This window comes from Anaerocolumna sp. MB42-C2, from assembly GCF_030913705.1.
Taxonomy (GTDB): Bacteria; Bacillota; Clostridia; order Lachnospirales; family Lachnospiraceae; genus Anaerocolumna.
Map to the genome: position 1 here is coordinate 4,055,172 of NZ_CP133190.1, position 49,829 is coordinate 4,105,000.

Consider the following 49,829-nt stretch of genomic DNA (forward strand, 5'->3'; position numbering starts at 1 on the left):
GAAATTGAATATTTAATCGACTTGGCAGCCGACTTAAAAGCAAAGAAAAAGCAGGGAATTACCGGATCCAGTTTAAAAGGAAAAAATATTGCATTAATATTCGAAAAACCATCTACAAGAACCAGATGTGCCTTTACCGTAGGGTGTATAGATGAGGGTGGTCATCCGGAGTATTTAGGTAAGGATGATATTCAGTTAGGATATAAAGAAAGTGTTGAGGATACTGCACGGGTTCTTGGAAGAATGTTTGATGGTATCGAATTTCGTGGCTTCAAACAGGAGACTGTGGAAAAATTAGCGAAATACAGCGGTGTTCCGGTATGGAACGGGTTAACGGACAGCTATCATCCGACACAGATCTTAGCTGATTTTCTTACTCTGAAAGAACAATTCGGTCATTTAAAGGGTTTGCATTTCGTTTATACCGGAGACGGAAGAAATAATATGGCTAACAGCTTAATGATCGGTTCCTCTAAATTAGGGCTTCATTTCACAATATTAGCTCCAAAATCCCTATGGCCGGGGGAGGAATTGGTTACGCTCTGCAAGGCCTATGCGAAAGACTCACAGGGAACCATTACCATAACGGATGAATTAGAAGCTGTCAAAGGCGCTGATGCAATTTATACGGACGTTTGGTGTTCCATGGGAGAAGAAGCATTAGCGGCTGAGCGGATTGCCCTGTTAAAACCTTTCCAGGTAAATCAACAGTTAATGGATAAAACAGGCAAGGATAACACTATATTTTTACATTGCTTACCGGCGGTTAAAGGGAATGAAGTGACAGAGGATGTTTTTGAGAAACATGCCGACGTGGTTTTTGATGAAGCAGAGAATCGCATGCATACAATAAAAGCGGTGATGGTAGCTACTTTAGGTAATTAGAATTAAAATAAAATAAAGAATCATATTGGCTGTTACAGATAAAGCTTGACTCTGTAACGGCCTTTCTCTATTATTAAGAATAGAGAAAATCAGATATAATACAAGGCAAAGGATAACAAAAATGAGTAAAGAAATAACAAAAGAAACAACAAAAGCAATAATGAAAGAAATTACAAAAGACCAGTATGAACAGTTGGATTCTTCTTTCATTGAGAAGCAAATGACCACAAAATGTATTGGAAAAAAGGTAGCATATTATAATGAAGTGGATTCTACGAATGTTATTGCAAAACAACTGGGTAAGAAGCCGGACAATCATGGTACGCTGGTATTGGCTGAACAACAGAATGCCGGCAGAGGGCGTCTTGGACGGAATTGGAGTTCCCCTAAGGGTGACGGAATCTGGATGAGTTTAATATTGCAGCCTGATATTCGTATAGAGCATGCCTCCATGCTTACCTTGGTAACCGCACTAGCAGTTAATCAGGGTATCAGAAAAGTTACCGGGCTTAACAGTTTTATAAAATGGCCCAACGATATTGTTATAAATGGCAAAAAAGTCTGCGGTATTTTAACGGAGATGAGTACCATAAATGAAAAACTGGAATGTATTGTAATAGGAATCGGTATTAATGCTAACAGAGATCTCTTTTCAGAGGAATTAAAAATTACAGCTACTTCACTAAAACTGGAAAGTGGTAAGGAAATAGAACGTACCAGTCTGATTGCCGCTATTATGTTATATTTCGAAAGTTATTATGGCATATTCGCCAAAGAGGAAAATTTAAAGGGACTTATTCATGATTATAATAAAATGCTTATAAATAGAAACCGACAGGTAAAAATTATTGGAAGCAATTCGGAATATATCGGGCTTGCCCTTGGGATTAATGAGACAGGTGCATTATTGGTACAAACCGAGGAAATGATTACGGGAGAGAAAAAAACGGTAATAAAAACTGTAATGTCCGGAGAAGTATCTGTCAGAGGAGTGTATGGTTATGTGTGATTTGGGGACCATCTATCGAACTTTGTCTTGAATTATTCAGGTTTTCCATATATGATATAAGTTATTAGTAGGCATTTTAAGGGAGTGTAGATCAAATGAAGAATACAATGTCAAAAGCGGTATGGGGTGTTTTCTTTGTTCTCCTGGGTGTTGCATTAGCAGGACGAGCAGTAGGTGTATTTAATTTTAATTTATTTTTTCCGGGGTGGTGGACCCTCTTTATCATTATTCCAAGTGCAATCGGCCTGGTAAATAGTGAGAATCGGGTTTCTTCCGTATTTGGACTGGGAGTTGGTATCCTGTTATTATGTTCTGTTCAGCGTATTATTGATTGGTACACGTTTCCCAGACTTATGATTGCACTTATTTTCATTTCTATCGGCTGCTCCATCTTATTTCGTAAAGAAAGAAGAGGTCATGATGATTACGGCAGGGATAATACCACTTATTACGAAACTGATAACAATCACGATAATGGATACAATACGAATGCTGATTACAATCAAAACAGCAGCAATTATAGCAGTAACAATAATCAAGGAACAAATAATAGAGGATATAACCAATATTTTTGCTTATTAAGCGGTCGCAATGTGCAGTTTATCAATGAGGAATTTACCGGTGCAGTGGTAACTTCCATATTAGGTAATGTTCAGATGGATCTTCGAAATGCATTTATTAATGATGATATTGTGATAGAAACGACCTGTCTCTTGGGTGGCGTGGATATTTACGTACCGAATAATGTAAAAGTAACGATTCACTGTACCCCTATTTTAGGGGGAGTGGAAAATAAAGTAATAACACCGTATCCTGCGACGGATAATACACATACCATTTATATAAAAGGTACTTGTATATTAGGTGGAATTGAAGTCAGGTAACAAGAGTAATTTCTGGAGGGAATTCTATGTATTTAGATAAAGTTGTGCTGTGTGCCAGCAGTGCATATGAACAAAAATATTTCTTAAATGAAGATTTTAAAGCTTTGCCGGAAAGTATAAAGGAAGAACTGAAAATTATGTGCGTCCTTTATACTGAGGATGTGGGTGGAATATTAACCTTGGAATTTGATGAGGATGGTAACTTAATGCTCAATGTAACCAGCGATGAGGGTGATATTATGTTCGATGAGATAGGCAGTGTGTTAAAGATAAAAGAATTACAGCGGAATAAAGCGGAATTATTGGAATCACTGGAACTTTTCTACCGTGTCTTTTTATTAGGGGAAGAATTGGATTGATTATATCTGTATCTTTAATATTTGAAAGGAGATTATTATGTTATTAGTGTTAGATGTAGGCAATACCAATATTACTTTAGGTATTTTTAAAGACGAGGCATTGGTGGCAAGTTTTCGTATGACTACAAAAACACCCAGAACTTCGGATGAATATGGATTAACCATATGCGGATTGTTAAACAACCGAAAAGTGGAAGTTTCTGATATAGAGGCCGTGATTATAGCAAGTGTTGTACCTGGAATTATGCATTCCTTAAAGAACAGTATTATTAAATATTTAGGACTTATGCCGATAGAAGTAGGTGCAGGCACAAAAACAGGAATAAAGATGGTTACAGCTAATCCGAAAGAAATTGGAGCGGACAGAGTAGTAGACGCAGTCGCAGCTTATGATATATATGGTGGTCCGTTAATTGTAATCGATTTTGGAACAGCTACGACTTATGATTTAATATCAGAAGACGGTTCTTTTTTAGCGGGTATTACAAGCCCGGGTATTCGTATCTGTGCAGATGCTTTATGGAATGAAACCGCTAAACTGCCCGAGATCGAAATCAAGAAACCTGCGTCCATTTTAGCCAAGGAAACCATATCCAGCATGCAGGCCGGGTTAGTGTATGGTTATATTGGACAAACAGAATACATTGTTAAAAAGATAATTGAAGAATCCGGGATACAGGGAATCAAAGTTATCGCAACCGGCGGATTAGGCAAAATTATCGCAGAAGCAACGGATGTAATTCAAATATTTGATCCAAATCTGACCTTACAAGGGTTAAGACTGATCTATAATAAATGTAAAGGAAAATAATCATTGTATGATATCCGATAAATGCAATACGATTAACGCTGCATATGTTGATTTGTAAGAGAAATAATATTTAGGGAGTACTTTAAATGGATTTAAACATTGGTAATGTTAAGATAAACGGTAATTTAGTTTTAGGTCCCATGGCAGGTGTAACAGACCTGCCATTTCGAATCTTGTGCAAAGGACAAGGAGCCGACCTGATTTATACCGAGATGGTAAGCGCGAAAGGAATACAATATAATAATAAAAATACAGAAAGTCTGCTTACGGTGGAGGAAATGGAACGGCCTGTCTCCCTGCAGTTATTTGGTGCAGACCCTTATATTATGAGCGAAACGGCGAAACGAATCGAACACAGGAATTTTGATATTCTGGATATTAATATGGGCTGCCCCGTTCCCAAGGTTGTTAATAACGGTGAGGGATCTGCATTAATGAAAGAACCCAAATTAGTGGGCGAAATCGTACATGCAATATCCTCGGCAATTCATAAACCCCTGACAGTTAAAATCAGAAAAGGATTCACAGAATCCACTGCTAATGCAGTAGAAATTGCGAAAATAGCAGAGGCAAACGGGGCAGCAGCTATAGCAGTCCACGGGCGTACCAGGGAGCAGTATTATAGCGGAAAGGCCGACTGGAACATAATAAGGGCAGTAAAAGAGGCAGTACGGATACCGGTTATCGGCAACGGAGATATCTTTAAACCGGAAGATGCAAAACGGCTGATAGAGGAAACCGGATGTGACGGTATCATGCTTGCAAGAGGTGTCAGAGGAAATCCCTGGTTATTTGCACAAGTAAAGGAATTTCTTTCTACAGGTAAGAAACTGGATAAACCAAACGTTTTTGAAGCAGTAGATATGATGTTACGCCATGCCAGATTATCCATTCAATATAAAGGGGAATATATTGGTATAAGGGAAATGCGAAAACATGTAGCCTGGTATACTACAGGTTATCCCCTGGCAGCAAAGTTAAGGCAGCATGTAAATGAAATAGAAGACTATACCCAATTGGAAGAATTATTAAATCAATACCTGAAATCAATTAAGGAGATATAAAAGATATAAATCATAGGAGTAATAAAACGAATTACGTATAAGGGCAGTATCATTAATACAGGCGGAAGCAGCTTTCGAATAAGATTATGGAAAAACGTGGTACTAACGGCTTCATTGACTATTCATTAAAAACAGATATAATAGAATATAGGTAAACACTGTTTTTTTAAGAAAAGGAGGCCCACCTATGAGAGAATCCCGGAAAATTATTGCTGCAAAATTTAAGGAAGACGGAAACCTTGGTGAAACCAAGATCTGCGTGCGATGCAAGAGAATGTTTACCTATCTAGGGTACGGGCATTATTATTGCCCTATGTGCCGCAAGGCGGATGAAGAAGATTTTTTGAAAGTAAAAAATTATATCTATGATCATGGAACAGCTCCTGCTTTGGAGGTATCCGAAAATACCGGAATCAGTTTAGAAAGAATCAACCAATATCTAAGAGAGGGAAGATTGGAAATTCCAGAGAACTCACCTATATTTATTAAATGTGAAATGTGCAGAGTTGATATTCGATCCGGTAGATTATGTCCGGAGTGTGCTTCCAAATTAAGTCATGCCATGAGAATCAAAATGGATTTTGATGACGAACAGATTGGTCCAGTCCCTAAAAAATTAGCAGGCAAAATGCGCTTTATAAGAAATGAAAAATAAACAACGAGATAGAGATTGCAGTATCTTTATTCATCACTATTCACAAAAAATGAATATTTAATAGAAAATAGTTGATTTTTATGAATGAAAATAGTAATATATTTACTACAAAGACAAATGTACGCCATACAAATACAATAGGGTATAAAATGTCGTTTGCTAATATGAAGTAATGAATATCGGGAGGGTTAACATGAGCAAATTAAGAGTTGGTATCTTAGGTGGTACCGGAATGGTAGGTCAACGTTTTATTTCTTTATTAGAAAATCATCCTTGGTTTGAGGTTGTTGCAATAGCTGCCAGTCCGAGAAGTGCGGGCAAAACATATGAAGAAGCTGTAGGTGACAGATGGAAAATGTCAACCCCAATGCCGGAAGCCGTTAAAAAGATGATTGTTAAAAACGTAAATGAAGTAGGGGCAGTAAGCAGTGAAGTAGACTTCGTTTTTAGTGCTGTTGATATGACAAAAGATGAAATTAAAGCAATCGAAGAGGCTTATGCTAAGACAGAAACACCAGTAGTATCCAATAATAGTGCTCATAGATGGACTCCGGATGTTCCTATGGTTGTGCCGGAATTAAACCCGGAACACTTGGAAGTTATTAAAGATCAAAAGAAGCGTTTGGGTACCAGCAGAGGTTTTATAGTGGTAAAACCAAACTGTTCCATACAAAGTTATACACCGGCCTTACATGCCTTAAGAGAATTTGGACCTAAAGTGGTTGTGGCAACTACTTACCAGGCTATATCCGGTGCAGGCAAGAACTTCAAGGACTGGCCTGAAATGATTGACAATGTTATACCTTATATCGGCGGTGAAGAGGAAAAGAGTGAACAGGAACCGTTAAGAATCTGGGGTAAGGTAGAAAACGGCCAGATTGTAAAGGCTTCTTCCCCTCTTATTACAACGCAATGTATTCGTGTTCCGGTTACAGACGGACATACCGCAGCAGTGTTTGTAAGTTTTGAAAAGAAACCAACAAAAGAAGAGATTTTAAAAGCATGGAGTGAATTCAAAGGTTTACCGCAGGAACTGAATTTACCTAGTGCACCAAAACAGTTTATTCAGTATCTGGAAGAAGATAACCGTCCTCAGGCTAAGTTTGACAGAGATTATGAAAATGGCATGGGAGTTTCTTTTGGCAGATTACGTGAAGATACCGTATTTGATTATAAGTTTGTAGGATTATCCCATAATACCGTCCGTGGTGCGGCGGGTGGAGCTGTTCTTATAGCGGAATTATTAAAAGCTCAGGGTTATATTGAAGCAAAGTAATATAGTTTAATCTCAGGATGTGAGACAAGCGCAATTTAGAAAAAACCACGTAAGCAGGATATGGCTTTTACGTGGTTTTTTAAATAAATAATTATTTATATTAATTATGAGTTGTATAAGTTATTATTTAAGTGATTCAGTTCAATTAATTATATATTTACTGATTATTTATTTATATCAAAAAGATATCGAACGAATTCACCGGCGTTTTGTTTATATTTAGAATTTACGACAACTCCTAATACCGGTCTGTCAACAAGGTTACCTGCATTATCATAGATTTTAGCTCCATCCAAATAAATACCATAAGGACTGGAGGTTTTATCTTCTTCCGTTTCGGAATAATAGAATGAATCGGTTAATGCGGTAATTAAATCGGTTGGCAGCTCATCTGATAATTTACTGAAGTTTCCCATTCGCGCATAATTTGCAAATACAGATTCCGGTGCGATGATTACATCAATCTGTGCTGCAGCAATATAAGTGACTAATTTTTGCTGGGAAGCCATTGAGAGTTCTGAAACATTACCCTCACTTCCTAATTGAAAAGAGCTGTCAATAAGGATTTCCTGGGTTTTTGGATCAATTCCCAGTTTTTCGGCAAAATCACTTTGAACGGCGGCCGCTGTTTCATCATCCATTGCAGAATTGACTACCGCGGCGTATAAAACAGTTTCAGGCTTAGGAGATAAAATACTGTATGCCATATAACCAATCCCGGCAACAGCTAGGATAATTACGATTACTTTAAATCTGTAATAATTATTAAAATAAGTAACTTTTTCCTTAAATGTCATTTCACTTAATTTCTGTTTTTCTGTCTGTTCAGTCCTTGGTTTATATATTTCCGCAGAATTATCCAGTACGGTATTTTCTAATTTACTTTTCTCTATCATAAAGATTACCTCTTTTCAATATACAGAATAGAATATGATAACATAACCGATTAACATATAGATTTATACTAAAATAAGTTTATCATAATCATACAGCAAAAAAAAGAAATTATTTCTAAAATATTCATAAAAAAATGGGTTACTTTTCACTCCCCTGCAAAAAGCAGCAGTTCCGCGAACAATAACAGACTTCGCAATGCACACAAAACGAGGAGGCAGCGTTCCTACGCTGCAATTCTCCGGTTTTCTGTGACGTTCGCTTTCCCTACACTCACAAAAATACGTCCCGTTTGTTACCTGTGAACAGTAACAGAAATGGTGCAGTTCAAAGTTTCTCATCATCTGGCTTATTAACACGAAAGCAGACGATAATAACGATGTCCTGCACCATAAGGTTGTTAATTATCTGTTTATTTTAACGATTAATAGGAACCGTATAAATAAGATTGTAATAAACTGTTTATATCAAGTCCGGTTACATCTTGTACATGGGTCATAAATCCTTCAAAATCAGCCGTACCCATATAGGAATAAATATCATTATCAATAACCTGATCAGAGGAACCAGGGAATGTAAAGTCTTCATAAGCACTTTCTTTGCTGGTTATATCAAGGGCACCAGCTTCCATATTACCATACATTACCTGTAATTTCATATTCTGCTGTTTATCATTCGCATTGCAATCAAGCACAATTTCTGCTCCCATAAAAAGATCTGAGCTTATGGTATATTTACCGTTTATACCTTTGCCGTTAATTAGCTTAGCATTTTCTGCAGTTATATTAAATGAATAATTCGTATAATCACTGTATTCGGCGCTGTAACCGGAGAATTTAAGAACGCCGTCTCCGGTAAAACCAGAGGAGGAATTGGTGCCGTCTACAGAAAAATCAAATAAATCTGAACCATTATCTTTTAACCAGATCGTATAACTTAATTTTGAACCATCTGAGACTACAGTATATCCGCCGCCGGAAGTTTTGTCCTTTCCGGAAGTTGTAAACTCACGACCCATAATTCTTCCCGTTTTGTCTACATATACATTGAATAAAACCGGGTCCGAAGAAGCAGTTTTAGCTTCTTTATCTAATCTGGCAAGAGAATCTTCAATCAGTTTTGCATATTCATCTTCTTTACAGATATTTAATGTTGCAAATAATCTTTTTAATGAATCATCTTTTTTGGCTTCATTTAAAATAGCTGTCGTAATATTAAAGATATCTTCCTCATTCAATTCGGCTGTCAGCTTATTATATGTAGCATTTGATTTGGAAGCAGTTATCTTGACATTTTTCTCAAGCTTCATATTATCAATATGATCTATGAGTAAAGCAGAATATTTCTTTAATAAGGAATTCAGTGTATCCGGAGACAGGGAATCGTTGTTTAAAAGAGCCTCCATATCATTAACATAATCAGTGTAGTTACCTCCGTCAGCCATTTCACCGGAATAGGACATAAGATCATTTAATGAAAATAATAGGTAAGCACTGCTTAATTCAGGTACACTTGCGAATAATTCACCTGTTTTAGAATTAATCAAGGCGTTTAAGGTAACTAAGGCTTGCTCATTATAAGAAAACCCGATTGTCGACTTTGAATTATCGCCTTTAGTCATGGAAGTGATTTTTGCTTCCAGTGATTTAAAGTCATTAAGTCCAATCATACCGGTGAATTGAGGATTCACAGTTAATTTTACACTGGTATCCTGGCCAACACCTTTCGTTTTCTGGTCATTATACAGTGTTAGATATTTATCATAGGATTCAGTAAAAGTATCAATGCCTTTATTAATATTTTTCTTTTCTATGGAAGAATAATATTCAACAGGACTTTTTGTCATTAATGCAATAGTATTGGCTAGGGTATTGCGGTTCGCATAGGCCGTAACCGAACCGGCTAAAAGCACAATCAGAATAAGAATTCCTGCAATAAATTTTGGATTTGGTTTCTTTTTGGAAGGGACTTCTGTTGTTTCATAACTTTGTTCATAAGGTGCTTCTTCAAAAGTAATTGTTTCAGTTTCAATGTCATTACTTTGAGAAACAGAATCCATAGGATTATTATCAGCGGATTCCTCATTATTTGATGTAATTGGATTGGCATCGAATTCGTTGCCGTTGTTTGGATTGTTATTCATAGCTCCCATTTTAACCTCTCTTTATATTTGTATAGTAGGATTAGGCTAAAAAGATCTCACATAAGCGGTCTTTTTATACTAGAATCCTATTTTATAAAGAATAGAATAATTTCATTATCCCTTTTCTATTGGGTGTCGTTAAATGACGAATTATCTTATCTTTATAAATCACATAAAAATGGTATCAGATGTATATAATAAAGTCAATTAGAATATCATTAGAATTCCCGCTGTAATCGATAAATGGAAGAAAAAACAGAAATATAGGAAATAAAGGAATATGATGACGAATATGTTTATTTACAAATATCCTATATTAATATAAAATAATATAAAATCACGAAAACTTTCGTAAAAAGATAGAGATCATAAAATTATACATTTAAACTTTGTTTATAATGCTAGTTGAAATAACATGGCTTTTAGTATATAATTACGACGAGAGAGTACTGATTTTATCAATGAAATACAGATTTTCAGTAAAAAGCACAACGTATGAATCCAGAGTATATAAAATTACATAGAACTAAAATTTTAGATTCTGTTTTCAATGCGAAAGTTTTAGTAAAGCAACAGATGTTATAATAAAAAATATCTGCAGAAAAGGAGAATAAGAATGAAATACGGTTTTTTTGATGACACAAAAAAAGAATATGTAATAACTACCCCAACGACTCCTTACCCTTGGATTAATTATTTAGGTTCACAGGAGTTTTTCTCATTAATTTCTAATACGGCCGGAGGATACAGCTTTTATAAAGATGCTAAATTAAGGAGAATTACCCGTTTCCGTTACAATAATGTACCTTTGGATTTAGGCGGCGGTCGTTACTACTATTTATACGATAACGGTGATTTCTGGTCACCGGGATGGGCTCCTGCCAAGAAAGAATTAGACCATTATGAGTGCCGTCATGGTATGGGTTATACTAAAATTTCAGGCAAAAGAAATGAGATTGAAACAGAAGTAACGTTTTTTGTACCATTAAACTATAATGGTGAAGTTCATAAAGTAGTAGTTAAAAATACGGGAAATAAGAAAAAAGAAGTGAAATTATTCTCCTTTATTGAATGGTGCTTGTGGAATGCTCAGGATGATCAGACAAATTTCCAGAGAAATTTTAATACCGGTGAAGTGGAAATCAAAGGTTCTGTTATTTATCATAAAACGGAATATAAAGAACGCAGGGATCATTATGCTTTCTTTTCTGTAAATGCGCCAATCGAAGGCTTTGATTCCGACAGAGAGAGTTTTATAGGAACTTATAATGGCTTTGAAAATCCTCAGGTGGTAGCTTCCGGTAAACCGAACAATTCGGTTGCGGATGGATGGTCACCTATAGCATCCCATTGTCTGGCTTTATCCTTAGAACCCGGTGAAACAAAAGAGTTAGTATTTATATTAGGTTATGTGGAAAATCCGTTAGAAGAAAAATGGGAATCCAAAAATGTAATTAATAAGAAAAAAGCAGAAGATATGATAGCTAAATTTTCCCATAGTGCCGCAGTTGATCAAGCATTGGAAGAATTGGCTGTATATTGGGATGGATTATTGTCAAAATATACCATTATTTCAAAAGATGATAAATTAAACAGAATGGTAAATATATGGAACCAGTATCAATGTATGGTTACTTTCAACTTGTCCAGAAGTGCATCTTATTTTGAATCCGGTATCGGAAGAGGTATGGGCTTCCGCGATTCCAACCAGGATTTGTTGGGTTTCTTACATCAGATTCCGGACCGTGCAAGGGAAAGAATTATAGATTTAGCCTCTACTCAATTAGAAGACGGCGGTGCTTATCATCAATACCAGCCGCTCACTAAGAGAGGCAATGATGAAATCGGCGGTAACTTTAATGATGACCCGTTATGGCTGATTCTGGCAGTTGTGGCTTATATTAAGGAAACCGGTGATTATACGATTCTTGATGTGAAAACTCCGTTTGACAATGACGAATCCGTAGCGGCACCTCTCTCAGACCATATTAAGAGATCTTTTGACCATGTAATTAATAATGTAGGTCCTCATGGCTTACCGTTAATCGGCAGAGCAGACTGGAATGACTGTTTGAACTTAAACTGTTTCTCCATGGAACCGGGTGAATCATTCCAGACAACAACCAGCAAAGATGGCAGGGTTGCTGAATCTGTTATGATTGCAGGTATGTTTGTTTATATCGGAAATGAATATGCAAAACTGATGGAAAAGGTCGGTAATCAGGCAGAAGCTGACAGAGCAAATAAAGAAGTAAGCAAAATGAAAGATGTCATTATGGAACATGGCTTTGATGGTGAGTGGTTCCTTAGAGCTTATGATGATTATGGTAAAAAAATCGGCAGCAACGAATGTGAAGAAGGTAAAATATTTATTGAATCACAAGGTTTCTGCGTAATGGGCGGCTGCGGAATCAAAGACGGTAAAGCCATAAAAGCTTTGGATGCAGTGGAGGAAAGACTTGGTACAAAATATGGCTTGGTTCTGAATAATCCGGCATTTACGAAATATTATGTAGAATATGGTGAAATCTCCACATATCCGGCCGGATATAAAGAAAATGCAGGTATCTTCTGTCATAATAACGCGTGGATTATGTGTGCGGAAGCAGTTGTTGGCCGGGGTGATAAAGCATTTGATTATTATACAAGAATTGCTCCGGCTTATACGGAAGAGTACAGTGAAATTCATAGAATGGAACCGTATGTATATTCCCAGATGGTAGCAGGTAAAGATGCAAAGCGATTCGGAGAAGCTAAGAATTCCTGGCTGACCGGTACGGCTTCCTGGAACTTTGTAGCTATTACCCAGTTTATATTAGGTATTATACCGGAATATGACGGACTGATGGTAAATCCTGCGATACCGGCTTCCTGGGACGGATATCAGGTAACCAGACACTTCAGGGGAGATATTTTAAAGATTACGATTAAAAATCCAAACCATGTATCTGCCGGTGTGGCTAAGATGACCGTGGACGGTAAAGAAGTTTCCGACAATATAGTGCCTGTGTTTGGTGATGGTAAGGAACATGGAGTAGAAGTAATATTAGGATAATAATGGATATTCACGAGTTCCACCATAACTTATGAGTATAGATAGGACCAAAAGAAACGTCAAAGGAGAAAAACCTTTGGCGTTTCTTTTATAAAAAATTTTATTTACACCCTTGAAATTTTTAAGAATTAAGTTTATTATGAATTATAAAATTTCATAAGGAGGAGTTATTATGATAAAGAGAAGTCGTTTCACTTTATTCATGCTCATGATGCTGGTACTATCTATTGCACTTTACGGATGTGGAGGCGGTAAGACAAGTACGGATGATGAGAAAGCTCCTGCTGATGAACAGTCTTCAGAGCAACCGGTTAACGGTGGCTCAGTAGTAGTAGGAATTCCACAGGATTTGGATAGTCTTGACCCACACAAAGCAGTTGCGGCAGGAACTAAAGAAGTTTTATTCAATGTTTTTGAAGGGCTTGTAAAGCCTGATAAAGATGGAAATTTAGTTCCGGCTGTTGCAGAAAGTTATGATATATCCACGGATGGTAAGGTTTATACCTTTAAACTCCGCAAGGGTGTTAAATTTCATAACGGTAATCTGGTAACAGCTGACGACATCGTATATTCATTAAAGAGATGCGCCGGTTTGCTAGATACAACAGATTCTGCTGTTGTGGTCGAATCGGCGCTTACTAACGTTTCAGACGTAAAAAAGGTGGATGAAACAACAGTAGAAGTGAATCTTAAAGAAGCCGATACGGAATTAATCGGTTATCTGACCGGTGCAATCATTCCGAAAGACTATGACAAACAGGACACGGCGCCAATTGGTACCGGTCCGTTTAAATTTGTATCCTACACACCTATGGAAAGTTTTGTAGTAGAAAAAAATGAAGACTATTATCAAGCAGGAAAACCATATTTAGACAAAGTTACTTTTAAAATTATTCCCAATGCGGATTCTGCCGTAACGGAATTATTAGCAGGCTCGGTTGATATCTTCCCACAGCTTACCGATACTTTGGCAGAACAGTTAAAAGATACCTTTACCATATTAGAGGGACATATGAATCTGGTACAGGGACTATTTTTAAACAATAAGGCAGAACCTTTTAATAACGTAAAGGTAAGACAGGCATTAAATTATGCTATTGATAAGCAGGCAATCCTTGATCTGGTAGCCGGAGGAAGAGGCAGAATTATCGGAAGTAATATGTTTCCGGGATTTGTCAAGTATTATGAAGATTTAGCAGATAAATATCCCTATGATATACAGAAAGCCAAGGATTTACTTACGGAGGCCGGATATCCGGACGGTTTTACCTTTACCATAACCGTGCCCTCTAATTATAAATTCCATGTTGATACGGCTCAGGTTATCGTAGAACAATTAAAACAAGTCGGAATAACTGCTAATATTCAACAGATTGAATGGGCCAGCTGGATAAGCGACGTCTACGTAGGCAGAAATTATGAATCCACAATTATAGGACTGGATGCAAAACTGGCTGCAAGAGATGTATTGGAACGTTATGATTCCAAGGCGGAAAATAATTTTGTTAATTACAGCAACCCGCAATATGATGATATCTTAGGTAAAGCAATCGCTTCCTTAGATGATAAAGAAAAAATTAATTACTATAAGAGCCTGCAGACCATGTTAAGTGAAGATGCGGCAGCTGTATATATTCAAGACCCCGCATTACTGGTGGCTGTAAATCCGAAATTGGGTGGATACACCTTCTATCCGGTTTATGTTCAGGATATGGCGTCTGTTTATTTTAAAGCGGAATAGAGAAAAGTGAAAGTTAAGGAGGAGTTATCAGATGAAATATATAATCAGAAAATTTACTGCATTAATCTTAACTCTTCTCCTTGTTTCTTTTTTCACCTTTATTGCATTTCAGGTCATTCCGGGGGACAGCGCAGTAGCTTCCCTTGGGACCTCTGCAACAAAAGAAGCCATTGAAGCGCTGCGGGAGGAAATGGGCCTTAATAAAAACATCGTTGTGAGATATGTAAGCTGGTTAGGTAATGCTCTTAAGGGTGATTTTGGGACATCCTTACAGTTTAATATGCCAGTAAGCAATCTTATAAAGGACCGTATGCCGGTTACTATTTGGCTGGCTGTTTTATCCATTGTATTTATTTTAATCTTATCCATCCCACTGGGAATAGAGTCTGCCAAAAAAGAGGGGGGATTACCGGATCGTATTATCACTTTATTAACCCATACGGCGATGGCAATTCCTCCTTTTTTCTTAGGTATTATTATAACATTATTATTTGGACTGGTATTAAAATGGTATACTCCGGGTAAATATGTGGGTTTTAAAGAAAATTTCGGTCAATTTATAAGATATTTGATCTATCCGGCTATTGCAATTGCCATACCTAAGATTGCGATGGTAGTTAAGTTCTTAAGAAGCTCTCTGATAAGACAGCTTAAGATGGATTATGTAAGGACCGCAAGGAGTAAAGGAAATCAGGAAAATGTAATATTATACCGGCATGTCTTAAAAAATGCTTTTATTCCAGTTATCACTTTTATTGCTATGGTTATTGCAGATGTTCTGGCAGGCAGTATAATTATTGAACAGGTTTTTGGATTACCCGGTTTAGGAAGGATGTTGGTTACAGCCATTTCCAACAGGGATTTCCCTGTAGTGCAGGCAATTGTATTGTATATAGCTGCAGTTGTCATTATCATTAATTTTATGGTGGATGTTTTATATCAATGGATTGACCCAAGGGTAGACCTGTAATTTTAAAATACTGATTTAAGCATCGGCAGATCTGTAAGCAGACTTTAATTACAAATAACCGAATAAAAATAAATGAGTGATTTGCAGAAGAAACTACATAAGGAGAAGCTTGGGTGAACAGAAGAAAATATAAGTATGACTTTAATTTCATAGTAGGGATTGTGATTATCAGTATTGTTCTTATCTTTGTTATCGCGGGTGTTTTCTATACTCCCTATGATCCCAATAAGATGGACGGAGCCGTTAAAAATCTAGCTCCTAACCTGGCACATCCTTTTGGTACGGATAACTTCGGACGGGATATATTAAGCCGGGTTATGTCCGGTGCAAAAACGACCTTTTTTGTTGCTATCTCTACGGTGGTCATCGGTGCTGTGGCAGGTACTTTTATCGGTGCCCTAACCGGATATTACGGAGGTATTCTGGACGAGATTCTCATGCGTATTAATGACGGCTTGACTTCTTTTCCCAGTATCCTGTTAGCCTTGGTGTTTGTAAGTATTATTGGCCCGGGCAAATACAATGTAATCATTGCATTAGGGATCATCTTTATTCCCAGTTTTGCCAGAGTGGTAAGAAGTGAATATATTGCTTTAAAACAGATGGATTTTGTTAAGAATGCCAAATTAATGGGAGCAGGCGATTTTCGCATTATGTTTGTCCATATTTTACCCAATACAAAGCTCATTTTATTGTCTTCTGTTACGATTGGTTTTAATAATGCTGTTTTGGCAGAAGCAGGAATGAGTTATCTTCAATTGGGAGTTCAGCCTCCGGATGCCAGTCTTGGAAGAATGTTATCCGAAGGTCAGACCTACCTGTTTAATGCTCCCTGGTATGCATTGGCTCCCGGTTTAATGATTGTTTTGACAGTATTAGGCTTCAGCCTGATTAATGAAAGGATGTGAGAGGTTTGTTGATGGAAACGAATCAAAAAAAAGCAGACTCCATATTGGATATTAATCAGCTTACCATTGGATTTTATCAAAAAGGTAATATTAATAAAGTAGTAAATAATGTTTCTTTTAAATTACAGGAGGGTGAAATCCTTGGAATCGTGGGGGAGTCCGGCTCCGGTAAAACCATGACAGCATTGGCAGTTATGGGATTATTATCTAAATCGGCATCTGTGTTAAACGGCAGTATCGTATTTGCCGGTTCGGATTTATTAAAACTTAACAATGAGGAATTAAGAAAATTAAAGGGAAAACAGGAAGCAATGATTTTTCAGGAACCGATGACCTCATTAAATCCTGTTATGATCGTTGGTTCACAGATAGAGGAAATGCTGATTCTTCATGAAAGTGAGTTAAAAGCAGACCAAAGAAAAGAGAGAGTCCTGTCTGCTTTAACAGAAGCGGGGCTTACCGATGCAAAAACTCTGTTTTATAAATATCCCCATCAATTATCCGGTGGTATGCGCCAGAGAGTGATGATTGCAATGGCTATGATATTAAAGCCCCAACTTTTAATAGCTGATGAACCAACTACAGCTTTGGACGTAACCATTCAGGCACAGATTTTATCTCTGATACAAACCTTAAGTAAAGAGTATGGTGTTTCTGTTTTATTAATATCCCATGATTTAGGAGTTATTCAGAAAATATGTAACAGGGCTATTGTTATGCAAAACGGTGAGATCGTTGAAGAAGGACTGATTTCTGCCTTGTTTAAGAATCCGGAAAAAGAATACACGAAAAATCTTATTGCCGCCAGAACAGAACTTCTTATGAGATCAGAGGACAGCAGCTCAGAAGCAAATAATATAGATGAAATAAATCAGTCAAAACGAAATGCCGATCAATCAGGATCTATTCTGGAAGTACAGAATTTATCGGTATTCTACGAAGAAAAGGGCAAAAAGTTATTTGAGAAGAAAAGAAAGAAACAGGTAGTAAAGAACGTTTCTTTTTATATAAATTCAGGTGAAGTGTTAGGTATTGTAGGTGAAAGCGGAAGCGGGAAATCTACCCTTGCAAAAGCAGTGGTCGGACTAATAAAGAGTAAAACCGGAGAAATCAATTTAAAAGAAGCCAAACCCCAGATGGTCTTCCAGGATCCTTATGGCAGCTTAAATCCTGCTAAAAAAATAAGCTGGATATTGGAGGAACCTTTAAGATTAGCCAAAGACAAAAATTCAAAGGAACGAAAAAAAAAGGTATTAAAGATATTAAGGGAGGTTGGCCTGGATGAGAGTTATGCAGACCGGTATCTTTCAGAGTTGAGCGGCGGGCAGCGCCAGAGGGTGGCGATTGGTGCAGCCTTGATCCAGAATTCCAAATTCATAGTTCTGGATGAACCTGTATCTGCACTGGATGTTACAGTACAGGCTCAAATACTGGAACTATTAAAGAAACTCCAAAAGGAATATAATTTAACCTATTTATTCATATCTCATGATTTAAATGTAATCCACAGGATGTGTGACAGGGTTTGTGTCATGTATCGGGGGGAATTGGTAGAAACTGCATCTGCAGAAAGCTTATTCCATAATCCTAAACATCCTTACAGCCAGAAATTATTAGATGCTGTGCTATAAGATGCAGTATAAACAACACTTATCATAAGTCAGGAATTATTTACTGAATGAATCATAACAAAGAAAAATTATAGTATCTCTTCTTTAGTTAACCGGAGCAGAATTAGAGGAATACCACTCCCGGCATAGGGACGAAAATGCTGCTTCGAATTTCTCGTCATCTTCTCTGGAACGTTTTTTCATAGAGCTGGTGCGGCCTCCGGCTCTTCTTAACTTTTTGGAGAGGTGGCGTTCATACATAAGCAGGTCTATATTTTCTTCTGTATAATATTTTCCGTTTTGATTAATTGCATAGGCACGTTTTCCCAAAGCCATGGAGGCTACGCCGTAATCCTGTGTAACTACAATATCCCCGGATTCCGTTCGGTTAATAAGAGCAATATCAACCGCATCGGGGGCTTTACTTACCTGAATGATTTTACTGTATTCCGATTCCAGTATATGACTGGTATCAATTACCATGATAACAGGTATAAAATATTTCTTAGCTACTTTTTCTATAATCTGTTTTACTGGGCAAGCATCTGCATCCACTAATATTTTCATAATGTCTGACCTCTCATTCTGCATTTATTCATTCTATAATCAAGACACAAAAACCAAAATTTAAATATAATACTTTCTTCATTATACCGGATTGCTTAGCTTATTATGACTATTAAAATTAAAATATACACGGCGCAAAAGCGGCGTCATTTCACAGAAACTAAAAGATGATTTCTGTGAAGTTTGTATTTTATACAGGAACTGCTATAAATCCACTATAATAGGTACATGGTTAACATAGGGAAGAAATTTATCCAATAAATCAGTCATTTTAATCTTCAGGCTTGAAGTATTAATACAGGGATGGCAGCCAACGGATTCCTGTGTTAAAATATCTCTGTCTATTAATAATTGAACCCGGTTATCTTTATCATTCATTAGTCCAAGCACACTGACGGAACCCGGAGTAATATCAAGAAATTTTTCCATGTATTCCGGAGCGGCAAAAGATAATCTGGAGGTATTAATTTGTCTGGTTAAATCAGCAGTACGGAATTTTTTATTTCCCGGCATCAGCAGTAAATAGAAGTTAGTTTTTTGTGCGTTGCATAAAAATAAGTTTTTACAGATTACGATTTCCAACATAACCTCTACTTCAAGACAGGATTCAATCGTAGCCGTCACCTCATGATCCACGCGAATATAAGGAATATCAAGTTCTTCCAGCATATCATAAACCTTTAGCTCTTTCTCTAACCTGCCCTCTGTATCCGGTCTTGTGGTATAAAGGTTAGGATCTATATATAAACCAGCCAAAATAAAGCCTCCTTTGTATTAATTTCAGTGCATAAATAATAGTTTGTCATTAAATATTAGTTTAACATATAATTGGAAAAATGTAAGCAGTAAAGTAAAAAACAATTGAAATATTCTTGCAAATGATAGATAATATATAGACATTCAAAATAGTAGAAAATAAATAATTAAATGGGGAAGGCGGGAGCTTAATTGAAAGAAAAAAATATTATATTTTTGTATCTTAATAAGTATAAGTGGAAATATCTTCTGGGTATTATTACTTTATTTATTGTAGATTTTATGAATTTATACATACCACAATTTACCGGTGAAATAACAGATGGCCTAAAGGATAAAACCATGGATATGAATGGTGTTATTCAGGGTATTATTAAGATTCTGCTTGTAGGCCTGGTTCTTGCAGTTGGCAGATTCGCATGGAGGTACTTTATTTTTGGCTCCGCTCGTGCGATTGAATATGATCTACGTAATGATATGTTTGCCCACCTGGAGAGATTGTCCATGGGATATTATAATAAGAATAAAACAGGAGATTTGATGGCCCATTTTACCAATGACTTAAATGCAATACGTATGTCGGCCGGTCCGGCTGTCATTACCTCTTTTGATGCCATTATCATGACACTAATGGTATTAACCAAAATGATTTTATATGTCAATATCCGTCTGACACTTCTTGCTGTAATCCCTTTAATTTTTATTGCAATTGGCGGAGTATATTATGGCCGATCTGCCGAAAAGCGTTTTGCCGAAAAACAAAAAGCATTTTCTGATTTAACAGATCAGGTACAGGAAAGTATATCCGGTATTCGGGTAGTTAAGGCTTTTGTGCAGGAAAGACAGGAGTTAAAAGCTTTTGCGAGGGCAAATCAGGAAAATAAAGATAAAAATATGAAAGTGGTTAAATTACAAGCGACCATAATGCCGTTATTAGATATTGTAATCGGATTATCCAGTTTAATTACTCTGCTGTACGGAGGTTACTTAACGATTACAGGCACCATTACCCTGGGAAGATTTATTGCGTTTAACCAGTATATAAATATGCTGGTATGGCCTATGATTGCAGCCGGTGACAGTGTGACTTTCTTTTCACAGGGAACGGCTTCTATTAAAAGAATTCAGAATATCTTTAGGCAACAGCCGGAAGTATATGACGAACCGGATATAACCGATTATAAAATTAATCATTTAGAAGGCGAGATAGAATTTAATCACCTTGACTTTCGGTTTACAGCACAAACACCTGAGGTATTAAAAGGAATTAATCTGAAAGCAGATAAGGGAAGTACTCTGGCTATCCTGGGTCGGACAGGAAGCGGCAAAACAGCGATAGCGAATTTACTGCTGCGTTTATATAATGCAGAACCGGGTATGATAACAATAGACGGTATTGATATTCATAAAATTCCTTTAAAAGTATTAAGGGAAAATATTGCATATGTACCCCAGGATAATTTTCTGTTTTCAGATACCCTTAAGAATAATATAGCCTTTGGTGCATCCACAAAGGATATTGAAACAGTACAAAAAGCAGCCAGAGATGCATGTATTCATGATAATATCATGGATTTTCCGGGAAATTATGATACTTTAGTCGGAGAGAGGGGCGTTACTTTATCCGGCGGACAGAAACAGAGAAGCTCAATTGCAAGGGCATTGATGAAAGATGCACCAATCCTGATTTTAGATGATTCCTTATCAGCGGTGGATACCAATACGGAGGAACAGATACTGAAGAATCTGAAAAATAACAGGGAAGGTAAAACAACTATTATTATAGCTCATCGTATATCTACGATTCAAAATGCGGACAAGATTCTTGTGCTGGAGGAAGGCAGGATGGCAGAATACGGTACACATGAAGAATTATTGAACAAACAGGGAATTTATTCAAAAATGTATGAAAAGCAGCAATTGGAAAAACAACTGGAGGCAGTATGATTCCTTGAAACAGGAAAGCTTTGGGCTAGCTTACATAAAACGGATTTGTGTGTTAAAGGAAAAAACACAAATTGGAAAGGTATGTTATTAATATGTCTAAGAGAAATGAAATTGATTATGAAAGATCCATTCATGGCAGTGTCTTAAAGCGTTTAATGGCCTATGTGAAACCATATTGGCACTTTATGACTTTATCCTTTATTCTGGTATTATGTATAACCGGGTTTGAATTATACCGCCCGATTTTAGTAGGAAAAGCGATTGATTTATTCACAGGAACGGGTAATTTTAATGATATAAAGAATATTGCATTGATCTATTTGTTCGTATTAATGGGAAGTTTTGTCTGTAATTTTCTGCAGACCTGGATACTGCAATTAACAGGCCAGAGTATTATTTATAATATCAGACAGGAAGTATTTGAACATGTACATAATTTATCCCTGCGATTTTTTGATATAACACCGGTAGGGCGGATTGTAACCCGTATAACCAACGATGTAGAAGCCTTAAATGAAATGTATGCCAATATATTAGTAAAGTTATTTAAGAATTCCGTTAAGATCCTTGGGTTAGCCCTGGTTATGATAAGCATAGATGTAAAATTATCTGTCTATGGATTTCTTCTTCTACCTTTGATTATTGGACTTACCATACTGTTTAAATCTATATCCAGAGCTACCTACAGGCAGGTAAGAACAAAAATAACAGTGATTAATACATATTTATCGGAACATTTATCCGGAATGAAACTGATTCAGATATTTGCCAGAGAGAAAGAAAAATACGAAGAATTTAAAGGGAAGAGTACAGAATTATTTCAGGCAAACTATAAAGAAATGATGGTGTTTGCCATATTCCGTCCCTCCATCTATATGCTTTCCGTTATAGCTTTGGCAATTATTATCGGGGTAGGCGGCGATTCCGTATTAAAAGGGGTTATTTCCATTGGAACATTGTATGTATTTATTCAGTACATTGGCTCTTTTTTTGATCCGATTCAGGAATTGGCAGAACAGCTGGGAACTCTTCAGTCGGCGATGGCTTCGGCAGAAAAGATATTTACCATTATAGATGAAAAACCTCTGATCGTTAATCCAAACGAACCTAAAAATCTATCGGAAGTGAAGGGACGTATTGAATTTGACCATGTCTGGTTTGCTTATGAAGGAGAAAACTGGATTCTTAAGGATGTTAGCTTTGTTATTGAGCCGGGGCAGCGTGCTGCATTTGTGGGAGCTACAGGGGCCGGTAAATCTTCCATCCTTAATTTAATCGGAAGATATTATGATATACAAAGGGGTAAGATAACCATAGACGGTGTAGATATTAAGGAACTAAGCACGGATCAGCTTAGAGGTGCAATCGGACAGGTACAGCAGGATGTATTTATTTTTACCGGTGATATAAAGAGTAATATCAGATTGAAAAAAGATTCCATATCCGATGAGGAGGTAAAACAGGCGGCACAATACGTCAATGCAGCCGGCTTCATTGAGAACTTAAACGATACCTACGAAGAAGCTGTAACAGAAAGAGGGGCAACCTTATCTGCAGGTCAGAGGCAGCTATTATCTTTTGCAAGAACTTTGGCATATGATCCGTCTATTCTGGTAATGGACGAAGCGACTGCCAATATTGATACTGAAACAGAACAGATTATACAGGATGCCCTGGAAAAATTAATGAAGGGACGAACTACAATTATGGTGGCACACCGCTTATCTACCATACAGCATGCAGATAAAATTCTGGTTATGCATAAAGGGCAGATCAGGGAAACCGGAACTCATCAGGAATTACTGAATGTCGGAGGTATCTATAAGAAATTATATGAATTGCAGTTACAATCTTAGTCAATTGGAAAATTCTGATTGACAAACAAATCAGCCTATATTATAATTCAAGCAATATCTCTTTGCACTGCATAACGCTAAATACGCGCAGATCTACAGTACAAACTGAGCAGGCAATGGATCGTTAAGATTCATAGGGCTGGGCCGTTAAGGCAACAGATGACTAATCACGCATCTGTGGGACAGTAGTATGTTCCATAGATGTGTTTTTTTTCCCCGGGAGGAATTCAATGACGCAATTATTAGTGAAATTATTTGTAAAAGACTATACCAGTACTGAAAAGAGTAAGGTTAGGACCGCTTATGGAGTTTTAACGAGTATAGTAGGTATTATCTGCAATATCATCTTATTTGGTACAAAGCTTGTAATCGGACTGATTATTAATAGTATTTCTGTTATGGCGGATGCCTTTAACAATTTATCGGATGCGGCGTCCTCTATAATCGGCTTGGTCGGAGTGAAACTTGCGGAACGTCCGGCTGATAAGGAGCACCCTTTTGGACATGGCAGATTTGAATATATTACTGCTTTTGCCGTTTCCTTCTTGATTTTGCAGGTTGGGTTTTCCTGCTTTAAAAGTGCATTTACCAAAATACTTCATCCGGAGGAAGTAGGATTTAATTTGCTTCTGGTTGGAATTTTATGCATTTCAGTTTTAATTAAATTATGGTTATCTCTTTTAAACCGTTCACTTGGAAAGAAAATTAATTCTAATGTAATGAAAGCCACTGCTACGGATGCGCTTGGTGACGTTATGATAACCACGACTACTATAGTATCAGTCATTATCGGAAAGTTGACCGGTTTTAAGGTGGACGGCTGGATGGGTGTTATTGTATCCGTATTTGTAATACTGGCAGGGTTCAATATTGCAAGAGAAACCCTGGAACCACTTCTTGGAGAAGCAGTGGACCGGGAAGTATATGAAGCAATTACGAAAAAGGTGGAGGGATATGAGGGGATTATTGGAAGCCATGACCTTATTGTGCATAATTACGGCCCCTCCCATACGATGGCTACGATTCATGCGGAGGTACCCAATGATGTGAATTTGGAGGAAGCTCATGAAACCATAGACCGGATTGAACGGGATATATTAAGAGAAATGGGGATATTTCTTGTTATCCATATGGATCCTATTGAAATAAACGATCAGAAGATTATAGAGAAGAAAGAAGTTGTGGTTCAGGTTGTAAAAGAGCTGGAACCCAAAGCAACCATACATGACTTTAGGGTTGTGAACGGAGAAACCCACATTAATCTTATATTTGATCTAGTTGTACCTTTTTCTTATAATGAGCAGCAGGAACAGGAACTGCTGCTTAAAATTGAAGAAGCTCTTCGCAAAATAGATGAAAGATATCAGATTGTAATAACAATTGAAAATAGTTATATAGCTGAGTAACAAAAAAATGGCCTTTGAATATAGTGATATTATATTATTCATTCTCTTTGCACTGCAAAACGCAAAATATGCGTATATCTACAGTACAAACTGATCAGGCCAATCTTATGTTTGGAGCCGGGCTGTTAAGCAGCAGCGGGTTGTAAAAACACCTGCGGGACAGTAGTTTACTACAAGTGTCCTGCAGGTGTTTTTTTATCGAGAAAAAGTTCATCCTATTCGATAAAAACCCTCCGGGGGAAACACATGACACGCCAAGATATTTGTCACTGAAGTAACAGCGCTTCAGTGCTAAAGTCTGGCGAGCCAGACTCTTTGTTCTTTCACAGGAAAGTCTTTGTGCACTCCTATGAAAAACTTTGACGAATGCAGGCACACACAAACCGGAGAGATTATCCGGTTTTATTTATCAGCAGGAGCAGAAGGTTTTATACCGGGATGAGAACTCATATGGAGGTCTTAGATGAAAAATGTAAACGGAGAAGGTCTATCTACTGCCAGAGTTTATGAATTACAAAAAAAATTCGGTAAGAACGAAATTGTTGCGGAACGTAAAAGATCACTGGTTTTTCGCATAACAGAGGCTGTTCTGGAGCCTATTTTTTTGATGCTTATATTTGCATCGGTTATTTATTTTTTGTTAGGGGAAGCAAATGACGGAATGATTATGTTAATCTTTGTATTTGGAATTATTGTTATGGATGTAGTACAGGAATGGAAAACAGACAGAACCTTAACTGCATTGAAAAATTTATCACAGCCTATGATTGCTGCGGTAAGGGACGGTAAAGTCACAAAGGTACCAAGTATTGAATTAGTACCCGGAGATGTTATATTAGCTGAAGAGGGCAGCAGGATACCGGCAGACGGGTATATATTAACCTCCCATGACTTTTGTACGGATGAAAGTATTTTAACCGGAGAGTCAGGAGATGTATGGAAAACTCCGGCACAAATACTACCCGGTGATAAAAACTCAACAGAACTTACAGCGGAATCACTGGACAATTTAAGAACAGATTATTGTTATGCCGGAACTATGGTAACTCAGGGCAATGCTTCAATTTTAGTCAATAAAACGGGGAATGAAACGGCATACGGGAAAATCGGTTTAAGTATGACGGATATTAAACCGAAATTAACACCTTTGCAGAGACAGATGAAAACTCTTACAAAACATTGTACCATAATTGCAATCTTTTTATTATTTATAGTTAGTTTTGTCACTTATTTTAATCTAACGGATAATAACTTATTGGACCGTGTCATAGAAAGTCTCTTATCCGGTATTGTATTATCACTGTCTATGATACCTGCAGAATTTCCGGTAATTCTTACTGTATTTCTGTCTATGGGAGCATTACGGCTTACTAAAAAACATGCTTTAATACGTAAATTGTCCGCAGCGGAAACTTTAGGTGCTGTTTCTGTAATTTGTGTTGACAAAACAGGTACTATTACGAAAAATCAGATGAGTGTGGAAGAAACGTTTTATTATCAATGTGAGGAGACTTATCTGGCTCAGATAGCAGCTTTAGCCTGTGATAATAATCCATTTGATCCTATGGAAAAAGCAATACTGACCTATTGTGAAAAGCTGGGGCTTAAGAAACAGGATATTTTCGGCAATGATTTTATAAAAGGATACCCATTTACTCAGAAGTGTAAGATCATGACACATGTATGGAAAATAGATGGTACAATTGTCGCAGCGGCAAAAGGTTCTCCGGAATGGCTGATAAGCCACAGTACTCTGCCACCGGAGGAATGCGGTATAATTGAGAATAAAACACATGAATTATTCAAAAAAGGGCTCAGAGTTATTGCGGTGGGGTTGCTGGAGATAAAAGATGAGAGTGAGATACCTTTAGAGGTAACGGAGTATCGATTTACGTTCTGCGGTTTATTGGGATTTATGGATCCGCCTAAAGATTCCATCATGGATGATATAAGAAAATGCAAAGAAGCAGGAATCAGGTTAGTGATGATTACCGGTGACAATGGAGATACGGCGGCTTCTGTCGCTAAGCAGATACAATTTCCCGGCAATCTTAAACCGGTGACAGGAAAAGAACTGGATGAAATATCCGACTCGGATTTACCGGAAATACTAAAGAAAGTTAATATCTTCTCCAGAGTGGTTCCGGAGCAAAAATTACGAATTGTAAAAGGGCTAATAGCAAACGGCGAAATCGTAGCCATGACAGGAGATGGAGTTAATGATGCACCGGCTTTAAAAAATGCGAATATTGGGATTGCAATGGGACTTAAGGGGTCGGAGGTAACGAAAGAAGCTGCCGATTTGATTTTATTGGACGATAATTTTTCGACGATACTGGATTCCGTAGAAGATGGCAGAAGAATTTATGACAACATTCGCAAAGCGATAGGGTATGTTTTCACCATTCATATACCGATTGCATTAATCTGTCTGTTTGGTCCGTTGCTTCATATCCTGCCCTGCAATTTAATGCTGCTGCCTTTACATGTTATTTTGCTGGAATTAATTATGAATCCCACATGTGCTGCAGCAATTGAGCGGCAGCCCTCCGAGGTAAATACGATGAAACGTGGACCAAGAAAACCGGAAGAGCAGCTGTTGACAAAAGAAATACTGATAAAAAGCATCCTGCAAGGCTTAGCAATATTTCTGGGCTCCTTTGGAAGCTATTACTTCTACCTTATAAGATTAGGAGAAAATGCGGCTATAGCAAGGTCTATCGGCCTTAGTGTACTGATCTTATCGAATCTTTTTCTGGTACTTGTGAATGCCTCTGAGAGGGAATCTGTATTCCGTTCTTTTTACAGGATCAAAAGAGAAAAAGGTATTATAGTTGTCCTTGCAACGACTTTCTTTTTATTACTGTTTATATTATATGGACCATTGCAGTCGGTATTATTGTTAAGCCATATAAACTTAAAACTATTCTTTAATACTGTTTTCATTGCTGTCGTATCCGTATTCTGGTATGAATTAATTAAAATAATCAGAAAAAAGTTTACAACTTCTTCTTCCAGTATTTGAGATGATGCTTTACAGCATCATGTTTAAAAGTGTGAAAGCAGGGGCCGCCCTATAAGGAGTTCAGGTAAGTCTGCATTTTGGCAGTATCAATTCGGACGAAAAGGCCAAATAGCCTGAATACACTTACAGGATTGATTTTTGGATATACTTGAGTTGTCTTCCAATAACTAGTGGTTGAACCGTAAGATGTATTATGTTAACCTTAGTGAGTAACTTAGTTGTAGATAGCAGATAGGAGGACATATCGAATGAAGAAACTTTTAGTAACTTCCATGGTAACTTTAACATTAGTATCATCAACACTATTTGGAGGAAATCTAAATCCTTTCGATGTTAACAATACAGCAGTAGCTGCTGCGGCCACTACAAAAAGTTTTAAAAATTGTAAACCAACCGTTAGTGTCAAAAGTACAACAGCTACCACTGCAAATCTTAACATCGGAAAAGTAAGTGGTGCAGACAGTTATAAAGTATATCGCGCGACTTCCCCCAATGGATCCTATAAATGTGTTGGTACCACTAAATCCAACTGCTTTAAGGATTCCGGCTTGAAGGCAAATAAAACTTATTACTATAAAGTAAAGGCCTGCGATAAAGTTAATGGTAAAACATTAGGAAGTCAGTTATCCAACCAGGTAAAGGCTACCCCTTGCAAAAATGGAAGCAAAACAACAATTATCTATTCCGGATCGAATGGCGCGGATATTAATGAAATCATTAAAAAAGCATTAAACGGTAATGAAAATACCAGTACCCCAACCAAGACTGCTACCCCGAGCAAGACCCCTGTTAAAACCCCAACACAAACGACAACTCCGGCGTCTACCAATAATTATGACAGCAGCTTTGCCGGCCAGGTATTGAAATTAGTGAATGAAGAACGTGCAAAAGGCGGTTTATCGGCATTAACCATGTCACAGAATCTGGTTGCACCGGCAAATAAACGTGCACAGGAAATCGTTCAGCAATTTTCTCATACCAGACCGAATGGTACGCAATGGTCGACTGTTTTGGATGAATATAATGTAAGCGTAAGCGCAGCAGGTGAAAACTTAGCTTATGGATACAATACACCGGAAGCAGTAGTAGAAGGATGGATGAATTCACCTGGTCACAGAGCGAATATCATGAATGGCAAATTCCACAAAATCGGTATCGGTGTATATAAAAACAATGGAACCGTATACTGCACGCAGTTATTCTCTAACTAATGACAAGACGGTTTAATGAATAAGAAGTAAATAGTTAAAAAGTCCAATTCGATTAACCGGATTGGACTTTTTGTTATAAGCGCTTGCCGGCACGTATATCCTATTACAGCGGTACGCCAGACAAGCAAATAATATTATAATAAAATGGAGTCTACAGCTAATTTAGCAGCAGACTCCTATATTAACATTGAACACTCTTTGTAGGGAGAGGCCCAATTGTTATTGCATAAGCTTTTACAATTCCGTAATTACATTTCTACAAGGGTACCATCTGTCGAGATCGTTACAACCTGCCAGGGAATCATCTTACCACTGTTGATAAGGGCAGTTTTCACTGCATTTACGATACCGCCGCAGCAGGGAACTATCATACGTACGACAGTTATACTCTTAATGTCATTCCCGCGAAAAATATCAGTTAATTTATCTGAATAATCTCCTTCATCTAACTTAGGGCATCCGATTAAAGTGATTTTATTTTTCATAAATTCATTATGGAAGTTCCCATAAGAATAAGCGGTACAATCGGCTGCAATAAGAAGGTTTGCTTTATCAAAATAAGGTGCGTTTACAGGTACTAATTTAATCTGTACAGGCCATTGGTTTAACATGGACTCAGGAGTTACTGCAGGAGTTACTGCAGGTTTCATGGCGTCTCTTTGTATCATTTTGGACTGGGAACCCGGGCAGCCGGAAAAGTGAGGTGTAATTTTCTTTTTCTCCATATTCTTTTTTACCTCTTCTTCGTTATAATCTAAAGCTTCTCTTTCTTCAAAGGTTATTGCATTTACAGGGCAGACCGGAAGACAGTTACCAAGTCCGTCGCAATAATCATCCCGAAGCAAAACTGCTTTACCGTCTATTAATCCGATGGCACCTTCATGGCAGGCATCTACACATAAGCCACAGCCATTGCAGGCCTCTTTGTCAATTGTTATTATTTTTCTTTTCATATATATTCTCCTTAAATTATGTTTTGTAGTTTTTTATTTCATGCCGTTACTGTTCACTCCCCTGCAAAAAGCAGCAGTTCCGCGAAAATAACACGCTTCGTGATGCACACAAAACGAGGAGGCAGCGTTCCTACGCTGCAATTTCTCCGGTTTTCTGTGACTTTAGCTTCGCTACATTCACAAAAAATACGTCGCGTTTGTTGCCTGTGAACAGTAATATCATGCTTCTATCTTACTATAGTTTGTTGTTTTTATCGGTTGCATTTGCAACAAACTTAATATAAAATATAACTAATTCCGGTAATTAGACAAAAGAAAGAGCAATGTGGCCTGTTTTGTAATAGATGATAGGAGGAAAATATGAATCAGGAAATTTTAATATTAGCTAAAATATCCTTATTTCAAGGAATTGAGGAAGCAGGTATAAAGGATATTTTAGGATGTTTGGGAAGCAATGTAAAAAGTTATAAAAAAAATGAGACAATTATAACTGCCGGATCTAAGATTACTTCATTAGGTATTGTCTTATCTGGCGGAGTTCAGGTGCTGCGGGAAGATATTTTAGGAAACCGTATGCTTGTAACAAGCTTAGGCGAAGGGGATATCTTTGGGGAAACTTTTGCGTGTGCAGGAATAGAAGAATGCCCTGTAAGCGTAATAGCAATGGAAACCAGCCGGGTCCTTATGCTGCCTATTAATCGGATTGTTACGCCCTGCACGAAAGCCTGCAGTTTTCATAGCAGCCTGCTAACAAACCTTCTTAGCCTGCTGGCAAGAAAGAATTTATACCTTAATAATAAAATGGAATTGTTATCGAAACGAACCATACGGGAAAAGCTAATGGCATATCTGTCTGGGGAAGCTAAGAAAAATCACTCTAATTCTTTTGAAATATCATTAAACCGTAATGAGATGGCGGATTACCTGTGTATAGACCGCAGCGCCATGTCCAGGGAAATCAGCCGGATGCAGGAAGACCGTTTAATTAAATACCATAAAAATTATTTTACAATCATATGATTCGAGTCTCAAAACCATAGGGCTGTCAAAATGATAGCTTTATTGCTAGGAATAAATAGTAACCTTATCATATTACGCTATCCTTTAAACAGCCCAGCAGTGGATTTAAAGTATATTTTTGGGTTTTATGCCAAAGTAATCCTGCAATTTAACCGGGCCTTCTAATATTACCCTGTCAACATATAAAGATCTGTCATTTCTGGTTCTTACAGCCCATTTTACCAGGACAATGCTGCCGTTTTCGATTTCAATTGCAGTGATACAACGTGGATGAACACAGCAGCCGTCATTAAAATAAAGTGGTTCATTAACTTGAGGAAATACTGGTCTGTGAGTGTGTCCGGCAATTAACATCTGGTTTTGTTTTTTGGTCCAATACACTAACTTTTTTTCTACCTTTTCTTTCCTGGTATGATTTTCTGCGGCACTGGTAGGATCTTTAACACCGGTTAATTCTAAGGGGCGCCATAGGTACCTGACTAAGAATCTGGATAATCGCCACAAATTATAATTTAAGAAATCGGCCTGGTGTCCGTGAGTTAAAAATAACAGATTATCAGTGTCTTTATATTTTAACACCAACCCCTCATGAATAGTTAGGTTGGGAAATAAGGGTACCCGTCTTTTAATACTTTCATCATAATAAGATTTTAAATTATCATTTGCAAAATCTTTGTATTTCTTCACATGATCGTGATTACCATATAACATATAAAATCTACCTGCTTTATAGAACTTTGACATAAGCCAGAAAGCATCACTGTGTATGGATATAATCCGGTCTATTTTACGGTTCTCCCACAATTCATCCCCATCACCAAGTTCAATGTAAGTAAAATCTTTTCTGTAATAAAAGTCTAATGCTGCAAAAAACAAATTCTGATTACCTAAAAAATTATCCCCCCAATTACCGTCCCCCCTATGGCAATCACTCATTAAAACTATTTTAGAGGAATCATCTATGAGAATTTGTTCGGCAGAATTGAATACTTTGTTCAGACGTGAGTAACTAGACATACTATTATCCTCCCTGCTTATACTTTATTCACCTCATCTGGTGTTTTAGAATCCTCTTTGGGGATAGTTTTATCCGAGATAAGAATATTCTGTTCAATATTTAGAATATCTTGTTCTATATTCTGGACATCCGATTCTGCATTAGGAATATCCTGTTCTGTCAAAATAGGATCTTCTGCTGATTCTGTAGTTTGATTATATTCTTCGGGAAGTTCATACAGAAAGATTCCATTTTGCTTATCTATATTTCTAATCGGTTTATTAAAATTCAAATACTTTCTGATAATCTCATAGTTCTTAAATATATCCTTAGTACCGCCTATATTAATTATTCTATGATATAACTTAGGTGCTGAATACCTGACATATTTCAGTTTTGAAACTGTGTTATTATAAGTTGAGGTTGCCATATTGTAAGCCGTACAATTTCTGTTATTGTTGGTTTGCATATAATCTTCAATATACTCTGTTCTGGTTCTTGGCTGTGCGGAATGTGGAGTCGCATATACAAAGGATACCGTAGTACCTGATATAGTCAGATCTCTCATGGAATAACCGGTTTTTAACATACCACCCAAGAAAGCATCTAACATTTCTTTATCCTTTAGAGTTATCTCTATATCTACGGTAAGTTCTTGCGGCCAAGAGAATTCACCCAGGCGGAATCCGGTAAGCCACCAATGCAGTTCCCTCCGATGGAAAAGTTCTTTCCCGTTTTTCTTTAAGGAAAAGGCTAGAGGAAGATGATCCTCTTTACTGGCACATTCATAAAAGGTACCATTAAATACTCCCGGAATATTAAGGACTGGACCCGTAGTTGTATAAATGCCGATTTCACATCCGCTGGTCATACCATACTGGCCTTTCCAGAATTCAATGAGCCATTTTTTCCCACCGTATTTAAAGTAAACAGGCTCACAATCAATGATCATACTAAAACCGGCCGAACCCTCATCATATAACATGCAATATCCGCATTCGCTTTGCCAGCCATACATAATGGAATAAAAATAATCCTGTGGGGGATAATAGGCAAAACCAAACGGTTTTAAATCATTATTTAAGGCATCTAAGTCAAAAGGGATGTCAGGAAGGCTTGGTGGATTTGCTGGAGCAGGAGAATCCGGCAGTTTAGGTGAGTCCGGTAGTTTAGGAGAATCCGGCATTCCGGGTAACGGTACATCAGGTACATCCGGTATTCCAGGTAACGGCACATTAGGTAAATCCGGTAGTCCGGGTAACGGCACATTAGGTAAATTCGGCATTTCTGGTAATGGTACATTAGGTAAATCCGGTAGTCCGGGTAACGGTATCTTAGGTACTTTTGGTAAACAGGGGAACATAGGTAAGATAAGTTTTTTCAAGCGTTCTATATAATCAAGGTTTGTAGCACTTAAGATCATGTCTTTCTTTTTTTTACGTTTGAAATAAAAAGCTGCCCAGACTAAAGCTCCGGAAATCACTGCACAAGCGGATAATAAAATAATCGGAAGAATAAATTTTGAATTTATATTAAAACCCAAAGGCTGAATAATTATATTTATATTTTCATAATTTAGCATAAAATAACTCCTTTCATATTAGCTTATATTATAATATTCGAAAGAGCTTCTCTATGTTAAAGGAACTGTGCAAGTACATGAAAATATTATAAATTGCTATTGTAATTTTAGGATTTTGGATTATAATAATATTAGTAACAGTTACTAATATTATTATAAAATATTAAAATATCTATATAAAAGCTTAAGGAGGCTTAAATTATGAGTAAAATTATTGTCATCGGTGCTAATCATGCTGGGACGGCTGCGCTCAATACAATTCTTGACAATTATAAAGATAATGAGATAATTTCATTTGATGCAAATAGTAATATCAGCTTTTTAGGATGTGGTATGGCGCTATGGATAGGAAAACAGATCAGCGGGCCGGAAGGGTTATTTTATTCCACCAAAGAAAAGCTGGAGGAAAAAGGTGCGAAGATATATATGGAGACGCCGGTAGATTCTATTGATTACAACAAAAAATGTGTTTATGCAACCGGCAAAGACGGGACAAAATATGAGGAGACATATGACAAGCTTATTCTTGCTACAGGATCAGTTCCCATTGTTCCTGACGTAGAGGGGAAAGATTTAGAGAATGTTCAAATGGTTAAGCTATATCAGAATGCTCAGGATGTAATTGAAAAATTGAAAGATGAATCCATACAAAATGTAGTTGTAGTAGGCGCCGGTTATATTGGAGTAGAACTTGCAGAAGCTTTTAAGCGGTGCGGAAAGTCCGTTACGGTCATAGATTGTGTAGATACCTGCCTTGCCGGTTATTATGATCCGGAATTTACAGAGGGTATGAAAAAGAATCTGGAGAAAAACGGAATACAATTAGCTTTTGGAGAAACTGTGCAAAAGCTTTCAGGCAATAAAAAAGTAGAGATGGTAATAACAGATAAAGGCAGCTATAAAGCGGATATGGTTATCCTTGCTATAGGGTTTAGACCTAATAATAAGCTGGGGGATGGCAAAATTGATGTATTTCGAAATGGTGCCTTTATCGTAGATAAACATCAGCAGACGAATATTCCTGATGTTTATGCAATCGGAGATTGCGCCACCGTTTACGATAATTCAATAGATGATTTTAATTATATTGCGCTTGCATCCAATGCAGTACGTTCCGGTATCGTAGCTGCTCATAATTGCTGCGGTAATCCAATAGAATCCGCGGGGGTACAAGGTTCAAACGGTATCAGTATCTGGGGGTATAATATGTTATCTACCGGTCTTACATTAACCAAAGCAAAGAAATTAGGAATCAATGCTGTGGTTACGGATTTTGAAGATCTGCAGAAGCCTGCTTTTATTGAAAAAAATAACACGGTTAAGATCAGAATTGTGTATGATGCAGATTCCAGAATAGTACTAGGAGCACAAATGGCTTCCGAATATGATATATCCATGGGACTTCATATGTTCTCTCTGGCAATACAGGAGAAAGTAACTATCGATAAATTAAAGCTGCTTGACCTTTTCTTCCTGCCGCATTTTAACCAGCCTTACAGCTATATAGCGATGGCAGCCTTAAAAGCAGAATAATTTCGAACCTAAAATAAGCGGTGTAAAAAATAACTTTCGGATTATTTTTTACACCGCTTATTTAGTTGAATGACTATTACTTTGTGTTTTTTAATTTCTAATATTGAGTTTAACTTATATTATTACTCATTTTTAGACGGTTTTTCAGGTAATTTCTTCTCACACCACTGAATAAATATAACTAAAAATGTAATTAAAAGGATTACGGCAAATATACCAAGCATTCCCTGCCACATAATGCCAAGGGATAACAAAAAGTTCTCAAGCATAAGATAACTCCTTTCCGGATAAGTTTCCTTTAAAAGTTATGAATCGTACATAGCTTATTTCGGAAATAATGTTATATAGTTAAAATTCTATTACAGAAGTCTGCTTACAAGACTAATGATAATACCACCGGCTACAACAGATGCAATCTGTCCCGAGACATTAGCACCAATAGCATGCATTAAGATATGGTTTGTAGGATCTTCTTTAATTGCTAATTTCTGAACAACACGTGCAGACATAGGGAATGCAGATATTCCGGCTGCCCCGATCATAGGATTAATCTTATTCTTTCGGAACAGATTAATAATCTTGGCAAATAAAACACCACCAATAGTGTCAAAGATAAATGCTACAAGACCGAGTCCCATGATTAAAAGGGTTTGCCAGGTTACAAATTTTTCTGCCTGCATACTGAAAGAAATGGTGATACCTAATAATAAGGTAATCAGGTTAGCCAGGGAATCCTGAGCAGTCTCAGATAAGCTGTTTAAAACACCGCATTCACGAAGCAGGTTGCCGAACATTAAGAAACCAACTAAAGCTACTGACATAGGTGCAACAAAACCGGCGATCACAGTAACCATAATAGGGAATATAATTTTAATTCTCTTGGAAACGGAAACCGGATTGTATGGCATACGGATTAATCGTTCTTTTCTTGTTGTAACCAATTTAATGGCAACGGGCTGAACCAAAGGAACTAAAGCCATGTAAGAATATGCAGCTACCGCGATTGCACCAATGTATTTTGAATTCATAATTTGGGATACTAAAATAGAAGTAGGGCCATCTGCGGCACCGATAATACCGATAGAAGCAGCATCTGCTAAATCAAAACCTAATAAAGTTGCAACTGATAAGGTAAAGAAGATACCAAACTGTGCTGCCGCACCAAATAATAACATAATAGGGTTTGAAAGAAGCGGACCAAAGTCAATCATAGCACCGATACCAATAAATAATAAGATTGGAAGCGCTTCGGAGGCTTCAATACCTACATTGAAAAGCCACTCTATAATACCTTTTGTTTCTCCTATACCGCTTAATGTCTGATTTAAGACACCGGATAACGGTAAATTGACAAGAATAGCACCAAATCCCATAGGCAATAACAAGGATGGTTCATATCCTTTTTCAATTGCCAGATAAATTAGAATTATGCCGACTGCATACATAATTAATTGTGGGATTGTAACAGATGAAATTCCCGATAATAAAAAATCCATAGCAAGTTCTCCCTTCGTGCTTGTACAATTTAAAAATATAGAGTTACGAGCATTAAAAAGACCTGTATCCCCAAAGAAGGATACAGGTCTTGTCATTTCAAATTAAACCAGGACTACTTGTCCATGATGTTGGTTTAACTGCAAAAATAAGCTAATATGTATAAATATAAGCTTATTTGCCGACTACTCCCCTATATCAATTACAATTACAATAGCATAATTATAAAATGAAGTCAATAAAAAATAAGAAGTTTATTCTTTATACTACAATTAAGTTTGATGTGTGTTATAATGATTTTATCTTATTTTGGTAATGATAATAGAAAGAAAATGAAATGGTTAGTTGGTAAAGAAGACTATTCAACACAACAAAACAGTTAACAAATGTTAAACATAAAGGAGATTCATGATAAGAGATACATTAGAAAAACTAAAACAGAACGTTGATATTAGGCAGAATTTAATACAGTTACGTTCAGAACTGAAGGAAGGCCATAACAAAACCGCGTTGCTTTATCAAATTGGAACCGATTATACTATATTTGAATGCTTTTTAAACCATGAAGATGCAAAAATACGAAAAAATGCGGCATTGATTCTGGGTGAACTTGGTATACCTGCTTTCCTGGATAAATTAATGGAGGTTTATCGGAGCGAAACGCAACTGTTTGTCAGAAGTTCTTACTTAATAGCTTTAAAAGGATATAATTATCAGAAATTACTGCCAGAGTTAAAAGAGAAACTTTCTGAATTAAGCGCAATGCATCCAGATGATACAAATAAAAAGCATATAACCGAAGAAATAAGAGTTTTATCAGAACTAATAATATCGGCAGAAGGGATCAAACAGCATACTTTTACCGGTTTTTTGGTACCGTCCCAGCTGGTACTTTTGACGAACCGTAATTTCATTCGTATCACAATGGATCAGATAAAGGGTGAAAATAAAAAAGAATTTAATGCAGGTGTAATAGTAAAAACAAAGGATATAAATGATATCTTACCTATAAGAACTTACAGTGAATTACTATTTATGCTGGATGAATTAAAAACCTGCAGCAATGATGTCAGCAAAGCAGCAGAAGCTTTTGGAAAAAGTAAATTATTAGAATTTATGAAAGCAAGGCATGATGGAGATGCACCGTATTATTTTCGTATTGAACTTAAAAGTAAGGCGGATTTGGATAAGAAAAGTGCTTTTACGAAAAAACTCGGAAGTGAAATAGAAAGATTGTCAGGCAGACAGTTGATTAACAGCACTTCAAACTACGAGTTTGAAATCAGACTGATTGAAAATAAAGAAGGTAACTATAACATATTGGTCAAACTGTATACCTTAAAAGAGGAGAGGTTTACTTATAGAAAGAATTCAATTGCTGCTAGTATACAACCTGTGAACGCAGCCCTTATTGCCGCTTTGGCAAAAGATTATCTTATGGAGGGAGCTCAGGTTCTGGACCCTTTCTGCGGGGTTGGCACCATGTTAATAGAACGTCATCAATTAGTAAGAGCGAATACGATTTATGGTCTTGATATCTATAGTGATGCGATTGAAAAAGCCAAAGAAAATACGAAAGCAGCGAATGCCATAATTCATTACATCAACCGGGATTTCTTTGATTTTAAACATGAATATCTGTTTGATGAAATATTTACAAATATGCCAAGAATCATGGGACATAAAGAAGAACGGGAGATTTTTGATTTATACCGCAGATTTTTTCTTAAAGCGAAAGAACACTTAAAAAAGAATGGTGTTATGATTTTATATTCCCATAATCCAGAGTATATTAAAAAGCTTTTAAATAAAAGAGAGTATCGTTTGGAAAGAGAGTATGAAATATCCAAGAAAGAAAAGGCTTATTTATATGTGATACGATACATTTAAGCAAACCTATAATATTTTAAGCAATACGGGCAGGATGCATATGAACATGCAAAAGGATAATATCCGATAGGAAAGAATGGCACTGAAGTAACAGCGCGTCAGCGCTAGAGTCTGGCAGACCAGACTCTTTCTTCTAGTGGTGTTATGTCTTGAAAAGTTGGATTAGTTGCATCTATATACTGTATTTGGACAGGACAAGATTCTTTATAGTCATTGTATGAATATGATTACATCTCACGGTAATCCCGTGGTGTAATGTACATACATCTTTTAAATGCAGCACGAAAGGTATGGGGATTGGTATAACCTACCTGTTCGGAGATATCATTTATTGTCAGAGAGGTTGCTTTTAGCAGTTTACAGGCCTTTTCGATTCTGAGCTTTTCTATATGGTCGCTGATATTTTCATGGCGCTGTTCTTTAAAAATCTGGGAAAGGTATTTCGTTGAGATTCCACAATGTTCCGCTATATTTGATACACATAGCTGCAAATCGGTATAGTTCTCACTTATGTAAGTCAGTACATTATTAATGACCGAATCATTCTTATTACCATTATCTTTTTTATTTGATTCACTGATATTAATACAAACTTGTTTAATAAAATCAAAATATGTGAAAAAAGTTGCTGAATCATCCGGCAATATAGAATCAAAAAGTTGATTTAATTTAATATACTCATCTTCTGTTTCCTCTTTCTTGAGAGAAAGGACATGGTTGGCAAGGCGGTAAAAATCATAAGACAGGCAGCGAAGCAGTTTGGGAGCGACTGGAGACGGGCCAATACAGTTAGTATATATTTCATCTAAAAGATGTTCAACATTATATGTACTTCCCACCATGATCTGGTTGATTAAATTTTGCTCGGCATAAAGATTATATTGATAGTTGTATAGTATGTTATTCTCATACAGGTTCATATACCAGGATACGGATTCCGGTGGAGCAGATATATTGTTTTGAATATAGCGTGCTTCTTTATAAGAACGAGGAATGTCATAAAGGGACCGTACGAAATTATCGGCATAATAACATATGGGTACAAGCGGTTTGATACATGAAAAAGTGCTGTCAATCTGATTCTGGACATCGGCTTGGTCCAGATTTGTTCCAACTAAAATAACTAAACTGGACAGGTCGTAATCAATAATAAATGCATCCTCATTGAAAACTTCGGTAAGGTGGGTACGGAGCGTTTGCTTTGTTTGTAAAGACAAATTTAATGCAATTGAGGGACTGTCTTTTATCGGAAGTTTGAGGGTACAAAGTATTGCCACATAATATTTATAATTTAAAGATAGAGAAAGCTCTTCCATATCCAGTATAATATCGGATTCATAAAGATAATCTCCATGAATCAATTTGCGCAGAAACGCTTCCTCCAAAATGCTTTTTTGACGGTCGATATAATCCTTTAAGAATTGATTTTGACTGATTGTCTTAGCAGCAGCGGACTGAATATATTCATAGACATTCCTCATTTCGGATTCATTTAAATTCACAGACGAAAAAGTATTTATGATTGTTTCTACTGAATTAATATTACATTTTGCATTACGATACATAATAAAAAAGGCAATTAAAATAACTGCTGCGAGCTGAAAGACTATGATCATAGTAAATGATTTGACGGCACTTAAAGCAGAGTTAGCGGGTTGTATGATAAGAGCCGTTATGCCATAATTATCAGCTGATTTCTGATTAATTAGATATTTTTGGTGATAATTTACACCATCAGAAAGGTTCTTGGCAGTAACAAAGTGCCTTACCCATTCCGGATCAAAGTTACCGACTGATTTGGAGGTGATTTGTGTTTGTTTCCCTTTGATTTTGCATTGAAGGACAGCCATACTGTTATCAGGAAGAGAGTCAGCCATTAATTTTTTTATATAATCGAAATCTAGTACAAACAAAATTACACCGGTAGGTTTCTGGTAAGAATTACCGGGAAGAGATTGTGACATAAGCATAGAATTACCGGTATTTCCATTTCTGTTGATTATCGTGTATGGCAGTAATTCATGATTTAGATAAGAATTCGTAAAATATTCCTTAAATTGATCCAGTTCCATATCCATATAACTGAAATTAGAATCATAAAAATCACTTAAGGTACTGCCTCCCTGAAATGGTGTGATGATCTTATTTTCATCGAATAAAAAGATGTAACATGTTTGAAGTATTGGATTAGAACGTGCTTTTAAGAACATCTGCAATTGAAGCTGATCATAGTTCAGAAAAAAGCTTGATTTGGATTTGGAAGTTTTATCTTGAATATGCGATGTCTGCAGGGAAAGACTTTGCAGACTTTTCTCTAAATCGTCCATTAGGTTATTGACATTCTGCACAATATTGTCAACGACTGCCTGACTGCTTTGTTCGCTGCTCTCCTGAATTTTATTTGTATATTGACGAAAAATGAACCCACAAATAGAAGATGGAAGTAAAAAAACAATAAGATATGGAATAATTATTAAAAAAAACAAGCGCTTTTTATAATTTTTTGTCATTTTTTCTACCTCCTGAGTATAACAATATTCTAAATATCTCTGTATCAATTGTCAAGAAAATGAAGAAAATCAGGAAAATCATACGCTTACTTGTAAAAAATACCTATAAAAAAGGATAAAATTACGTTCATCCGGAATTTTATCCCTTGCTAAAACTATGAATGATTTATACATTATTATAGCAGGGCGCTGATTGTTTTGTTAAAAGTAACCTATTCAAAATAAATGTAACTATAATACATATCAGCATTTTAGTAAAACAAGAAAAGAGGTATTTATAGAATTGAAAAATGCAGAAACTAAAAAAACTGAATACAATTTTCCGAAAGAATCTCTTAAAAAAAGAATGTGGAAAGCTAAATGGTTTTATCTGCTTATGCTTCCGGGGTTAATTTATTTTATTGTATATAAATATATCCCAATGTGGGGAATTCTGATGGCATTTGAAAACTATATGCCCGGCAAAGGGATTATCGGAAGTGACTGGGTGGGCCTAAAACATTTTGCCAACTTTTTTTCCGGTGATAAATTTGAAATGTTATTCCGGAATACCATGATTATCTCGGTGGGAAGTCTTGTGCTGTCTTTTCCGGTTCCGATTATCCTTTCATTAATGTTAAATGAAGTTCGTAATAATACATATAAAAAAAGCATACAGACAGTTTTATATCTGCCGCACTTCCTTTCCTCGGTTGTTATCTGTTCTTTAGCATATGTGTTATTTTCAACGGAAGATGGTATTATCAATCAGATTATTGTTACTTTTGGCGGAGCTAAAGTGAATATTTTAATGAACAAAGATACTTACTACGGTCTTTTTATTGGAACCGGAATATGGCAGGGAGCAGGCTGGGGTACCATTATTTATCTGGCTGCTTTAGCTGGTGTGGATCTGCAACTGTATGAGGCAGCTAAAATAGATGGTGCAAATCGCTGGAAGCAGCTTTTATATATAACAATACCAAGTCTTCTTCCAATCATAATGATTCAAATGGTACTAAGTTTAGGTAACGTACTGGATGTAAGCGTAGAAAAGACACTGTTATTAAGTAATGCCATGAACCGGAATGTAGCAGAGGTATTTGATTCCTTTGTGTACAATCGTGGTATTGTAAATGGTGAATACAGTTATTCTACTGCAGTCGGTCTATTTAAATCCAGCGTTGGGGTTATTCTGGTTTTAGGTGCTAACTGGTTGAGTAAAAAAGTAACAGATGAAGCGATTTACTAATGAAGGAGGCTATATAGTGTGAAAGAAAATATATCTGAAGGAAGGAATGCCACATTAGAATTCTTTCACACATTTTTTTGTGGCAGTAACACATCTGTGGAAAGATGTGTTATGCAATGGGTATAAATATGAAAAAATTGAAATTAGACAGGTTGAAAATATTTGATATAATTAATTACTTTTTGTTGGCATTATGTGCATTTATTTGTTTTGTACCATTCTGGTATGTTATTGTTTCGTCAGTATCCGGCAGAGGGGGATTTTTGATACATGATTTTAATCTGGATGCTTACAAATACATATTTTCTACACAGACTTTATTAAGGAGTATGTTTATAACAATAATGGTTACGGTTTTTGGAACGATTGCCAAACTTCTTGTTACTGCATTAATGGCCTATTCGTTAGCTGAAAACACCCTTCCGGGAAGAAAATTAATTTTAAATCTTGTTATATTTACCATGCTGTTTTCAGGAGGAATGATACCTACCTTTTTTATCGTAAGACAGACGGGACTTATTAATTCTCCATGGTCTATGGTAATACCCTCCTTGGTAAGCCCATTTAATCTCATTGTTTTGAAGAATTTTTTTCAGAGCATTCCTTATGAATTAAGGGAAAGTGCAAGAATCGACGGATGCCATGAGGTAAAAATACTTTTTAAAATTGTGATGCCTTTAGCACTACCAGCAATGGCTACCTTTGGACTATTTTATGCGGTTGGAATCTGGAATACCTACATGTCGGCATTATTATATATTCAGAAACCCGATTTTTGGCCCATTCAAGTGTTACTTCGAAAAATTGTTTATGTATCCAGCGGCTTGGGAGATAGTGAAGGTATGGAAGCAAGTGTAGCCGCTATGTCACAAAGTATAAAAATGGCTGTTATTCTGGTATCAACTATTCCGATTTTATGTGTTTATCCCTTTTTGCAAAAACATTTTGCAAAAGGGATAATGGTTGGATCTATCAAAGGATAGAAATATTTGCCGGGGTTACCGGATAAATATAAAAAAATGGGAGGTATTTATTATTATGAAAAACAAAATATTAAGAAGCATATTGGGATATATGCTAATTGCAACAATGTTACTTACTGCATGTTCTTCCGGTGGAGGAGAGAAGACGGGTGTAGACGATCAGAAGACGAATGCAACTGCAGATAATGGAGGTTCAGAAGAACCACTAAAGTTAGATATGGTCATAGGTTATGATGGAGTTGAGTTTCCTCAACCAGGTAATAAGGTTGAAACTACAATCGAGAAGTATACTAATACGGAGATTACGATTACACCTTATCCTGGTTCTACTTTGCATGAAATGCTTCCTACAATGATTGCTTCTGACGAACTTCCAATGGTTATAAGCTTTGGAGGCAGTCAGTTAACAAAAAGTTACATGATAAATGCAATGAAATCAGGAACATTTTGGGAATTGACAGACTATATTAAAGATTATCCTAACATAGCGCAGATAAGCGATCTAACATTTGAAGCCTGCTCTATTGACGGTCACCTGTATGGACTTCCAAAACAGCGTGGTCTTTCCCGGGATGCTGTTGGGTATCGTTATGACTGGATCAAAAATCTGGGAATGCAAGAACCGAAGACGATAGATGATTTGTATAATTTAATGATAGCATTTGCTGAAAAAGATCCGGATGGAAATGGTAAAAAAGATACCTATGGCACCTGTATCAACCCGTTAGGATGGTTTAATATCTATCTTGGAGGGGCTAATGGCTGGAAATATGAAAATGGAAAGATGATTTGTAACCGTTTTACACCTGAATATCAAAAGGCACTTGACATGGTGAAGAGTCTTTATGAAAAAGGAGCGTTGCATCCGGAATTTTCGATTCAGAATCGTTCCCAGATTGAGGCACTATGGACAGAAGGAAAAGCAGGCATGTATTTTAATATCAATAACTTTGCCCAGTTTGTTATGGAAGAAAATGCAGATGTTCATGTAAATGGTGTATTTTCAAGTGATAAAGGAACATTTACATCTGCGGGTACCGGTCATAACGGCATATTGGCAATCAGCAAAGATAAAGTAAAAGATGAGAAAACTTTAAGAAAAATCCTGCAATTCTTTAATGATTTAGGAGATGAAGAAATGTGCAATCTTCTGGTACTTGGAATCGAAGGTGATGATTATAATATTAAAAATAGGGAAGCAGTTCCTATACCGGATAAAGTCGACGAAGTTGGAACCCAGGTCTACCTTCCATATGCAGCGCCTATAGCGGTAGTATACCCTGACCTACATACTATGCCTGTAAAACGTTCTTACTTACAACAACGCAGCATAGAAGTTCTTGAAGAAAACGAACCATATGCGGTAGCGGATCCGACCGCCGGACTCATCTCTGAAACGAATAATGAATTAGGTACAGATCTGAATACTGTTTTAAGTGATGCGGATACCAAATATATTATGGGAGAAATAACAAAGGAACAGTGGTTGGAACAGAGTGAACTATGGAAAGAAAGTGGCGGTGAAACTATAGCAGAAGAGTTTGCACAAGCATATGAAGTTCGTTTAAACGAAAATAAATAATATTATTAAGACGCCTGGTCGTATCAATATGGTTAACCAGGCGTTTTGAATGTACAAACTTTATTTTTTACATTCGATAATTACAATTATAATTTTATATCGGTTACCTTTGATATTACACGTAAAAAACACGGCATACAGGTAACTAATGTTGATGTAGTTTAATTTTTAAAATAGCTGAAATATAATATTGAATGTATAAGATATTTAAATGTACATTGTAAACTGAAATAACTATGATATAATTAGTAAGAATAAGAACGATTTATCAAGATTACCTAGAAAGGCAGGATCTATTGTGGCAAAAATTGTTGAATTAAATATGGAAAATGAAGAAGAGCTGTGTGAAGTAGCCAAAGCTTTATCATCTCCTGCACGTATTGAAATATTAAAATTATTATACCATGAAGGGTTAATCATAAATGAAATTGCCAAAAAGCTCAATATACCTGCATCCAGTGCCGCCCTTCATGTTAAAGTTCTTGAAAAGGCTAATTTGATAAGACTGGAGGAACAGCCGGGAACCAGGGGATCTATGAAATTATGCAACCGGAAAAGGGATATTGTGAATATCAGCTTAATAGCCAGAAATAATAATATTAATGAGACTGCCAGTGTGGAAATGCCTATTGGTGCTTTTTCCGAATGTAAGGTGATACCGACCTGCGGACTTGCCGATGAAGAAGGAATAATAGGTATGGAAGATACGGAATATTGTTTTTATCTGCCGGAACGTATACATGCACAGATTATTTGGAGTTCGGGAGGGTATTTAGAGTATCGGTTTCCAAATCTTGTACCAAAGGGCAGAAGTCCTAAGAAACTTATCTTATCCATGGAGATTTGTTCCGAAGCCCCAAGTTACAGAGAGGATTGGAAGTCCGATATAACAATTTGGATAAATGGTATGGAATGCGGCACCTTTACAAGCCCGGGGGATTTTGGAGCCAGGAGGGGACGTTTAAATCCAATTACCTGGGAATCAGGCAATACTCAGCATGGTTTGTTAATGACCTGGGAAATTAATCAGGAGGGCTCTTATATCAATGAAAAAAAAGCAGAAGACCGTACAATAAACGAATTTGAGATTATGAGCAAATCCTCTGTTACCGTGAGAATCGGAAATAAACCCGATGCGAAATATATGGGAGGTTTTAATTTATTCGGAAAAAAATACGGAGATTATGCGCAGGATATTATAATGAATGTTGAGTACTGCTAAATCTGCTCATGTCTTAAGTATATACATATTACATACATAGTCTGCAAGTAATTTCATATCAAAATGAAAGACGTTATAAAATCAGGGATGATTTGTACGTCTTTTTTTAGTTCAGAAAGTTCTCCGAACTTCCCTATGAACCAAAAAGCCTTACCGGGCAGGATGCACATGAACACATATAAGTTTACTATCCTTTGGCAGATAGAATTAAACAATATTTATGTAAGCTTTGTATTACTATATTTTAGAATCACATAAATATTGTTTAAATAACTTATATAGTTATTTAAAATTGTAAAATAACCCCAAATACCATTTGACAATTTATGGAAAATCACATAAAATAAACAATAAGGAACAAAAATAATGTTAAAACATTAATTTTGTTCCTTAAAAAGAGATTGATTCAACAATATTTATGTTATAAACAGAATATACGTGTGCCGGCATAAAACGTATTATAAGGGGGCTGTTTGTGAGAGCAAAATATTGCTGTGTCAAATTTAAAAGGGAGGTATTTTAATGAAGAAAAAATTATTATGTGTATTAATTGCCGCAAGTCTTATCGCTTTTTCTTTCACCGGATGTTCCGGCAGTAAAACCGACAGTACGGCAGGTACCGACGTCAAAAATCAAAATACGGTTACGGATACCAAAGAGGGGGCATCTGATGCAGCCACAGTAGATGTTAATGAAGATGGTACCGTAAACAATCCGGAGAATGTCAAAGTCGAAGAGGGTAAATTAGTATTCTGGTCACTATTCAGTGGTGGCGACGGAAGTTTCATGGACACAATTATATCGGATTATAATAAAACGAATCCAACTATGGGTGTACAATCCATCATGTTAGTTTGGGGGGATTACTATACAAAACTTCAGACTGCTGTAGCTGCCAAGAAAGGCCCGGATATCGGTGTTTCTCATGTTTCAAAACTTCCGGAGCTGGTTGAACAGGGCGTTTTAATCCCGATTGATGACTATGCGAAAGAAATCGGAGTAGACTGGAGCCAATATGCGGATTCATCCAAAGAAAGTGTGACATTTGATGGTTCTACTTATGCTATGCCGTTGGATACCCATGCAGAAATCTTATACTTTAATAAAGATATATTAGAAAAAGCGGGAGTTGCACTCAATGCAAATAATCAGCTTGATATTACAAGTGAAGATGATTTATATGCAATTCTTGATAAAATTAAAGGTGTTCTCCCAGATGGGGCTTCACCGATTGCTATGACGAATTCCGGTGATGATCCTTACCGGTTATGGTGGGCAAGTTATTTCCAAATGGGCGGAACGGCTCTTGTTAATGAAGAGGGAACGGAAGTAACCATGAATAAAGACATTGCGGTTAAAGCTGCAGATTTTGTAAAAGGTTTATTTGATAAAGGATATATCAGCCAGGGTATAGATGACCATCAGAAATTCTTCCAGGGCGGCCAGGCAGGACTTTTTATTGGCGGTACGTGGGCTGTCGGAGCCTTTGAAAAGACTGAAAACCTGCATTTTGGTGCACAGGCATTTCCGAAGCTTTTTGACAAAGATGCATGCTGGGCTGATTCCCATACTTTAATTATTCCTTTTAATAAAAATAGAACGGAGGAAGAAACCAAAGCTGCGGTGGAATTTATTAATTACGTATCCTCCAAAGGGGCAGCCACTTGGGCTAAATCCGGGCAGATACCGGCAAATAAATCCGTGTTGGAAAGTCAGGAGTACCTGTCCTTAGATTACAGGAGCGGTTATAAGAGTGCATTGGAAACTGCAGTTTTACCGTCAAAGAATCCTAATTTCTATTCCATGAAAGATGCAATGATTACCAACTTAAATACCGTATGGACTGGGCAGACTGATACAGCTGCAGCAATTGACAGTATGTATGGTGAATTAGAATCGAATTTGAAATAATCGTAATATATATTTATATAAGAGGCTGTTGTGAAACTTGATTCGTAATCTCGTTCAAAAAGAGAGTAGGTTTTGCCGCAGCCCTTTCATCGCGATTTAATTACGAAATATCAGGAGGTAAGAGCATGGGAAGCAGAGCTAAGAAAATCAGAAAAGCACTGGTGGGTGCAGGGTTTATACTGCCGTTTCTGGTTTTTTATACGATATTTACCATTTGGCCGATGATACAGGGGGTATATGTTAGTCTCCATAAATGGGGGCTTATGGGGAAGATAAGATTTGTTGGACTTAATAATTATTCAAAATTTTTGCATGATAAATATTTTTGGGGAGCATTGCGTAATACGACTGTATTTGTTTTAATAACCGTGCCTGCATTAATCATATGTGCTATTGCATTGGCTTTGCTTGCTAATCGGGTCAGTAAATTACAAAAATTATTTCGAATCTGCTATTATCTGCCCAATGTACTGTCAGTGTCGGTGGCCTCCTTTACGGCTATTTATATGTTTGCACCTTACCGTGGGTTTATAAATAACTTTTTACATAGCATTGGGGTATTAAGTCCTGCTGTAGAACTTCAGTGGCTGCAGGATAATCATCTCGCCTGGGCAACCATCTCCGCCATGACAATCTGGTGGACGGTGGGATTTAGTATGATGATATATCTTTCTGCATTACAGGATATACCGGATCAGCTTTACGAAGCCGCTGATATTGACGGTGCCTCCAAAAGAGTCCAGCTGTTTTCTATTGTTCTGCCTTTGTTAAAACCAACAACTTATCTTATAGTATTATTACAGGTGATTGCCTGCTTTAAAGTATTCGGACAGATTTATATGATTACTGGAGGTGGTCCGGGAACCAATACCAGACCTTTGATTCAATATATTTATGAGACGGCCTTTGAAAAAAATGATATGGGATATTCATCCGCAATTTCTTACGTATTGTTTCTGATTTTAGTTCTTTTATCGTTAATTCAGCTTAAAATTCAAGGTAAGGGGGAAAAGGCATGAAACAGAAATTTAATTTAGGTAAAGTTATCCTGACAGCTCTTTCTGTCCTGATTGCTTTAATTTTTGTTACACCGGTAATTTGGTCTTTAGCGGTTTCATTTCAAAGAGAAGGAAAACAAATTAAGAATATATGGGACTGGTTTAAGCCTCCTTACACCATAGAGAACTACCCTAGTATAATTTTCCACAGCGATGTGCCAACCTGGATGTTAAACAGCTTATTTATTTCAATTATATCCACTTTCCTGGTAGTTTTATTATCCGCATTAGCGGCTTATGCCATTGCCAAAATTGATATGAAAGGAAAGGGACTGCTTTATGTATATTTTCTTTTGGGTTTGATGGTTCCGGGTGAGGCGACAATCGTACCGCTGTTTATTACAGCTAATAAACTGAATCTGATTGATACGTATCCGGGTCTTATATTTCCAACAATAGCAGGATCAATGAATCTGATTATTATGATAACCTTTTTTAGAGGAATTCCTGGTGAATTATTGGAGTCAGTAAGAATAGACGGAGGCGGTGAATTGGTCATATTCACCAGGATTGTATTGCCATTATCTAAAGTAGTATTAGTTACAGTTGCTATTTTTGCATTCGTAGGAAGCTGGAACAATTATCTGTGGCCTTTACTATGTTCCATGAGCAGTGAAAAATTTACTCTTCCAATCGGTATACCGACTTTTGCCGGGACTTATACTGTGGATTATGTCCGGCCAATGACCGCTAATATGGTGGCTTCCCTGCCTGCAATCATTCTTTTTATACTATTTGAAAAACAGATCGTAACAGGTATCACCATGACAGGGGTAAAGGGGTGATGGAGGCAGTTCTTACTATAAAATCAATAATGAAAGAGATGTTTTT

Annotated in this window: 38 protein-coding genes and 2 riboswitches (1 of these 40 only partly in view); of the genes, 28 read left to right on the forward strand and 10 right to left on the reverse strand. The window is 36.8% G+C overall.

Annotated features, from left to right (window positions below):
• From argF to asd, 8 genes are all read left to right on the forward strand, one after another.
• Positions 1-885, forward strand: partial view of an ornithine carbamoyltransferase gene (gene argF, locus RBU59_RS18120; protein WP_308143892.1) — the 3' portion only. It extends 51 nt beyond the left edge of the window; the window shows 885 of its 936 coding nt (coding positions 52-936); its start codon lies off the left edge, out of view; it ends in the stop codon at positions 883-885.
• A gap of 121 nt (positions 886-1,006) precedes the next feature.
• Positions 1,007-1,894: a biotin--[acetyl-CoA-carboxylase] ligase gene (locus RBU59_RS18125; RefSeq protein ID WP_308143893.1), complete on the forward strand. Its 888-nt coding sequence runs from the start codon at positions 1,007-1,009 to the stop codon at positions 1,892-1,894.
• A gap of 95 nt (positions 1,895-1,989) precedes the next feature.
• On the forward strand, positions 1,990-2,778 hold the full coding sequence (locus RBU59_RS18130; protein ID WP_308143894.1) for a LiaF transmembrane domain-containing protein: 789 nt from the start codon (positions 1,990-1,992) through the stop codon (positions 2,776-2,778).
• A 26-nt stretch (positions 2,779-2,804) separates the two neighbouring features.
• A complete protein-coding gene (locus RBU59_RS18135; protein WP_308143895.1) occupies positions 2,805-3,137 on the forward strand; it encodes a DUF6145 family protein in 333 nt (110 codons plus the stop codon).
• Positions 3,138-3,174: 37 nt separating this feature from the next.
• Positions 3,175-3,948 (forward strand): type III pantothenate kinase, encoded by a 774-nt coding sequence (locus tag RBU59_RS18140; protein ID WP_308143896.1) that lies wholly within the window; start codon positions 3,175-3,177, stop codon positions 3,946-3,948.
• Between the two features lie 86 nt (positions 3,949-4,034).
• Positions 4,035-5,012, forward strand: a complete 978-nt coding sequence (dusB, locus tag RBU59_RS18145; RefSeq protein WP_308143897.1) for a tRNA dihydrouridine synthase DusB — start codon at positions 4,035-4,037, stop codon at positions 5,010-5,012.
• Positions 5,013-5,199: 187 nt separating this feature from the next.
• Positions 5,200-5,667 (forward strand): hypothetical protein, encoded by a 468-nt coding sequence (locus RBU59_RS18150; protein ID WP_308143898.1) that lies wholly within the window; start codon positions 5,200-5,202, stop codon positions 5,665-5,667.
• A 193-nt stretch (positions 5,668-5,860) separates the two neighbouring features.
• A complete protein-coding gene (gene asd, locus RBU59_RS18155; RefSeq protein WP_308143899.1) occupies positions 5,861-6,943 on the forward strand; it encodes an aspartate-semialdehyde dehydrogenase in 1,083 nt (360 codons plus the stop codon).
• 164 nt (positions 6,944-7,107) lie between these two features.
• Here the strand turns inward: asd and RBU59_RS18160 are convergent, their stop codons facing one another.
• A complete protein-coding gene (locus RBU59_RS18160; RefSeq protein WP_308143900.1) occupies positions 7,108-7,839 on the reverse strand; it encodes a hypothetical protein in 732 nt (243 codons plus the stop codon).
• 422 nt (positions 7,840-8,261) lie between these two features.
• Positions 8,262-9,989, reverse strand: a complete 1,728-nt coding sequence (locus tag RBU59_RS18165; RefSeq protein ID WP_308143901.1) for a hypothetical protein — start codon at positions 9,987-9,989, stop codon at positions 8,262-8,264.
• 607 nt (positions 9,990-10,596) lie between these two features.
• Between RBU59_RS18165 and RBU59_RS18170 the strand changes: the two genes are divergently transcribed.
• From RBU59_RS18170 to RBU59_RS18190, 5 genes are all read left to right on the forward strand, one after another.
• On the forward strand, positions 10,597-13,035 hold the full coding sequence (locus tag RBU59_RS18170) for a GH36-type glycosyl hydrolase domain-containing protein (RefSeq protein WP_308143902.1): 2,439 nt from the start codon (positions 10,597-10,599) through the stop codon (positions 13,033-13,035).
• 172 nt (positions 13,036-13,207) lie between these two features.
• The gene (locus tag RBU59_RS18175) at positions 13,208-14,776 is read left to right on the forward strand and encodes an ABC transporter substrate-binding protein (protein ID WP_308143903.1); all 1,569 of its coding nucleotides are present in this window, start codon (positions 13,208-13,210) and stop codon (positions 14,774-14,776) included.
• Between the two features lie 31 nt (positions 14,777-14,807).
• Entirely contained in the window at positions 14,808-15,746 is a 939-nt protein-coding gene (locus tag RBU59_RS18180) for an ABC transporter permease (RefSeq protein ID WP_308143904.1), read from the forward strand.
• A 113-nt stretch (positions 15,747-15,859) separates the two neighbouring features.
• Positions 15,860-16,654, forward strand: a complete 795-nt coding sequence (locus tag RBU59_RS18185) for an ABC transporter permease (protein ID WP_308143905.1) — start codon at positions 15,860-15,862, stop codon at positions 16,652-16,654.
• An 11-nt stretch (positions 16,655-16,665) separates the two neighbouring features.
• Positions 16,666-18,285 (forward strand): dipeptide ABC transporter ATP-binding protein, encoded by a 1,620-nt coding sequence (locus tag RBU59_RS18190; RefSeq protein ID WP_308143906.1) that lies wholly within the window; start codon positions 16,666-16,668, stop codon positions 18,283-18,285.
• Between the two features lie 84 nt (positions 18,286-18,369).
• Here RBU59_RS18190 and RBU59_RS18195 read toward each other — a convergent pair whose 3' ends face one another.
• The gene (locus RBU59_RS18195; RefSeq protein WP_308143907.1) at positions 18,370-18,831 is read right to left on the reverse strand and encodes a YaiI/YqxD family protein; all 462 of its coding nucleotides are present in this window, start codon (positions 18,829-18,831) and stop codon (positions 18,370-18,372) included.
• 204 nt (positions 18,832-19,035) lie between these two features.
• Complete coding sequence (locus RBU59_RS18200) at positions 19,036-19,587, reverse strand: prolyl-tRNA synthetase associated domain-containing protein (RefSeq protein WP_308143908.1); 552 nt, start codon at positions 19,585-19,587, stop codon at positions 19,036-19,038.
• A 192-nt stretch (positions 19,588-19,779) separates the two neighbouring features.
• Between RBU59_RS18200 and RBU59_RS18205 the strand changes: the two genes are divergently transcribed.
• From RBU59_RS18205 to RBU59_RS18225, 5 genes are all read left to right on the forward strand, one after another.
• Complete coding sequence (locus tag RBU59_RS18205; protein ID WP_308143909.1) at positions 19,780-21,534, forward strand: ABC transporter ATP-binding protein; 1,755 nt, start codon at positions 19,780-19,782, stop codon at positions 21,532-21,534.
• Between the two features lie 71 nt (positions 21,535-21,605).
• Entirely contained in the window at positions 21,606-23,390 is a 1,785-nt protein-coding gene (locus tag RBU59_RS18210; protein WP_330698359.1) for an ABC transporter ATP-binding protein, read from the forward strand.
• Positions 23,391-23,485: 95 nt separating this feature from the next.
• A riboswitch (NiCo riboswitch) is annotated at positions 23,486-23,578 on the forward strand.
• 42 nt (positions 23,579-23,620) lie between these two features.
• Complete coding sequence (locus RBU59_RS18215; RefSeq protein WP_308143910.1) at positions 23,621-24,796, forward strand: cation diffusion facilitator family transporter; 1,176 nt, start codon at positions 23,621-23,623, stop codon at positions 24,794-24,796.
• A gap of 80 nt (positions 24,797-24,876) precedes the next feature.
• A riboswitch (NiCo riboswitch) is annotated at positions 24,877-24,961 on the forward strand.
• A gap of 298 nt (positions 24,962-25,259) precedes the next feature.
• Positions 25,260-27,821, forward strand: coding sequence for a cation-translocating P-type ATPase (locus RBU59_RS18220; protein WP_308143911.1), 2,562 nt, complete (start codon positions 25,260-25,262; stop codon positions 27,819-27,821).
• 248 nt (positions 27,822-28,069) lie between these two features.
• Positions 28,070-29,032 carry a CAP domain-containing protein gene (locus tag RBU59_RS18225; protein WP_308143912.1) on the forward strand — a complete coding sequence of 321 codons (963 nt, stop codon included), beginning with the start codon at positions 28,070-28,072 and terminating at the stop codon, positions 29,030-29,032.
• A gap of 248 nt (positions 29,033-29,280) precedes the next feature.
• Here RBU59_RS18225 and RBU59_RS18230 read toward each other — a convergent pair whose 3' ends face one another.
• Positions 29,281-29,985, reverse strand: coding sequence for an ATP-binding protein (locus tag RBU59_RS18230; protein ID WP_308143913.1), 705 nt, complete (start codon positions 29,983-29,985; stop codon positions 29,281-29,283).
• A 360-nt stretch (positions 29,986-30,345) separates the two neighbouring features.
• Here RBU59_RS18230 and RBU59_RS18235 point away from each other — a divergent pair, with 360 nt between their 5' ends.
• Positions 30,346-31,005, forward strand: coding sequence for a Crp/Fnr family transcriptional regulator (locus RBU59_RS18235; RefSeq protein ID WP_308143914.1), 660 nt, complete (start codon positions 30,346-30,348; stop codon positions 31,003-31,005).
• A 105-nt stretch (positions 31,006-31,110) separates the two neighbouring features.
• Here RBU59_RS18235 and RBU59_RS18240 read toward each other — a convergent pair whose 3' ends face one another.
• Positions 31,111-32,022 (reverse strand): metallophosphoesterase, encoded by a 912-nt coding sequence (locus tag RBU59_RS18240; RefSeq protein WP_308143915.1) that lies wholly within the window; start codon positions 32,020-32,022, stop codon positions 31,111-31,113.
• 17 nt (positions 32,023-32,039) lie between these two features.
• Positions 32,040-33,584, reverse strand: coding sequence for a DUF4474 domain-containing protein (locus RBU59_RS18245; RefSeq protein WP_308143916.1), 1,545 nt, complete (start codon positions 33,582-33,584; stop codon positions 32,040-32,042).
• A 198-nt stretch (positions 33,585-33,782) separates the two neighbouring features.
• Between RBU59_RS18245 and nox the strand changes: the two genes are divergently transcribed.
• A complete protein-coding gene (gene nox / locus RBU59_RS18250) occupies positions 33,783-35,117 on the forward strand; it encodes a H2O-forming NADH oxidase (protein ID WP_308148601.1) in 1,335 nt (444 codons plus the stop codon).
• A gap of 122 nt (positions 35,118-35,239) precedes the next feature.
• Here the strand turns inward: nox and RBU59_RS18255 are convergent, their stop codons facing one another.
• Together RBU59_RS18255 and RBU59_RS18260 are read right to left on the reverse strand one after the other, a co-directional pair.
• Entirely contained in the window at positions 35,240-35,386 is a 147-nt protein-coding gene (locus RBU59_RS18255; protein ID WP_308143917.1) for a hypothetical protein, read from the reverse strand.
• 90 nt (positions 35,387-35,476) lie between these two features.
• Entirely contained in the window at positions 35,477-36,613 is a 1,137-nt protein-coding gene (locus RBU59_RS18260; protein ID WP_308143918.1) for a sodium ion-translocating decarboxylase subunit beta, read from the reverse strand.
• Between the two features lie 406 nt (positions 36,614-37,019).
• Between RBU59_RS18260 and RBU59_RS18265 the strand changes: the two genes are divergently transcribed.
• A complete protein-coding gene (locus RBU59_RS18265; RefSeq protein ID WP_308143919.1) occupies positions 37,020-38,501 on the forward strand; it encodes a methyltransferase in 1,482 nt (493 codons plus the stop codon).
• Between the two features lie 227 nt (positions 38,502-38,728).
• On the opposite strand, the gene RBU59_RS18270 is transcribed toward RBU59_RS18265, so the two are convergent.
• Complete coding sequence (locus RBU59_RS18270) at positions 38,729-41,011, reverse strand: helix-turn-helix domain-containing protein (protein ID WP_308143920.1); 2,283 nt, start codon at positions 41,009-41,011, stop codon at positions 38,729-38,731.
• A gap of 283 nt (positions 41,012-41,294) precedes the next feature.
• On the opposite strand from RBU59_RS18270, the gene RBU59_RS18275 reads away from it, so the two are divergent.
• The 7 genes from RBU59_RS18275 (at position 41,295) to RBU59_RS18305 (ending at position 49,783) form a co-directional block, all read left to right on the forward strand.
• On the forward strand, positions 41,295-42,242 hold the full coding sequence (locus RBU59_RS18275) for an ABC transporter permease (protein WP_308143921.1): 948 nt from the start codon (positions 41,295-41,297) through the stop codon (positions 42,240-42,242).
• Between the two features lie 128 nt (positions 42,243-42,370).
• On the forward strand, positions 42,371-43,225 hold the full coding sequence (locus RBU59_RS18280) for a carbohydrate ABC transporter permease (protein ID WP_308143922.1): 855 nt from the start codon (positions 42,371-42,373) through the stop codon (positions 43,223-43,225).
• A 55-nt stretch (positions 43,226-43,280) separates the two neighbouring features.
• Complete coding sequence (locus RBU59_RS18285) at positions 43,281-44,807, forward strand: extracellular solute-binding protein (RefSeq protein WP_308143923.1); 1,527 nt, start codon at positions 43,281-43,283, stop codon at positions 44,805-44,807.
• 298 nt (positions 44,808-45,105) lie between these two features.
• Positions 45,106-46,029: an ArsR/SmtB family transcription factor gene (locus RBU59_RS18290; RefSeq protein ID WP_308143924.1), complete on the forward strand. Its 924-nt coding sequence runs from the start codon at positions 45,106-45,108 to the stop codon at positions 46,027-46,029.
• A 522-nt stretch (positions 46,030-46,551) separates the two neighbouring features.
• Entirely contained in the window at positions 46,552-47,940 is a 1,389-nt protein-coding gene (locus tag RBU59_RS18295; protein ID WP_308143925.1) for an ABC transporter substrate-binding protein, read from the forward strand.
• A 125-nt stretch (positions 47,941-48,065) separates the two neighbouring features.
• Positions 48,066-48,959 (forward strand): carbohydrate ABC transporter permease, encoded by an 894-nt coding sequence (locus RBU59_RS18300; RefSeq protein ID WP_308143926.1) that lies wholly within the window; start codon positions 48,066-48,068, stop codon positions 48,957-48,959.
• Positions 48,956-49,783, forward strand: coding sequence for a carbohydrate ABC transporter permease (locus RBU59_RS18305; RefSeq protein ID WP_308143927.1), 828 nt, complete (start codon positions 48,956-48,958; stop codon positions 49,781-49,783). Before RBU59_RS18300 ends, RBU59_RS18305 begins: the two co-directional genes overlap by 4 nt.
• The last annotated feature ends 46 nt before the right edge of the window (positions 49,784-49,829 follow it).

Bases quoted from the DNA above. Each gene is read 5' to 3' on its own strand.
- RBU59_RS18125 (WP_308143893.1), top strand. From the start codon at position 1,007: ATGAGTAAAGAAATAACAAAAGAAACAACAAAAGCAATAATGAAAGAA.
- RBU59_RS18130 (WP_308143894.1), top strand. From the start codon at position 1,990: ATGAAGAATACAATGTCAAAAGCGGTATGGGGTGTTTTCTTTGTTCTC.
- RBU59_RS18135 (WP_308143895.1), top strand. From the start codon at position 2,805: ATGTATTTAGATAAAGTTGTGCTGTGTGCCAGCAGTGCATATGAACAA.
- RBU59_RS18140 (WP_308143896.1), top strand. From the start codon at position 3,175: ATGTTATTAGTGTTAGATGTAGGCAATACCAATATTACTTTAGGTATT.
- dusB (WP_308143897.1), top strand. From the start codon at position 4,035: ATGGATTTAAACATTGGTAATGTTAAGATAAACGGTAATTTAGTTTTA.
- RBU59_RS18150 (WP_308143898.1), top strand. From the start codon at position 5,200: ATGAGAGAATCCCGGAAAATTATTGCTGCAAAATTTAAGGAAGACGGA.
- asd (WP_308143899.1), top strand. From the start codon at position 5,861: ATGAGCAAATTAAGAGTTGGTATCTTAGGTGGTACCGGAATGGTAGGT.
- RBU59_RS18160 (WP_308143900.1), bottom strand. From the start codon at position 7,839: ATGATAGAGAAAAGTAAATTAGAAAATACCGTACTGGATAATTCTGCG.
- RBU59_RS18165 (WP_308143901.1), bottom strand. From the start codon at position 9,989: ATGGGAGCTATGAATAACAATCCAAACAACGGCAACGAATTCGATGCC.
- RBU59_RS18170 (WP_308143902.1), top strand. From the start codon at position 10,597: ATGAAATACGGTTTTTTTGATGACACAAAAAAAGAATATGTAATAACT.
- RBU59_RS18175 (WP_308143903.1), top strand. From the start codon at position 13,208: ATGATAAAGAGAAGTCGTTTCACTTTATTCATGCTCATGATGCTGGTA.
- RBU59_RS18180 (WP_308143904.1), top strand. From the start codon at position 14,808: ATGAAATATATAATCAGAAAATTTACTGCATTAATCTTAACTCTTCTC.
- RBU59_RS18190 (WP_308143906.1), top strand. From the start codon at position 16,666: ATGGAAACGAATCAAAAAAAAGCAGACTCCATATTGGATATTAATCAG.
- RBU59_RS18195 (WP_308143907.1), bottom strand. From the start codon at position 18,831: ATGAAAATATTAGTGGATGCAGATGCTTGCCCAGTAAAACAGATTATA.
- RBU59_RS18215 (WP_308143910.1), top strand. From the start codon at position 23,621: ATGACGCAATTATTAGTGAAATTATTTGTAAAAGACTATACCAGTACT.
- RBU59_RS18220 (WP_308143911.1), top strand. From the start codon at position 25,260: ATGAAAAATGTAAACGGAGAAGGTCTATCTACTGCCAGAGTTTATGAA.
- RBU59_RS18225 (WP_308143912.1), top strand. From the start codon at position 28,070: ATGAAGAAACTTTTAGTAACTTCCATGGTAACTTTAACATTAGTATCA.
- RBU59_RS18230 (WP_308143913.1), bottom strand. From the start codon at position 29,985: ATGAAAAGAAAAATAATAACAATTGACAAAGAGGCCTGCAATGGCTGT.
- RBU59_RS18235 (WP_308143914.1), top strand. From the start codon at position 30,346: ATGAATCAGGAAATTTTAATATTAGCTAAAATATCCTTATTTCAAGGA.
- RBU59_RS18240 (WP_308143915.1), bottom strand. From the start codon at position 32,022: ATGTCTAGTTACTCACGTCTGAACAAAGTATTCAATTCTGCCGAACAA.
- RBU59_RS18245 (WP_308143916.1), bottom strand. From the start codon at position 33,584: ATGCTAAATTATGAAAATATAAATATAATTATTCAGCCTTTGGGTTTT.
- RBU59_RS18255 (WP_308143917.1), bottom strand. From the start codon at position 35,386: ATGCTTGAGAACTTTTTGTTATCCCTTGGCATTATGTGGCAGGGAATG.
- RBU59_RS18260 (WP_308143918.1), bottom strand. From the start codon at position 36,613: ATGGATTTTTTATTATCGGGAATTTCATCTGTTACAATCCCACAATTA.
- RBU59_RS18265 (WP_308143919.1), top strand. From the start codon at position 37,020: ATGATAAGAGATACATTAGAAAAACTAAAACAGAACGTTGATATTAGG.
- RBU59_RS18270 (WP_308143920.1), bottom strand. From the start codon at position 41,011: ATGACAAAAAATTATAAAAAGCGCTTGTTTTTTTTAATAATTATTCCA.
- RBU59_RS18280 (WP_308143922.1), top strand. From the start codon at position 42,371: ATGAAAAAATTGAAATTAGACAGGTTGAAAATATTTGATATAATTAAT.
- RBU59_RS18285 (WP_308143923.1), top strand. From the start codon at position 43,281: ATGAAAAACAAAATATTAAGAAGCATATTGGGATATATGCTAATTGCA.
- RBU59_RS18295 (WP_308143925.1), top strand. From the start codon at position 46,552: ATGAAGAAAAAATTATTATGTGTATTAATTGCCGCAAGTCTTATCGCT.
- RBU59_RS18300 (WP_308143926.1), top strand. From the start codon at position 48,066: ATGGGAAGCAGAGCTAAGAAAATCAGAAAAGCACTGGTGGGTGCAGGG.
- RBU59_RS18305 (WP_308143927.1), top strand. From the start codon at position 48,956: ATGAAACAGAAATTTAATTTAGGTAAAGTTATCCTGACAGCTCTTTCT.